Source organism: Streptomyces sp. NPDC030814, assembly GCF_055572155.1.
On record NZ_JBVIDX010000001.1, the window covers coordinates 521612 to 579282 of the forward strand.

At 72.0% G+C, this 57671-nt stretch carries 47 protein-coding genes and 1 pseudogene (2 of these 48 running past the window's edge); 29 read left to right on the plus strand and 19 right to left on the minus strand.

Annotated features, from left to right (window positions below; translation table 11 throughout):
• Positions 1-6, minus strand: partial view of an FAD-binding protein gene (locus ACZ43N_RS02150; RefSeq protein WP_468094419.1) — the beginning only. 1278 nt of this gene lie to the left of the window's left edge; the window shows 6 of its 1284 coding nt (coding positions 1-6); it begins with the start codon at positions 4-6; its stop codon lies beyond the left edge, outside the window.
• A 146-nt stretch (positions 7-152) separates the two neighbouring features.
• Between ACZ43N_RS02150 and ACZ43N_RS02155 the strand changes: the two genes are divergently transcribed.
• Positions 153-1169 carry a hydroxyacid dehydrogenase gene (locus tag ACZ43N_RS02155; protein ID WP_468094420.1) on the plus strand — a complete coding sequence of 339 codons (1017 nt, stop codon included), beginning with the start codon at positions 153-155 and terminating at the stop codon, positions 1167-1169.
• A 101-nt stretch (positions 1170-1270) separates the two neighbouring features.
• Here ACZ43N_RS02155 and ACZ43N_RS02160 read toward each other — a convergent pair whose 3' ends face one another.
• Positions 1271-1726, minus strand: a complete 456-nt coding sequence (locus ACZ43N_RS02160; protein ID WP_468094421.1) for a hypothetical protein — start codon at positions 1724-1726, stop codon at positions 1271-1273.
• Positions 1727-1901: 175 nt separating this feature from the next.
• Here ACZ43N_RS02160 and ACZ43N_RS02165 point away from each other — a divergent pair, with 175 nt between their 5' ends.
• The 5 genes from ACZ43N_RS02165 to ACZ43N_RS02185 all read left to right on the plus strand — a co-directional run bounded on the left by ACZ43N_RS02165 (position 1902) and on the right by ACZ43N_RS02185 (position 9560).
• Positions 1902-4316 carry an ATP-binding protein gene (locus ACZ43N_RS02165; RefSeq protein ID WP_468094422.1) on the plus strand — a complete coding sequence of 805 codons (2415 nt, stop codon included), beginning with the start codon at positions 1902-1904 and terminating at the stop codon, positions 4314-4316.
• 25 nt (positions 4317-4341) lie between these two features.
• Positions 4342-5676, plus strand: coding sequence for a radical SAM protein (locus tag ACZ43N_RS02170; protein WP_468094423.1), 1335 nt, complete (start codon positions 4342-4344; stop codon positions 5674-5676).
• A 213-nt stretch (positions 5677-5889) separates the two neighbouring features.
• The gene (locus ACZ43N_RS02175) at positions 5890-7404 is read left to right on the plus strand and encodes a cellulose binding domain-containing protein (protein WP_468094424.1); all 1515 of its coding nucleotides are present in this window, start codon (positions 5890-5892) and stop codon (positions 7402-7404) included.
• Between the two features lie 256 nt (positions 7405-7660).
• Positions 7661-8773, plus strand: coding sequence for a ribosome small subunit-dependent GTPase A (gene rsgA, locus ACZ43N_RS02180; protein ID WP_468094425.1), 1113 nt, complete (start codon positions 7661-7663; stop codon positions 8771-8773).
• 274 nt (positions 8774-9047) lie between these two features.
• Positions 9048-9560 (plus strand): methylated-DNA--[protein]-cysteine S-methyltransferase, encoded by a 513-nt coding sequence (locus ACZ43N_RS02185; protein ID WP_468094426.1) that lies wholly within the window; start codon positions 9048-9050, stop codon positions 9558-9560.
• 56 nt (positions 9561-9616) lie between these two features.
• On the opposite strand, the gene ACZ43N_RS02190 is transcribed toward ACZ43N_RS02185, so the two are convergent.
• Positions 9617-10099, minus strand: a complete 483-nt coding sequence (locus ACZ43N_RS02190; protein ID WP_468094427.1) for a DUF456 domain-containing protein — start codon at positions 10097-10099, stop codon at positions 9617-9619.
• 1348 nt (positions 10100-11447) lie between these two features.
• Between ACZ43N_RS02190 and ACZ43N_RS02195 the strand changes: the two genes are divergently transcribed.
• Both ACZ43N_RS02195 and ACZ43N_RS02200 read left to right on the plus strand, forming a co-directional pair.
• Positions 11448-12902, plus strand: coding sequence for a protein phosphatase 2C domain-containing protein (locus tag ACZ43N_RS02195; protein WP_468094680.1), 1455 nt, complete (start codon positions 11448-11450; stop codon positions 12900-12902).
• Between the two features lie 518 nt (positions 12903-13420).
• On the plus strand, positions 13421-13903 hold the full coding sequence (locus ACZ43N_RS02200) for an ATP-binding protein (RefSeq protein ID WP_468094428.1): 483 nt from the start codon (positions 13421-13423) through the stop codon (positions 13901-13903).
• Positions 13904-14241: 338 nt separating this feature from the next.
• On the opposite strand, the gene ACZ43N_RS02205 is transcribed toward ACZ43N_RS02200, so the two are convergent.
• Together ACZ43N_RS02205 and ACZ43N_RS02210 are read right to left on the minus strand one after the other, a co-directional pair.
• The gene (locus tag ACZ43N_RS02205; protein WP_468094429.1) at positions 14242-15297 is read right to left on the minus strand and encodes a DUF2637 domain-containing protein; all 1056 of its coding nucleotides are present in this window, start codon (positions 15295-15297) and stop codon (positions 14242-14244) included.
• Positions 15298-15623: 326 nt separating this feature from the next.
• Positions 15624-16489: pseudogene (locus tag ACZ43N_RS02210) on the minus strand ((2Fe-2S)-binding protein).
• Positions 16490-16720: 231 nt separating this feature from the next.
• On the opposite strand from ACZ43N_RS02210, the gene ACZ43N_RS02215 reads away from it, so the two are divergent.
• Positions 16721-17677: a GntR family transcriptional regulator gene (locus tag ACZ43N_RS02215; protein WP_468094430.1), complete on the plus strand. Its 957-nt coding sequence runs from the start codon at positions 16721-16723 to the stop codon at positions 17675-17677.
• 178 nt (positions 17678-17855) lie between these two features.
• Here ACZ43N_RS02215 and ACZ43N_RS02220 read toward each other — a convergent pair whose 3' ends face one another.
• Together ACZ43N_RS02220 and ACZ43N_RS02225 are read right to left on the minus strand one after the other, a co-directional pair.
• On the minus strand, positions 17856-18629 hold the full coding sequence (locus ACZ43N_RS02220) for a hypothetical protein (RefSeq protein WP_468094431.1): 774 nt from the start codon (positions 18627-18629) through the stop codon (positions 17856-17858).
• A 187-nt stretch (positions 18630-18816) separates the two neighbouring features.
• Positions 18817-20547, minus strand: coding sequence for a PucR family transcriptional regulator (locus tag ACZ43N_RS02225; RefSeq protein WP_468094432.1), 1731 nt, complete (start codon positions 20545-20547; stop codon positions 18817-18819).
• 400 nt (positions 20548-20947) lie between these two features.
• On the opposite strand from ACZ43N_RS02225, the gene ACZ43N_RS02230 reads away from it, so the two are divergent.
• The 6 genes from ACZ43N_RS02230 (at position 20948) to ACZ43N_RS02255 (ending at position 28727) form a co-directional block, all read left to right on the plus strand.
• Positions 20948-21838, plus strand: coding sequence for an FAD binding domain-containing protein (locus tag ACZ43N_RS02230; RefSeq protein ID WP_468094681.1), 891 nt, complete (start codon positions 20948-20950; stop codon positions 21836-21838).
• Positions 21838-22443, plus strand: coding sequence for a (2Fe-2S)-binding protein (locus ACZ43N_RS02235; protein ID WP_468094433.1), 606 nt, complete (start codon positions 21838-21840; stop codon positions 22441-22443). The genes ACZ43N_RS02230 and ACZ43N_RS02235 overlap by 1 nt, the downstream gene beginning before the upstream one ends.
• A 3-nt stretch (positions 22444-22446) precedes the next feature.
• Positions 22447-24834: a xanthine dehydrogenase family protein molybdopterin-binding subunit gene (locus ACZ43N_RS02240; RefSeq protein ID WP_468094434.1), complete on the plus strand. Its 2388-nt coding sequence runs from the start codon at positions 22447-22449 to the stop codon at positions 24832-24834.
• A 386-nt stretch (positions 24835-25220) separates the two neighbouring features.
• Positions 25221-26684, plus strand: coding sequence for an NCS2 family permease (locus ACZ43N_RS02245; RefSeq protein ID WP_468094435.1), 1464 nt, complete (start codon positions 25221-25223; stop codon positions 26682-26684).
• A gap of 76 nt (positions 26685-26760) precedes the next feature.
• The gene (locus ACZ43N_RS02250; protein ID WP_468094436.1) at positions 26761-27918 is read left to right on the plus strand and encodes an XdhC family protein; all 1158 of its coding nucleotides are present in this window, start codon (positions 26761-26763) and stop codon (positions 27916-27918) included.
• A 101-nt stretch (positions 27919-28019) separates the two neighbouring features.
• Positions 28020-28727, plus strand: a complete 708-nt coding sequence (locus tag ACZ43N_RS02255) for a hypothetical protein (RefSeq protein ID WP_468094437.1) — start codon at positions 28020-28022, stop codon at positions 28725-28727.
• Between the two features lie 13 nt (positions 28728-28740).
• Here the strand turns inward: ACZ43N_RS02255 and ACZ43N_RS02260 are convergent, their stop codons facing one another.
• Positions 28741-29211: an SRPBCC family protein gene (locus ACZ43N_RS02260; protein WP_468094438.1), complete on the minus strand. Its 471-nt coding sequence runs from the start codon at positions 29209-29211 to the stop codon at positions 28741-28743.
• The gene (locus ACZ43N_RS02265) at positions 29112-29912 is read right to left on the minus strand and encodes a Gfo/Idh/MocA family protein (protein WP_468094439.1); all 801 of its coding nucleotides are present in this window, start codon (positions 29910-29912) and stop codon (positions 29112-29114) included. The genes ACZ43N_RS02260 and ACZ43N_RS02265 overlap by 100 nt, the downstream gene beginning before the upstream one ends.
• Positions 29913-30129: 217 nt before the next feature.
• Here ACZ43N_RS02265 and ACZ43N_RS02270 point away from each other — a divergent pair, with 217 nt between their 5' ends.
• Genes ACZ43N_RS02270 through ACZ43N_RS02285 form a run of 4 tightly spaced genes read left to right on the plus strand, consistent with a single transcriptional unit; the run spans position 30130 to position 33846 of the window.
• A complete protein-coding gene (locus ACZ43N_RS02270) occupies positions 30130-31413 on the plus strand; it encodes an ABC transporter substrate-binding protein (RefSeq protein ID WP_468094440.1) in 1284 nt (427 codons plus the stop codon).
• A complete protein-coding gene (locus tag ACZ43N_RS02275; RefSeq protein WP_468094441.1) occupies positions 31410-32351 on the plus strand; it encodes a carbohydrate ABC transporter permease in 942 nt (313 codons plus the stop codon). Before ACZ43N_RS02270 ends, ACZ43N_RS02275 begins: the two co-directional genes overlap by 4 nt.
• Positions 32348-33226 (plus strand): carbohydrate ABC transporter permease, encoded by an 879-nt coding sequence (locus ACZ43N_RS02280; protein ID WP_468094442.1) that lies wholly within the window; start codon positions 32348-32350, stop codon positions 33224-33226. Before ACZ43N_RS02275 ends, ACZ43N_RS02280 begins: the two co-directional genes overlap by 4 nt.
• Positions 33223-33846, plus strand: coding sequence for a hypothetical protein (locus tag ACZ43N_RS02285; protein WP_468094443.1), 624 nt, complete (start codon positions 33223-33225; stop codon positions 33844-33846). The genes ACZ43N_RS02280 and ACZ43N_RS02285 overlap by 4 nt, the downstream gene beginning before the upstream one ends.
• A 44-nt stretch (positions 33847-33890) precedes the next feature.
• Here the strand turns inward: ACZ43N_RS02285 and ACZ43N_RS02290 are convergent, their stop codons facing one another.
• Both ACZ43N_RS02290 and ACZ43N_RS02295 read right to left on the minus strand, forming a co-directional pair.
• Positions 33891-34067, minus strand: a complete 177-nt coding sequence (locus ACZ43N_RS02290) for a Tn3 family transposase (protein WP_468094682.1) — start codon at positions 34065-34067, stop codon at positions 33891-33893.
• A 63-nt stretch (positions 34068-34130) separates the two neighbouring features.
• A complete protein-coding gene (locus ACZ43N_RS02295; RefSeq protein ID WP_468094444.1) occupies positions 34131-34412 on the minus strand; it encodes a DUF4158 domain-containing protein in 282 nt (93 codons plus the stop codon).
• A 396-nt stretch (positions 34413-34808) separates the two neighbouring features.
• On the opposite strand from ACZ43N_RS02295, the gene ACZ43N_RS02300 reads away from it, so the two are divergent.
• The 3 genes from ACZ43N_RS02300 to ACZ43N_RS02310 all read left to right on the plus strand — a co-directional run bounded on the left by ACZ43N_RS02300 (position 34809) and on the right by ACZ43N_RS02310 (position 37653).
• A complete protein-coding gene (locus ACZ43N_RS02300) occupies positions 34809-35417 on the plus strand; it encodes a helix-turn-helix domain-containing protein (protein WP_468094445.1) in 609 nt (202 codons plus the stop codon).
• Positions 35414-36724: an MFS transporter gene (locus ACZ43N_RS02305; protein WP_468094446.1), complete on the plus strand. Its 1311-nt coding sequence runs from the start codon at positions 35414-35416 to the stop codon at positions 36722-36724. The genes ACZ43N_RS02300 and ACZ43N_RS02305 overlap by 4 nt, the downstream gene beginning before the upstream one ends.
• Positions 36725-37221: 497 nt before the next feature.
• Positions 37222-37653, plus strand: a complete 432-nt coding sequence (locus ACZ43N_RS02310) for an ankyrin repeat domain-containing protein (RefSeq protein ID WP_468094447.1) — start codon at positions 37222-37224, stop codon at positions 37651-37653.
• Positions 37654-37686: 33 nt separating this feature from the next.
• Here ACZ43N_RS02310 and ACZ43N_RS02315 read toward each other — a convergent pair whose 3' ends face one another.
• Entirely contained in the window at positions 37687-38691 is a 1005-nt protein-coding gene (locus ACZ43N_RS02315; RefSeq protein ID WP_468094448.1) for a LacI family DNA-binding transcriptional regulator, read from the minus strand.
• Between the two features lie 132 nt (positions 38692-38823).
• Between ACZ43N_RS02315 and ACZ43N_RS02320 the strand changes: the two genes are divergently transcribed.
• Positions 38824-39975, plus strand: coding sequence for a Gfo/Idh/MocA family protein (locus ACZ43N_RS02320; RefSeq protein ID WP_468094449.1), 1152 nt, complete (start codon positions 38824-38826; stop codon positions 39973-39975).
• A gap of 24 nt (positions 39976-39999) precedes the next feature.
• On the opposite strand, the gene ACZ43N_RS02325 is transcribed toward ACZ43N_RS02320, so the two are convergent.
• The 4 genes from ACZ43N_RS02325 to iolC all read right to left on the minus strand — a co-directional run bounded on the left by ACZ43N_RS02325 (position 40000) and on the right by iolC (position 45172).
• Entirely contained in the window at positions 40000-40785 is a 786-nt protein-coding gene (locus ACZ43N_RS02325) for a GntR family transcriptional regulator (RefSeq protein WP_468094683.1), read from the minus strand.
• Positions 40786-40881: 96 nt separating this feature from the next.
• Positions 40882-42771 (minus strand): 3D-(3,5/4)-trihydroxycyclohexane-1,2-dione acylhydrolase (decyclizing), encoded by a 1890-nt coding sequence (gene iolD / locus ACZ43N_RS02330; protein ID WP_468094450.1) that lies wholly within the window; start codon positions 42769-42771, stop codon positions 40882-40884.
• A 138-nt stretch (positions 42772-42909) separates the two neighbouring features.
• Positions 42910-43788 (minus strand): Cgl0159 family (beta/alpha)8-fold protein, encoded by an 879-nt coding sequence (locus ACZ43N_RS02335; protein ID WP_468094451.1) that lies wholly within the window; start codon positions 43786-43788, stop codon positions 42910-42912.
• A 427-nt stretch (positions 43789-44215) separates the two neighbouring features.
• Positions 44216-45172: a 5-dehydro-2-deoxygluconokinase gene (iolC, locus tag ACZ43N_RS02340; protein WP_468094452.1), complete on the minus strand. Its 957-nt coding sequence runs from the start codon at positions 45170-45172 to the stop codon at positions 44216-44218.
• A gap of 331 nt (positions 45173-45503) precedes the next feature.
• On the opposite strand from iolC, the gene ACZ43N_RS02345 reads away from it, so the two are divergent.
• The 4 genes from ACZ43N_RS02345 to ACZ43N_RS02360 all read left to right on the plus strand — a co-directional run bounded on the left by ACZ43N_RS02345 (position 45504) and on the right by ACZ43N_RS02360 (position 50992).
• A complete protein-coding gene (locus tag ACZ43N_RS02345; protein WP_468094453.1) occupies positions 45504-46523 on the plus strand; it encodes a sugar ABC transporter substrate-binding protein in 1020 nt (339 codons plus the stop codon).
• Positions 46524-46528: 5 nt separating this feature from the next.
• Positions 46529-47605, plus strand: coding sequence for an ABC transporter permease (locus ACZ43N_RS02350; RefSeq protein WP_468094454.1), 1077 nt, complete (start codon positions 46529-46531; stop codon positions 47603-47605).
• 8 nt (positions 47606-47613) lie between these two features.
• Positions 47614-48516, plus strand: coding sequence for an ATP-binding cassette domain-containing protein (locus ACZ43N_RS02355; RefSeq protein ID WP_468094455.1), 903 nt, complete (start codon positions 47614-47616; stop codon positions 48514-48516).
• A gap of 871 nt (positions 48517-49387) precedes the next feature.
• Entirely contained in the window at positions 49388-50992 is a 1605-nt protein-coding gene (locus ACZ43N_RS02360; RefSeq protein WP_468094456.1) for a hypothetical protein, read from the plus strand.
• 59 nt (positions 50993-51051) lie between these two features.
• Here the strand turns inward: ACZ43N_RS02360 and ACZ43N_RS02365 are convergent, their stop codons facing one another.
• On the minus strand, positions 51052-51720 hold the full coding sequence (locus ACZ43N_RS02365; RefSeq protein ID WP_468094457.1) for a Pr6Pr family membrane protein: 669 nt from the start codon (positions 51718-51720) through the stop codon (positions 51052-51054).
• 100 nt (positions 51721-51820) lie between these two features.
• Positions 51821-53515 (minus strand): serine/threonine-protein kinase, encoded by a 1695-nt coding sequence (locus ACZ43N_RS02370; RefSeq protein ID WP_468094684.1) that lies wholly within the window; start codon positions 53513-53515, stop codon positions 51821-51823.
• Between the two features lie 379 nt (positions 53516-53894).
• Here ACZ43N_RS02370 and ACZ43N_RS02375 point away from each other — a divergent pair, with 379 nt between their 5' ends.
• Positions 53895-56360 (plus strand): ATP-binding SpoIIE family protein phosphatase, encoded by a 2466-nt coding sequence (locus tag ACZ43N_RS02375; RefSeq protein ID WP_468094458.1) that lies wholly within the window; start codon positions 53895-53897, stop codon positions 56358-56360.
• Between the two features lie 47 nt (positions 56361-56407).
• Here ACZ43N_RS02375 and ACZ43N_RS02380 read toward each other — a convergent pair whose 3' ends face one another.
• Positions 56408-57193: a DUF899 domain-containing protein gene (locus ACZ43N_RS02380; RefSeq protein WP_468094459.1), complete on the minus strand. Its 786-nt coding sequence runs from the start codon at positions 57191-57193 to the stop codon at positions 56408-56410.
• A gap of 445 nt (positions 57194-57638) precedes the next feature.
• On the opposite strand from ACZ43N_RS02380, the gene ACZ43N_RS02385 reads away from it, so the two are divergent.
• A protein-coding gene (locus ACZ43N_RS02385; protein ID WP_468094460.1) for a dihydrofolate reductase family protein crosses the window boundary here: on the plus strand, positions 57639-57671 show its beginning. The gene runs 402 nt beyond the window's last position; the window shows 33 of its 435 coding nt (coding positions 1-33); its start codon is at positions 57639-57641; the stop codon falls past the right edge of the window.

Below are 57671 nucleotides of genomic sequence, written 5' to 3' on the forward strand. Positions count from 1 at the left end.
CGTCATGCCTGCCGTCCCTCCACGCTCCACGAGCCGTAGCCGTCCGGGCTCATCCTCCCTGCTCCCAGCGCTCCATTGACCCCCTCTCACCCGCCCGCCTACGGTGAGCGAACGGTTACTGTCGCCAAGATCGCCGACGGAAGGCCACTTCCTTGCCCGAGCGTCCACGCGCCCTGTTCGCCATGACCGCCGAGAACGTTCCGCGGATCTTCCCGCCCACGGTGCTGTCCCGGCTGCGGGAGGCGGTGGACATCGACCCCACGCTGGTCGTCGAGCGCGCCGAGGACTTCACCGACCCCCGCGTCCGGCCGGTGCTCGCCGGGGCCGAGGTGCTGATCACCGGCTGGGGTTGCCCCCGGATCGACGCGACGGTCCTCGCCGCGGCGCCCGCGCTGCACGCGATCCTGCACTCGGCGGGCTCGGTGAAGGGCTTCGTCACCCCGGCCGTCTGGGAACGGGACATCACCGTCTCCACGGCCGCCGACGCCAACGCCCTGCCCGTCGCCGAGTACACGCTCGCGATGATCCTGCTCGCGGGCAAGGACCTCCTCGGGCACCGCGACCGCCTCAGGGCCGAACGGAACCACCCCGGCTGGGGCTTCGTCCCCGGCATCGGCAACTACGGCCGCCGTGTCGGCGTCATCGGCGCCTCCCGCATCGGCCGCCGTGTCATCGAGCTGCTGCGCCCCTTCGACCTGCGGGTGAGCCTCACCGACCCGTACGTCGACGAGGCGGGAGCCGCCGCCCTGGGTGTCCCCCTGCTGCCGCTCGACGAACTCCTCGGCACCTGCGACATCGTGACCGTCCACGCCCCCGACACCCCCGAGACCCACCGTCTGCTCGGCCGCCGCGAGCTCGCCCTCATGCCCGACGGGGCCGTCCTGATCAACACCGCCCGCGGCGCCCTCGTCGACCACGACGCCCTGACCGGCGAACTGCGCACCGGCCGCCTCCGCGCGATCCTCGACGTGACCGACCCCGAGCCGCTCCCCGCCGACTCCCCGCTCCTCGACCTCCCCAACGCCTTCGTCACCCCCCACCTCGCCGGCTCCCAGGGCAACGAGCTCGCCCGCCTCGGCCTGGCGGTCACGGAGGAGGCCGAACGCGTGGCCGCCGGCACCCGCCCGGCCCACGCCCTCGACCGCGCCGTACTGGAACGCACGGCATGACGCGGAGGGGATGAACGCGATTCCGGTTGCACTGTTTTCGGACGTCGGCACGACGACGGCCGCCCCTGGTGGTCAGAGGCGGCCGAGGCGAGGACGGCACGTCATGCGAGCGGGTTGTTCCCCGAGTTGGGGCCCGTGTAGCACTGGTCCACGCCCGTGCGCTCGTTGCACAGGACGAGGGCCACGTTCCTGATGTTGAAGTTGTCCGAGAGCGACAGGTCCGGGTGGACCGTCCCGTTCCCGGCGCACCCGTTGTAGTCGTAACGGCCGGTGCTGGTCGTCCAGGTCGCCCCGTTGGTGCGCGTCACACGGAACTTGACGTACACGGGGTTGCTGTTGCACTCGTCGTCGCTGACGTGCAGATCGATGTTGGTCAGCCTGCCGGGGCCCGACCAGGTCCAGGTGGCGCTCGCGAAGCCGAAGCTGCCGGCCTGTGCGGCACTGATGCTCGCACTGCCCGTCGCGGCGTGAGCGGCCGGAGCCATGACGACGAGCCCCGCGGTCAACGCCGCGGCCATGGTGCCGGTGCCCAGCAGATTCCTACGTCCTTTGCGCATGTGCATCTCTCCCTCGGAAGCCGCAGGTGGAACGCCCCCAAGGTGGCAGCGGAGGAAGACGGGGCCCAGGCAAGGAACACGCAACTGACCGGCAACTGACGTGAACCCTTCTCACGGGCTGGGCCCGCGCGGGTGAACAGTGGGGCCGTCCACGCGCTGTGACCGGGGGGTGCCGATGTTCGGCGAGTTGCTGCGCGGCCACCGGCGCCGACTGGGTCTCACCCAGGAGGAACTGGCCGACAGGGCGGGCGTGAGCGTACGGACGATCAGCCACGTCGAGACCGGACGCATCGACCGGCCGCGCCCCGGCACGGTCCGGCAGCTTGCCGACGCCCTCGCGCTCACCGGAGGCCCCCGCGAGGAGTTCCAGGGCGCGGCGACCGGACTGACCTCCACCGACACGGCGCCTTCCGCTCCGCCGCCGACGACCGGAGGGCGCCCGGCCGAGCGACCCGTGCCGACTCAGCTTCCTCCCGCCCTGCCCGTATTCGCCGGACGGACCGAGCAGCTGCACCGCCTCGACGCGCTGCTCGACACCTCGCCGGCGGCCGAAGGGGACCGGCGGCCCGCCCGTGCGGTGGTGATCTCCGCCATCGCCGGCACGGCGGGGGTGGGCAAGACGGCGCTGGCGGTGCACTGGGCCTGGAGCGTGGCCGACCGGTTCCCCGACGGACAGTTGTACGTGAACCTCCGTGGCTTCCACCCGACCGCCTCGGCCATGGCTCCCACGGAGGCGATCCGCGGGTTCCTGAAGGCGTTCGCGGTACCGGCCGACGGCGTCGACAGGGAGCCCGACGCCCAGATCGGCCTCTACCGGAGCCTGTTGGCCGGCAAACGGGTGCTCGTGGTGCTGGACAACGCCCGTGACGCCGAGCAGGTCAGACCACTGCTCCCGGGTACACCGGGCTGTCTGGCGCTGGTCACCAGCCGCAACCGGCTCACCGGACTGGTCGCGGCCGACGGCGCCCACCCCCTGCTGCTCGACCTGCTCACCGAGGAGGAGGCCGGTCAGCTGCTGGTCCGGCGGCTCGGCCAGGACCGGGTGACGGACGCCCCGGACGCCACGCGGGAGATCATCACACGCTGCGCCCGCCTGCCGCTCGCCCTGTCGATCGTGGCCGCCCGCGCCGCCACGGCACCCGGCCTCCCGCTCGCTTCGTTCGCCCGCGAACTGCGCGAGGCCGGTTCAGGGCCCCGCGGCGAATGCCTCGACGCCTTCGCCGAGGACGACCCCGCCACCGACGTACGCACCGTGTTCTCGTGGTCCTACCGGCGGATCACTCCACAGGCCGCCCGGCTGTTCCGGCTGCTGGGCCTGCACACCGGGCCCGACACGACCGCCTCGGCCGCCGCGGCGCTGGCGGGCGTCCCACGGGACGAGGCCCGGACGCTCCTGGCGGAGCTGACCCGCGCCCATCTGCTGGACCAGCACCGGCCGGGGCGCTACGCGTCGCACGACCTGCTGCGCGCGTACGCGGCCGAGCTGACCAGGGAAATCGACCCGCGGGCCGACCGGCGCGCGGCGCTGCGCAGACTTCTCGACCACCACCTCCACAGCGCGGCCTCCGCCTCCGACGTGCTGAGCTGGTACCGGGACCCCGTGGCCCTGGCCGTCCCCGACGCCGCCGCCCGTCCCGAGGCGCACACCGACCCCGGCGCGGCGCTGACCTGGTTCACCGCCGAGCTGGCGAACCTCACCGCCGCCGTCCGCGACGCTGCCCGGCACGGGTTCGAGACGCACGCCTGGCAACTGGCCTGGGCCATGGTGAGCTTCTTCGACCTCGCCGGTCACTGGCAGGAATGGGTCGACACCCACCAGGTGGCCCTCCGGGCCGCCCGCCGGAGCGGAGACGCCGTCGGCCAGGCCCGTACGTACCGCAACCTCGCCCGCGTCCGCGCCCGGCAGGGCCACTTCGACGACGCTCTCAGCCATCTGGGCCGGTCCCTGTCCATGTTCCGGGAGCTCGGCGACCCGATCGGCCAGGCGCAGACCCTGCGCAACCTGGGCGTGGTGCTCGGCCGGCAGGGCCGGCACCAGGAGTCACTGGACCACGCCCGCGAGGCACTGGAGTTGCTTCGGCTCGCCGGACACGAGGTGGGACAGGGCCGGGTCCTGAACCAGATCGGCTGGCAGCTCACCCTGCTCGGCGACCACCGCGGGGCGGTCGAGCACTGCCGGGAAGCGCTGGGGATCCTCCGGCGGCTGGGGGACCGCGACGGTGAGGGCGCCGTCTGGGACAGCCTCGGGCACGCCCACCAGCATCTCGGCGACCACCGTGAGGCGATCACCTGCTTCCGGGCCGCCCTGCGACTGAGGCACGAGCGCGGCGACCTCGCCGAAGTGGCGGAGACCCTGAGCCACATCGCCGAGGCCCACTGGTCCGCGGGCGACCACCGCACGGCCGCCCTCCTGTGGCAGCGGGCCCTGACCATCCTCGACCGGCTCGACCACGTCGACGCCCACCGGATCCGGGCCCGGCTGCGTGAGGTCGCCGCCCGTCCCGTGGAGCACCGGGCCGACCCGACGACCGCCGGACGACCCGCTCGGGGCCCCCGCTCCCACCTCCGCCGGGCCGGAGGCATACCGTGAGGAGTCGAACGAGAGGAGAAACGGCATGGGCAGCCGCACCGCGCTGGTGGAGGACCTGATGGAGAGGTTCCCGCACGTGCCACGGGAAGCCGTCTTCAAGGAGGACCTGCTCAGGGGCGGCGTGGCCTTCGACGCCTCCGCCCTCAGCGACAACGAGAACGGCGAGGTCAAGCCGAAGTCGTACTTCATCTTCTCCTTCGACCACGGCACCCTGCCCGAACTGGGCGAGGCCGCCCTGCGCCGCCCGCCCGAGGAGATCATCCTCACCGGCGGCCCCTACGACCTGCGGCGCACCGTCGTCTCCGTACGGGTCAACCCGTCGTCGCCGTACCGAGTCGCGGCCGACGACGACGGCCTCCTCGGCCTGTACCTCGACGGGCGCCGCATCGCGGACGTCGGGGTGCCGCCGATGCCCGAGTACTACCGGCACACCCTCTCCAACGGGAAGTCCGTGATGGAGGTGGCCCCCACCATCCAGTGGGGCTACCTCATCTACCTGACCGTGTTCCGCGTCTGCCAGTACTTCGGCGCCAAGGAGGAGTGCCAGTACTGCGACATCAACCACAACTGGCGCCAGCACAAGGCGGCCGGGCGACCGTACACGGGCGTGAAGGACGTCGACGAGGTCCTGGAGGCCCTGGAGATCATCGACCGGTACGACACCGCGAAGACCTCCACCGCGTACACCCTCACCGGCGGCGCGATCACCAAGACGGTCGCCGGACGGGACGAGGCGGACTTCTACGGCCACTACGCCAAGGCCATCGAGGAGCGCTTCCCGAACCGCTGGATCGGCAAGGTCGTCGCACAGGCGCTGCCGCTGGACGACGTCAAGCGCTTCCACGACTACGGCGTGAAGATCTACCACCCCAACTACGAGGTGTGGGACGAGTACCTCTTCAAGATGTACTGCCCGGGCAAGGAGCGCTACGTCGGCCGCGACGAGTGGCACAAGCGCATCCTGGACTCGGCGGAGGTCTTCGGCGCGCGCAACGTCATCCCCAACTTCGTCGCGGGGGTGGAGATGGCCGAGCCGTTCGGGTTCACCACGGTCGACGAGGCCATCGCGTCCACCACCGAGGGCCTGCGTTTCTTCATGTCGCACGGCATCACGCCCCGCTTCACCACCTGGTGCCCGGAACCGACGACCCCGCTCGGCAAGGCCAACCCGCAGGGCGCGCCGCTGGAGTACCACATCAGGCTCCTGGAGGCCTACCGCGCCACGATGGACGACTTCGGCCTGTCCTCGCCCCCCGGTTACGGCCCGCCCGGCCCCGGTCACGCGGTGTTCTCCGTCAGCTCCTTCATGGACAGCCTCCCGGCGTCGGACGAAGCCACCGAAGAGGTTACAGTCAAGTAACCCCTGTGATCGGTGAGTCGAATGGGACTCCCGTACGTACAACTCCACAGCGGAAACGACGTCCGGCACATCTGAACACGCGGCTTGTCAGTTGTGTGGGAGGCGTGAAAAGCTCGGGGCCGCCACAAGAGGGTCCCCTCAACTCCCTTGTTTCGAGGGTCAGTTGACCTTTCTTGTGGACTTCCCCCCTCGCTCTGTGGATGCAGGAGACCCATGCCCGACCTGCCGAAGCCCCAGGACGCCACCGAAGCCGCGCTGTTCTCGGAGTGCTGGGACGCGGTCCTGTCGTACGCCGACCTGTGCACCTCCGGCTCGAACGCGGCGACCCAACTGGCCACCCAGGCCTTCAGCAACGGCATGCAGGAGGCCGAGGCCCTGGAGTTCGAGGCGGGCGTCGGCCGTGGTGCGGGACGGCGGGCCCTGCGGCTGCCCCGCATACCCTTCCTGCTGACCTGGGTCAGAACCACCGCCGCCACCTGGGAGTCGGGCGGACAGGGCCACCGGCTCGACCCCGACCTGCGGCTGTGGCTCAACTCGGACAAGGCCTTCCGCTACACCGGACCGCCGCTGCACCGCCCCCTCGCCCTGCGCGCCCTCAGGGACATGCAGGAGCCCGACGCGGCGCTGCTGTGGCTGGCCGAGGTCGAGTCGCTGCCGCTGGCCTCGGTGGCCCGCAGGCTCGGCCTGGACCCGGCCGTCGCCCTGGCCGAACTCGACCAGGTACGGGTGCTGTTCCGGGACCGGTGCCAGCGCAACCTGGTCGACACGCCCATGGACGCCGACTGCCGCAAGTACGCACGGCTGCTGGACGCGGTCACGCGCTCGCCCGGCGCGGACACCCCCGACGACCTCTCACGGCACCTCGCCACCTGCGTGACGTGCGCCGAGGCGGCCGCCTGCCTCGGACTGCACGGCGGCGGTCTGCCCGCCGCCCTCGCAGGCGGGGTGATCGGCTGGGGCGGACTCGCCTACCTGGAGCGCCGCCGCCGCGCCGCCGAGGCGGGCCTCCTGCCCGGCCGCGCCGACTCCACCGGCACCGACCGGGGACTTTCACCGGGCAAGGAAGCCCGGCCGAAGATCGGCCGCAACGGGCTGCTGGTCGGTGCCGCCGTCGTCTCCGTGCTCGCGCTCGCCGTCTCCCTGATGCAGTTCGGCGACGACGACACGGCCGTCACCGGGAGCGGGAAGCCCGGCCAGTCGCCGGTGGTGCAGCGCGATCCCTCCTTCCCGGAGGCCCAGCCCAGTCCGTCCGGCGTGTCGTCCGACCTGGAGAGCACGACCCGCCCCGAGGGGACCGGCCCCGACGGCGGCGGCAACGGCAACGAGGAGCCCCAGGGCGACTCCTCGACACCCGCCCGGGTGTCGCACGAGCCGGTCGAGCCCAGCAAGCCGTCCGCCGCGACCTGCCACGTCCGCTACCAGGTCGTCAACGAGTGGCCGGGCGGCTTCCAGGCCACCGTCACCGTCACCACCACCAAGGCCCTCGACGACTGGCGCATCGGCTGGTCCTACGACGGGGGCCAGCGCGTCACACAGATGTGGGACGGCACCTTCGACCAGGACGGCTCCCGCGTCACCGCCTCCGCCGCCGACTACAACAGGACCGTCGCCGCGGGCGGCACCTTCGGCGTCGGCTTCCTCGGCGCCCGGGAAGGCGACGCCGACACGGCCCCCGACGACTTCACCCTCAACGGCCGCGACTGCAAGACGGTCGACCAGGGCGATTAATTCGATTGACGGGGGCCCGCCGGCCCCCGCTAGGGTGAGACCACCACGCACGGCGGCCCTTCCGGCCGCCGGTGCCGACGACGAGTGAGACAGGAGGTGTCGACCGATGGCTGTCACGGTGACGAGCGCTGCCCGCATCCAGGAATCCATCCAGTCCACCTCCGTGGTCTCCGGCTGACACACTCGGACCTCTTCCCGTTGCGCCCCCTGACGGGCTCGCGCGCGGCTGCCGGGACCACCCTCTGAAGGGTCTCCCTTGACTTTCTCCGGTTCTCCTTCCGGTTCCGCCTCCCCTCTCTCCGCTCTGGCTCCCTACGGCTGGGACGACGCCTGGGCGGACGCCTTCGCCCCGTACGACGCCGAGGGCCTGCTCGCCGGGCGGGTCGTCCGGGTCGACCGGGGGCAGTGCGACGTCGTCACCGCCGACGGCCTCCTGCGGGCCGACACCGCGTTCGTCACCCCGCACGACCCGATGCGTGTCGTGTGCACCGGCGACTGGGTCGCCGTCGAACCCGCGGGCGACCCGCGCTACGTCCGCACCTATCTGCCCCGCCGCAGCGCGTTCGTGCGCTCCACCTCCTCCAAGCGCGCCGAGGGACAGATCCTCGCCGCCAATGTCGACCACGCCGTCGTCGCCGTGTCGCTCGCCGTGGAACTCGACCTCGGCCGCGTGGAACGGTTCCTCGCGCTGGCCTGGGAGTCCGGGGCGCAACCGGTGGTCGTGCTCACCAAGGCCGACCTCGTGCCGGACGCGGTGACGCTGGCACACCTGGTGCGGGACGTCGAGACCGTCGCCCCCGGCGTCCCCGTCCTCACCGTCAGCTCCTCCGCCGGTGAGGGCCTCGACGTCCTCGGCGCCGTGCTCTCCGGCGGCACCTCCGTGCTGCTCGGACAGTCCGGCGCGGGCAAGTCGACCCTCGCCAACGCGCTGCTCGGCGAGGTCGTCATGGACGTCCAGGCCACCCGCGACGTCGACGGCAAGGGCCGGCACACCACCACCACCCGCAACCTCCTCGCCCTGCCCGGCGGGGGAGTCCTCATCGACACCCCCGGACTGCGCGGCGTCGGCCTCTGGGACGCCGAGACCGGCGTCAACCAGGTCTTCGCCGAGATCGAGGAACTCGCGGCAGACTGCCGCTTCCACGACTGCGCGCACGTCGCCGAGCCGGGCTGCGCGGTCCTCTCCGCCGTCGACACGGGCGTGCTGTCCCACCGCCGCCTGGAGAGCTACCGCAAACTCCTCCGCGAGAACCAGCGGATCGTCGCCAAGAGCGACGCCCGCCTGCGGGCGGAGATCCGCAAGGAGTGGAAGCGGAGGGGCGCGGAGGGCCGCGCGGCGATGGCGGCGAAGCGGGGCGACCGACGTTAGATCCCGACCGCGGCAGGTGGGGGCCGGGCTCGCAGCTCCCACCTGCCCCGGAGAACCACGTCGGAATTCCGCCGGCCGAACCCTCCGCCGTCACCGAGACTGGATCGGGAGCCTGTCGCCGCGCGTGTCGCCGCGCGTACGGCAGGACCCTGGGCGCCCCGCGCCGCCGCCGAGAGCCACCTCCGGGCCCTGGGGGACCCGGAGGTGGCTCCGCCGTGACAACGGCCCCGGCGGAAGAATCGACCAGACACCCGTGGCCATGAGGAGTTCAACCGTGAGTGCCGGACAGCGGACGTACTACACCACCGTCGACAGCCCCGTCGGCCCCCTCCTCCTGACCGCCGACGAGTCCGGCGTGCTCACTTCCCTCTCCGCACCGGAGCAGAAGGGCGGGCGGACCCCGCTCACGGACTGGCGGCGCCAACCGGCGCCCTTCTGGGAGGCCGAGGAACAGCTCGCCGCCTACTTCGCCGGGGAGCTCAAGGAGTTCCGGCTGGAGTCGCGCGCCGAGGGCACGGAGTTCCGGCAGCGGGTCTGGGCCGCCCTCGACGACGTCCCCCACGGCGCGACCACCACCTACGGCGCCATCGCCGCCCGTATCGGAGCGCCCAGGGCCGCCGTCCGGGCCGTCGGCGGCGCGATCGGCGCCAACCCGCTGCTCATCGTCCGCCCCTGCCACCGGGTGATCGGCGCGGACGGCTCCCTCACGGGGTATGCCGGTGGCCTCGCCCGCAAGCGGCTGCTGCTCGGCCTGGAGGGGGTGCTCGTGGCCGTCGTCCAGAGCTGAGGGGCCACGGAGCCGAGGGCGACGCCGGTGCGAGGATCGAATGGCCGGGGCCCGTCTCAGCGGCCGAGTACCGCTCCGACCCACGCCCCCGTGATCAGCAGGCACGCGCAAAGCTCCGCCAGCACGCTGGAGCCGCCCGACCGCATGGCCGTGCGCATGGCGGCCGCCGCCTCACGGTGCCGGCCGAGCCGGAGCCGTTCGGAGAGATAGACGCCGCCGATGAAACCGGGGATCGCGCCGACCACCGGGACGAGGATGAAACCCAGGAGTGCGCCGGTCCCGGCGTACACCGCCATTCGGGGGGAGGCGCCGCTCTGCTCCAGGCGCCGCGGTGGCAGCATCCAGCGGACCGCCCTGGACAGCAGCAGAACGGCCGTGGAGCCGACGAGCACCCACCAGGCGACCGGGCGGGGCTCCTCCAGCGCCCACCACATGACCCCGGCCCACACCAGCAAGGAGCCCGGTACGCCGGGCACCAGCACTCCGCACAGGCCGAGCAGCACCACCACGCCGACCAGGAGGAGTTCCCACGCGCCCATCTGCCCAGGGTGCAGGACCGCACGAGAAGGCGCAGGTCAGAAAGGGCACAGGGGGAGGGGGACCGCCCGGTGGGCTCCGTAACGCACCGTAAGGACTCGGGAGGCGCTCGCACCATCCGATGCGCGCGGAACGGCGGAACAACTGACGTCCCCGGAGGCTACCCGGGTCCCTCTACGCCCTTGTCTCGCACCGGAGTTCGACCTGTAGTCCGACACGCCGTACGGTCGCCGGCTCCACGGACCGATTTTCCGGATGCCCCGTTTTCATACGGCTGTTGAGGTGGACAATTGAGGCATGAGCCAGCAGGGGGAGAGGCCGACCGGTCATGCGGACGACTGGTGGGGGCAGTTGTACGACGACTCCAGTGGGGACACGGGCCCCTCGGTCGCGGCCGATTCCCTGGACGACCGGTACGCCTCAGCGGCGAACACGGTCGCGAAGGAGCCGGCGACACGGCGGGGCGCTTCGAGCGCGCGGGAGGCCCGGGAAACCGAACCGGGTGGTCCGAGCGGTACGGGCGCAGGAAGCACGGGCACGAGAAGCACCGACCCCGGCCGGTCCGCATCCCCGGGCTCCTCGGGCTCCGCGGACTCCTCGGCCCCTCCGCTCACCGGGACTCTTTCGGCCAGGGTCCCCCCGCAAGGTTCCCCCGAAAACCCCGGCCGGCCCGCAACCCCGGGCGGCTCCACCGCGCGCGGCGGCCTGCCCGGCGAGGGGAACGACTCCGACGGCAGACGCAGAGACTCAGCCGGCGGTACCGCTTCCGGCGGTGCCCCTGCCCCCGTGGCCTCGGACCGGCCGCCGGGCTCCACCGACGTTTCCGGGCCCGCCGGCCAGGGTGACTCGGGCAGGCATCGAGGCTCCGGCGGGACGACCGGTGCCCGCGGTGCCGGCGAGGCAGGCACCCGTCGCGGCCTCGCCGAGGGCCAACCCGGCAACCGTCCCGTTGCCCCCGCGAGCCCCCCGCCCGCCCAGGGTCACGCACCCGGCTCCGCCCCGGCGCCCGAGCCTCCCCCTCCTCCTCAGGACCTCGCTGGTCCGCCACCGTCCGCCCCGTCGTCGTCCGGGAAGCAGCTCCCGGCCGGTGGGCAGCTCCCGGCCGGTGGGCAGCTCCCGGCCGGTGGGCAGTCCCCGTCCGCCCCTTCGTCGTCCGCCGAGCAGCCGCCCGCCACCGGGTCGCCGGGTGCGGCGGCGGTCCCGCCCGGACCGAAGCCTCCAGGTTTCCGAGCGGCGTCACCGCGCAGCCGACCGCCCGGCGAGGCACCCCCGAGCGGGAGCGCCGGCTCACCGCCCCGGCCGGACGCGCCGCCCGGCGCCGCGTCCCCGTCGTCGCGGTCGTCCGGCTCGCTGTGGCCACCGGGTACCTGGACGCGCTCGGACGGTCCGAACCGCTCCCGGACGAGCCCGACCTCGACGGAACGCCCCTCAGCCTCCGGTCCCCCCAAGGACACACTCCGGGCGGGCGACCCGCCCGCAGGCCCTCCCCGGCCGTCCGTGTCCGGTCCGACGGAATCCACCCCGCCGCCACCGGCCGACCTCCCGTCGCCCTCACCATCCGGCACCGTCCCACCGCCCGCACTCACCGGCCCCGACCCCCGTTCCAACCGGCGTCCCGCCGACCCCCCGCCGGCCCTCGCCCCGCGCGACACCCCCGCCCCGGACGATCCGCCGCGTGCGGTGCCCCCCTCCTCGCCTCCGGTCCTCGGCGCCTCGGCGGGGGCAGCCGTGCCCTCCGGCCCCGCTGCCCCCGGACCCTCCGACGCGCGACCCGGCCCGGAGGTGGACCCGCGTACCTTGCAGGCGCAGGAGGTCAGGCTGGTCACCGGGAGCCAGCCGGTGCACGTGGACCATGTGGGGTCCGGGCCGCCCACCTACGACGCCGAGCCGACCGCGCTGCCGCCGGCCGACCCGGACGACCTCGGTGATCTGGTCGCGGACACGGTGCTGGACGGGGCTCGCTACGGGGTCTGCACACTGCGCGCCGTCTCGCTGCGCGGGGACTCGTCGCGCTATCGGGGCGAGCCGCGCCGGGACTCGCTGCTCACCGCCCGGTTCGGCGTCGGCGAGCAGGCGCTGGTCCTGGTGGCGATGGCGACCGGGGTCCGGGCGACCCCGCTCGCGCACCGGGCCGCCGCCGAGGCGTGCCGGTGGATCGGGCAGGCGATCGGGCGCAGCCACGCCCGTCTGGCGCAGGACATCAGGGCCGCTCGGCGCGGCGAGCTGAAGTCGGGGCTGCACCGGCTCACCGACCGCAGTCTCGGCCGACTGCGCGCGAGCGCGGCCGAGCAGGGGCTCGACCCGGAGGAGTACACCGCGAGCCTGCGCTGTCTGCTGCTCCCGGCCGACCCCCGATGCCGTACACGGGTGTTCTTCGGGGTCGGGCCGGGCGGACTGTTCCGGTTGCGGGGCGGGGAGTGGCAGGACATCGAGCCACGGGTCGCCGAGGCCGCCGGGGCCCCGGTGGTCGGATTCGGTTCGCTGCCGCACGAGACCCCCGAGGGCGACCGTCTCACCATGGACCTGGGCATCACGACACCGCCGAGCCCGTACGAACCCGCCCCGGCGCCGCCCCGCGAACCCTTCCGGTTCCGCGCCTCCGTGGCCCGGGAGGGCGACGTCCTGCTTCTGTGCACCCGCGGACTCGCCGAGCCCCTGCGCGGAGAGGAACCGCTCGCCGACCATCTCGCGGCCCGCTGGCGCGCCACCGAGCCACCCGGTCTCGCCGCTTTCCTCGCCGACGCGCAGGTGAGGGTCAAGGGATACGCGGACGACCGTACGGCGGCGGCCGTCTGGGAGGCGTGACCGGCACCGGCACGGACGAGTCACCCCGGCGGACCGGGCGGACCGGGCGGACCGGGCGGACCGGGCGTCGGCGCACCTGGTCCCCGCCCGACGCCCGGTGTCAAGTCGTCATATCGGCCGCCCGGTTGGCCTGTACCAGCGCCTGATTTCAGCCAATGAACATCATCGTCGTCGAGCGGGGCTGGTGCGTTGCCGGTGCGGGGCTCTTCCGCCCCTCGTGTGCCGTCGCGGCACGGCCGGATCGGCAGCCTCACATGGGCGGTTGGCTTCGGCCGCGGGGTCCGGTACCGGCCGCCCGGGCGGAGGCGCGGCGTCGGGTTCGTCGGTGTGTGAGGTGGTTTCCGGGGCGACAAGCGCTGTCTTCCGGTACCGGTGGCTGGCTTGACCCTGTGCGTTTGAGACCGTACGGAGGGTCGTTCACGATTCGACATGAGTGCCGCGATCCGGGCCCGGGCAGGGATCCCCGTGTGCGTGTTCGAGCAGGAGGGGAATCGGTCATCGGCGCGTGGGCGGGGGTCATGAAGAGGCAGGCGCGAGGAGGCGGTCCCGTGGCGATCGGGGCCTCCTCGGCGGAAACGGCGGAGGAAACGACCGACGATGTGCCGGCGCAGCCCGGTGCCGGTCAGCTCAGGCGCAGACTGGGGCGGGCGGATCTCCGGGCGGTGCCCGAGTCCCGCAGGGCCCTGCGGGAGCTGCTGCGGCAATGGGGGCGGCCGGGAAAATCGGAGATAGCGGAACTGCTCACCAGCGAGCTGGTCACCAACGCACTGATCCACACCGACGACGACGCGGTACTGACCGCCACGGTCTCACCCCGCGGACTCCATGTGGAGGTGCGGGACTTCGTGGCCCGCAGGCCCAAACCGAGGACGCCGGCCACCGATGACGGCACCAACGGACGTGGTCTCCTCCTGGTGCAGTCCCTCGCCGACGCCTGGGGGGTACGGGCGCACGGTGTGGGCAAGTCGGTCTGGTTCGACCTCGATGGCGGGCTCACCTAAGGGCTGTCCCGTAGTCCCCGGCGGGCGCACGACGCAGGCTGCGGCACCTCGCAGGGTTGTCGGAACGCCCGCATGCATCCGGTATGCGGACGCCCCTCCGGCTTGCGATGCTCCCCCACTGCCTGAACGGCGTGGGAGGTGCCCCCAGCATCCGACGGCGTGCGCTGATCCACCGCGGATCACGGGACAGCCCTTGGCGCCGTGCCGGGCGTCGCGAGCCGGTGAACCGTTCCGGTTGGCGCGCATCGCCCAGGGTGTGATGCCTGACGGAGGAACGGCAGCGAAACGGACAGGGGCGCGGCATCAGCCGCGCCCCTGTCCGATGGTGTGGTCCGGCGTCAGCCGAACTGCTGCTCAAGGTCCTTGAGCTTCCGCTCCAGGGAGTCGAGGCGCGGCAGGGCCATCGTGTCGTCCTCCGCGGTGAGGTCCACGGTGATCGACTTGTCAGAGCCGTTGCGCACGGGCTGCAGGGAGGGGCGGGTACGCACGGGAAGGGGTTCCGGCGCCGATATGGCAGGCTCCGAGACCGCCTGGGACGGGACGCGCTCCACGGTGGTGTCCACCTGGCGCTGACCGCCGCCTCCGCCGCCGCCGCGGCCGGGCAGACCCCGGTGGCCACGGCTGATCGCCTTGAGGTGGGCCCGCTCCAGACGCTGCTGCTCCCGCTTGCGCGCGCGGGTCTCCTCCTTCAGGCGCTTGTCCTCGCGCACCTCGTCCACGGCCTCGTCCAGGCTGCGTACACCCTCGAGGAGCATCAGCGACCAGGCCCTGTACGTCTCACGCGGAGCCCGCAGCCAGCGGACGACACGGATCTGCGGCAGCGGACGCGGCACCAGGCCCTGCTCGCGCAGAGCCGCCCGGCGGGTCTGCTTCAGCGCGCGGTCGAACAGCACCGCGGCGGACAGGGACATGCCGGCGAAGAACTGCGGGGCGCCGTCGTGGCCGAGGCCACGGGGCGCGTGCACCCAGTTGAACCAGGCCGCGGCGCCCGCGAAGGTCCACACGAGTATGCGGGAGCCGAGAGCCGCGTCGCCGTGGCTGGCCTCGCGGACCGCGAGCACCGAGCAGAACATGGCGGCGCCGTCCAGGCCGAACGGAACCAGATACTGCCACCCATTGGTGAGGCCCAGGTTCTGTTCACCGAACCCGACCAGGCCCCGGAAGGAGAGCGCCGCGGCGACCGCGGCACAGCAGAAGAGAAGGATGTAGGAGGCCGTGCCGTACAGGGCCTCCTTGCGGCGGCGACGCTCCTCGCTGCGTTCCCACGAATCCTCGGTCTTAGCGTGCTCCCCGGAGCGCTTGCCGCGCGCGAGCACCGCCACCGCCGCCAGCATGCCCAGGAGCAGTACGGCGCCCGGAAGCAGCCAGTTCAGCGATATGTCGGTCAATCTCATCAGGGGTCCCTTGCATTGGGATAGGGCGTAACGCCCGCCATAGTGGCCCAATCCTCGCGGCCCTCAGGGGGTTTCGGGGCAAGAGACCGCCAAGGAAGTGCAATGAGTGACGCCAGGCGGCATTCTGCTCGAACTACCGCGCGAGGGACGGAAGTTGAGTACGAGTGAGATTACCCGTTCGAGTGGTTCTACGGAAAGTTCCCGCGATACGTGAGGAATTTGTGAACCACCTGTAACCCGACGAGGGTCCCACCCGGAGTGGATCTTACGCCACCTGCCCCGGGCGATCGCCGGGGGGTCGCCGTGTGGGTGCGGGCGACGGGGCGTCAGGGGGTGGTGGGCGCCGTCGGCTTGGCGATCCGTTCGGATTCGCCGGTGCGCGGACATGTGACGCAGGTGTCCTCCGGGGCCAGCGTATAGAACATGCAGCAGCTCGCCCGGTCCCGCGTCGACAGCGGCTCGCCTGCGGGGCCGGTCAGTTCGCGGAAGCCCGCGGAGCCCACGTATGGCGGTGTCGCGCCTGGCAGCAGCAGTTCCAGCTCGCGCCGGCACCGTTCCCGCTCGTCGGGGCCGAGCAGTTCGGCGATGTACCGGATGCCCTCCACGACCTCGTCGGTCGCCATGCCCCACAGGGCGCGTCCGCGTCGCCGCATCCGGGGGCCGAAGCCGCCGAGCACCCGTTCCATGTGCTCGGCGAAGGCCGCGCGCACCTCGCCCCGCAACGCCTCCTCGTCCGGGACCACGCGGGCGCCAGGGGCCGAGGCGGCGGGATCGCCGGGCAGGCAGCTGAACGTTTCCCCGCGGACCGCCGGCCGGCTTCGCTCCCGCTGGAACGCCACGTGCTCCGCCGGGAATCGCGGCACCCGGTGCTCAGGAACCAGGGCACGGTGAAGAGGAGGCAGGCGTACCAGGAGTAACGGTGCAGTCCGAAGGTCGCCACGACGTCGGGGCGCCCCTTCCGTCCGTGGCCCCGGAGGATCTGGTCCTCGTCCCACGCGAGGAACGCGTCGGGCTCGGCGCTGCCCGCCGCGAGCCCGGCGGCGCCGGCCCGTCCCTCACCTTCGGGCAATGGATCCGTGAGGGAGAGTTCTGTCACGCTCATCACGGGCAGGACCCCGGTGAGTCGCGCGTACGCGGAAGTCAGGGGTGACGTGCGCGGAACGGGGGCCCGTGCCGGTGCTGAGAGGGGCATACGGGGACCGCCGTTTCACCATCGCTATCAGGTAAGGCTTACCTTGGCCTCGGCCTATCCGAGGTGGTCCGGGTTTGAACTGAGGGCATGTGCGCCTATGGTGCTTTACGACCGGTAACAACCCCAGTAGTGACCAAAGCGCCCCCATGTACCGGTCGGCTGTACTGGTCGCCGCACTACCCGACACCCGCCGACACACGTCGGCCCCTGACTCGGCTCGGAGGAGGACCTGTGGACCAGGCCGGACCGCGTTCGCGACAGGCCGCTGCCGCGAGTGCGCCGGACGCCGCGCGTCCGGCCACGGCCTACCGAGTGCCCGCGCAGTCCGGGGTGACCGACGTGGACCGGGAGCGGGGCGTCGCCGTGGACGGTGCCGGGGCCGCAGCCCGCCGTGACACCGCGCCGACCGCCGACGTGGGCCGCCGCGACCCCGCGCCGTCGGCCGACGCCGCGCGTGGCGAGCACACCCACAGCGAGACGCCGATCCCCCTGCCCCGCAGCGGCGGAACCGGGCACGACGGGCGCTCGGGCGGGCCCCGTCCCGAAGGGCGCCCCGTCGTGCAGCGGGCCTCGGTACGCGGTCAGATCCTCGACGCCCTGCGGGCCGCGCTCGCCGCGGGCGAGCTGACGCCGGGCGAGGTGTACTCGGCGCCCGCCCTCGGTGAGCAGTTCGGGGTCTCGGCGACCCCGGTCCGCGAGGCGATGCAGCAACTGGCGATCGAGGGCGCGGTCGAGGTCGTGCCCAACCGGGGCTTCCGCGTCGTGCGGCGCGGCGCCCGTGAACTGGCCGAGCTGGCGGAGGTGCGGGCGCTGCTCCAGGTGCCGGTCATCCTGCGGCTCGCGCGGACGCTGCCGGCCGACAGCTGGGCAGAGCTGCGGCCGCTTGCCGAGGAGACGGCGCGGGCGGCGTCCGCCGGGTGCCGGGCGGCGTACGGGGAGGCGGACCGGGCCTTCCACCGGGGGATGCTGGCGCTGGCGGGCAACGAGCAGTTGGTGCAGATCGCGGACGACCTGCACCGGAGGAGTCAGCTGCCGCTGACCACCGGGCCCGTGGGGTCGAGGATCGAGCTGATGGCCGACGCCGCGGAACACATCGCGTTGCTGGACGCGTTGACGGCGGGGGATCTGGAAGCGGTGGAGTGTCTGATGGGGAACCATTTCGGCGGGGCGCGTGGCGGGGCGGTCTGAGGGTTGTCCCGTCATCCCCGGCGGGCGCACGACGCCGGCTGCGGCACCTCGCCGCGTTGTCGGAACGCCCGCATGCATCCAGTGTGCGGACGCCCCTCCGGCTTGCGATGCTCCCCCACTGCCTGAACGGCGTGGGAGGTGCCCCCAGCATCCGACGCCCTGAGCAGTTCACAACCCCTCACGCCGTGGCCGCCGGTGGGGCCAACTGCCTGGACAGCCAGGTCGGTACGCCGCCCAGGAGGCGGAACAGGCGGCGGGCCTCCTCGCGGAGGCGGGAGGCCTCCGGTTCGGGTTCGGTGTCGGCGAGGGAGGCGAGGGCGGGGGCCGTGCCCACGAGGTAGCCCAACTCCTCACGGATGCGCAGGGATTCGGCGAAGCCATGGCGGGCCTCGGCCAGCTCGCCGTCGCGCAGGGCGAGCCCGGCCAGGTGGCGCCAGGTGAAGGACTGCAGCAGCAGGTTGTCGTGGGCGGTGGCCCCGGCGTGTGCGCGGCGGTACGCGGCGCGGGCCGCCTGCGGGGCGTGCGCGAGGTTCTCGGCGAGGAGGCCCCGGCGGAAGTCCAGCAGCGCCCGGCCGGGCCCGCCGGGGGCGATCAGGGCGGCCGCCCGGCCCAGCGCCGCCCGCGCCTCGTCGGAGCGGTCCCGGACGCCGAGCAGCGTGGCCGCGTACGCCAACTGCCCGCGCTCACAGGCCGCCGCCCCCCGCTCCTCGTCGGTCCGGGCCAGCGCCTCGGCCGTGCGCAGCGCGTCCTCGGCCTCCTCCCAGCCCTGCTCGGTATAGAGGCAGCGCTCGACGAGCAGCGCGGTGCGCTGGAGCGCGGCCTGCGGGGTGACGGGTTCGATCAGGGCGGCCGCGTCGACCCAGCACGCTCGTGAACGCAGCCGCCATACCGCGGTCTGGAGTGGATCGTCGCCGGCGGTCGTTCCGTCACCAGACATGGCGGTATGCGCCACGTTGCCCTCCCCGAGCACGCCGTTGAGCTTTGAGTGGTGGCCGCATCTCAGCACGAATGGCCGGGCCCGGCCAAGAGGGTGGGTGAAAGAATTCACAAAGTCATGGGGTGCGGAGGGCGTACGCCGGTCTTCGTCCACCACCCCCCCGGGTCGCGGAGCGTCAGCCCCAAGTCCCGTTTCTCGGGCGCTAACTCATCCGCAGCGCCAGGAAGAAGTCCAGCTTGTCCTCCAGACGGGACAGGTCCCGGCTCGTCAACTGCTCGATTCGGCCCACCCGGTAGCGCAGCGTGTTGACGTGCAGGTGGAGGCGGGCGGCGCAGCGGGTCCAGGAGCCGTCGCACTCCAGGAACGCCTCCAGGGTGGGGATCAGCTCGGCGCGATGGCGGCGGTCGTAGTCGCGCAACGGGTCCAGCAGACGGGCCGTGAAAGCGCGGCGGACGTCGTCGGGGACGAAGGGCAGCAGCAGGACATGGGAGGCCAGTTCCTGGTGGCCGGCCGCGCAGACGCGGCCGGGGCGGGCCGCCGCCACCCGGCGGGCGTGCCGGGCCTCCTCCAGGGCGCCCCGCAGGCCCTCCGCCGAGTGCACGGCCGCGCTGACGCCGAGGGTGAGCCGCCCGTCGTCGTCGAGACCGGCCGACAACGGGTCCCGTACGGCCGCGAGCAGGGTGTCGGCGTGGACGCCGGACTCGGAGCCGTCGTGCTCCGTGGAGACGGCGGGCAGTGGGACGAGCGCGATGGCCTCGTCACCCGTGTGGGCGACGGCGATGCGGTCCGACTGCTCGGGGCCGGTCGCCAGCGGGTCCACGAGGATCTCCTCCAGGAGGGCCTGCGCGACCGGGCCTGCGTCGATACCTCCCGCCCGGCGCCCGCCGCCGCTCTCGGCCGGGGCGACCGCCTCCTCCCATTCGACCCGCGCCACGACGACCTGCCAGTGCGGGGCCGCCCCGAGGCCGGGCAGGAGCACCGGCGCGGCGACCCGCAGCCGGGCCGCGATCTCGGCGGGCGCCGAACCCGCCTGCACCAGTTCCAGGACCTCCTGGGCGAGCCGACGCCTCACCGTGCGGGCCGCGTCGCGGCGGTCCCGCTCGACGGCGATCAGCTGGGTGACGCCGTGCAGCAGGTCGAGCCGCTCGGCCGGCCAGTCCCCGGCGTCGGCCTCGACCGCGAGCAGCCAGTCGGACAGCATCGTCCCGCGCACGTCACGCGGCCCGTCGGCCCCGGCGGCGGTGCCCGTGGAACGGCCCGTGCTGCTGATGGGGAAGAGCGAGTACGTCGTCGTGCCGATGCCCACCCGGTACGGTCCGCGCCGGCCCGTGCGCGTCGCCGCCAGGTGCTCCCCGGCCAGGCGGGCGCACAGCTCGGCGGGCAGGGGCGGCCCCGCGACCTTGGGGCCCGCGATGAGGCGGCCGGTGGGGGAGAGGACCCAGGCCCGCAGGTCCAGGTCGGAGCCGAGCAGGTCGAGGACCACGTCAGGGCCGCCGCCCGCCGGGCCGGAGGTCATCATCCGGCGGTGCCGGTCGACCACGGCCGCCAGGTCCCCGGCGCGCTCGCCGGAGACCTGCCGCACGACATGCTCGGTGATCGTCGCGAAGGCCACCGACTCGTTGACCGCGAGCAACGGCAGCCGGTGCCGGGCGCAGGCCACGACGAGGTCCTCGGGGACGTCGCCCAGCTCGGCCTCACCGGCGGCCAGGGCGGTGACGCCGGCGCCCACGAGGATCCGTACGAAGGGCTCGGAGTCGGCGGCGTCACGGCGCCAGGCGAGGCCGGTGAGCACCAGCTCGCCGCCGGAGAGGTAGCGGCTGGGGTCCCGCAGATCGGTGGTCATGACACCCCGTACGGTGCGGTCCAGCTCGTCCTCGCCGCCGAGCAGCCGCAGACCCAGCGCGTCGGTGTCCAGCAGTGCGCGCAGGCGCATTCTCGTCGCCGCCGTTCCTGTCTCGAGATCCGTGGTCGTTCGCTCGGGGAGCGCCCCGATGGCTTCCGGAGGAGGGTGGTTACGGAAGGCCGTGGCACGTTCGGGGCGTGGCCTGGGACTTTCGAAAACCGACTCGCCCCGCCCCGGACGTGTGGGGCGTGTTTCCAGAGCGAAACGAGGAGGTTGCTGATGGCCTCCGTTCATACGAATCTACAAGATACGCCCCCTGGCCAGGCAACTCCTTCATGCTTTCCGTGACTGACCCGGGCGGAGGAGGGCGCTGTGTACTGACCCCGATCCCCCTGGACAGCACCGGAAAGAGCCGGGCCCGCCCGCACACGATCTGGCTCAAACGGAACCACTTTCCGAGATGACAGAGATGAAGAAGAGAGCCGGTCAGATGGACTTCCTTCGCCCCGCCAGCTGGGAGGAGGCGCTCGCCGCGAAGGCCGAGCACCCCACCGCTGTGCCGATCGCCGGCGGCACCGACGTGATGGTCGAGATCAACTTCGACCACCGTCGGCCCGAGTACCTGCTGGACCTGAACCGCGTCGGCGACCTCTACGAGTGGGAGGTCGGCGAGGAGACGGTTCGCCTGGGCGCGTCCGTCCCCTACACCCGGATCATGGAGCACCTCCGCCCCGAGCTGCCCGGCCTCGCCCTGGCCTCGCACACGGTGGCCTCCCCGCAGATCCGCAACCGCGGCGGCGTCGGCGGCAACCTCGGCACCGCCTCCCCGGCCGGGGACGCCCACCCGGCCCTCCTCGCGGCAGGCGCCCGGGTCGAGGTCGAGTCCGTACGGGGCTCCCGGCTCATCCCGATCGACGACTTCTACACCGGCGTCAAGCGCAATGCGCTCGCCCCCGACGAGCTGATCCGCGCCGTCCACATCGACAAGGCCGACGGACCGCAGCAGTACTCCAAGGTCGGCACCCGCAACGCCATGGTCATCGCCGTGTGCGCGTTCGGACTGGCCCTGCACCCCGCGACGCGCACCGTCCGCACCGGCATCGGCTCGGCCGCGCCGACCCCCGTCCGGGCCAAGGCCGCCGAGGAGTTCCTGAACGCGGCGCTCGACGAGGGCGGGTTCTGGGACAACGGCAGGATCATCACCCCGTCGGTCGCCAAGCAGTTCGCGGAGCTGTGCTCCGCCGCCTGCAACCCGATCGACGACGTCCGGGGCACCGCGAGCTACCGCCGCCACGCGGTCGGCGTCATGGCCCGCCGGACGCTCATGTGGACCTGGGAGTCGTACCGCGGCAACGCCGCCCGCACGGAGGGAGCCGCGTGATGCGCGTCAATTTCACGGTCAACGGACGGCCGCAGGAGGCCGACGACGTGTGGGAGGGCGAGTCCCTGCTGTACGTCCTGAGGGAACGCCTGGGGCTCCCCGGCTCCAAGAACGCCTGCGAACAGGGCGAGTGCGGCTCGTGCACCGTCCGCCTCGACGGCGTACCGGTGTGCGCGTGCCTGGTCGCGGCCGGGCAGGTGGAGGGCCGCGAGGTCGTCACCGTCGAAGGGCTCGCCGACTACGCCAGGCAGCGCGCCGAGCACGCCGGCTGCGCGTCCGGCGCGTGCGGCACCGCGGACGGCGCGCCAGGGACCCCGCTCGACGAGGCCCGGCGGTGGGCCGCCCGGGGCACCGACTCCCAGACCGGCGAGGGCACCGAACTCTCCCCGATCCAGCAGGCGTTCATCGACGCCGGCGCCGTCCAGTGCGGCTTCTGCACCCCCGGACTGCTCGTCGCCGCGGACGAGATGCTGGAGCGCAACCCCAACCCGACCGACGCGGACATCCGCGAGGCCCTCTCGGGCAACCTGTGCCGCTGCACCGGCTACGAGAAGATCATGGACGCGGTCCGCCTCGCGGCCGCCCGGCAGTCCGAAGGGGTCTGATCCATGGGAACCAACGGCCTGCCCGCCAACATCACCCAGGGCTCCCGGACCAAGGGCGGCATCGGCGAGTCCACGCTCCGCCCGGACGGCACCCTCAAGGTCACCGGCGAGTTCGCGTACTCCTCCGACATGTGGCACGAGGACATGCTCTGGGGCCAGATCCTGCGCTCCACGGTCGCCCACGCCGAGATCGTCTCCGTCGACACCGGCGAGGCCCTCGCCACCCCCGGTGTGTACGCCGTCATGACGTACGACGACCTGCCGACCGAGGTGAGGCACTACGGCCTGGAGATCCAGGACACCCCGGTCCTCGCCCACGGCAAGGTCCGTCACCACGGCGAGCCCGTCGCGATCGTCGCCGCCGACCACCCGGAGACCGCGCGCCGCGCCGCCGCCAAGATCAAGGTCGAGTACCGCGAACTTCCCGTCATCACCGACGAGGCCTCCGCGACCGCGCCGGACGCGATCCTCGTCCACGAGAACCGCACCGACCACCACATGGAGCACGTCCCGCACCCGAACATCGTCCACCGCCAGCCCATCGTCCGCGGCGACGTCGCCGAGGCCCGCGAGCGCGCGGACGTCGTCGTCGAGGGCGAGTACGTGTTCGGCATGCAGGACCAGGCCTTCCTCGGCCCCGAGTCCGGTCTCGCCGTCCCCGCCGAGGACGGCGGCGTCGACCTCTACATCGCCACCCAGTGGCTGCACGCCGACCTGCGCCAGATCGCCCCGGTCCTGGGCCTGCCGGAGGACAAGGTCCGTATGACGCTGGCGGGAGTGGGCGGCGCGTTCGGAGGCCGTGAGGATCTCTCGATGCAGATCCACGCCTGCCTGCTCGCCCTGCGCACGGGCAAGCCCGTCAAGATCGTCTACAACCGCTTCGAGTCCTTCTTCGGCCATGTCCACCGCCACCCGGCGAAGCTCCACTACGAGCACGGGGCGACCAAGGACGGCAAGCTCACCCACCTCAAGGCCCGGATCGTCCTCGACGGCGGCGCGTACGCCTCCTCCTCCCCGGCCGTCGTCGGCAACGCCGCCTCGCTCGGCGCGGGCCCGTACGTCATCGAGGACGTCGACATCGAGGCCATCGCCCTCTACACCAACAACCCGCCCTGCGGCGCGATGCGCGGCTTCGGCGCGGTCCAGGCGTGCTTCGCGTACGAGGCCCAGATGGACAAGCTGGCGGCGAAGCTCGGCATGGACCCGGTGGAGTTCCGCCGGCTCAACGCCATGTCCCAGGGCACCGCCCTGCCGACCGGGCAGGTCGTCGACTCCCCGGCCCCGGTCGCCGAACTGCTGCGCCGCGTCAAGGCGATGCCCATGCCCCCCGAGCAGCAGTGGCTCGCGGCGGGCGAGGCGGCGGACGTACGGGAACTGCCGGGCGGCCTGTCCAACACCACGCACGGAGAGGGCGTCGTACGCGGCGTCGGTTACGCGGTCGGCATCAAGAACGTCGGCTTCTCCGAGGGCTTCGACGACTACTCCACGGCCAGGGTGCGCATGGAGGTCGTCGGCGGCGAGCCGGTCGCGACGGTCCACACGGCCATGGCGGAGGTCGGTCAGGGCGGCATCACCGTACACGCGCAGATCGCCCGCACCGAGCTGGGCGTCACCCAGGTGACCATCAATCCGGCCAACACCCAGGTGGGCTCGGCCGGTTCGACGTCGGCGTCCCGTCAGACGTACGTCACCGGCGGCGCCGTGAAGAACGCCTGCGAGCTGGTCCGGGAGAAGGTCCTGGAGAGGGGCCGCCGCGCGTTCGGCACGTACCACCCGGCGTGGGCCACCGCCGAACTCCTCCTGGAGGGCGGCAAGGTCGTCACCGACGCCGGCGAGGTGCTCGCCGACCTGGTGGACGTCCTCGGCGACGAGGCCGTCGAGATCGAGGCGGAGTGGCGGCACCGGCCGACCGAGCCCTTCGACCTGCGCACCGGGCAGGGCTTCGGCCACGTCCAGTACTCCTTCGCCGCCCATCGCGCCGTCGTCGAGGTCGACACCGAGCTGGGCATGGTCAAGGTCGTCGAACTGGCCTGTGCCCAGGACGTCGGCAAGGCCCTCAACCCGCTCTCCGTGCTCGGCCAGATCCAGGGTGGCACGACGCAGGGCCTCGGCATCGCCGTCATGGAAGAGATCGTCGTCGACCCGAAGACGGCGAGGGTCCGCAACCCGTCCTTCACGGACTACCTGATTCCCACGATCCTCGACACGCCGACCATCCCCGTCGACGTGCTCGAACTCGCCGACGACCACGCGCCGTACGGGTTGCGCGGTGTCGGCGAGGCGCCCACCCTGTCCTCGACCCCGGCCGTCCTCGCGGCGATCCGCAACGCGACGGGGCTGGAACTGAACAGGACGCCGGTACGCCCGGAACACCTCACGGGCACGGCGTAGTCGGTTCGGCCGCGTACGAGCCCCGGGGTGCTGTTCGTTCGGCGCCCGCGGGTGGGTGGGGGCTGGTCGCGCAGTTCCCCACGCCCCTGGGCGGCCAGGGGCGCGTCCGGCACTTCCAAGTGGCCGCAGGCCCTTGAGGGGGGCGGGGAACTGCGCGAGCAACCACACACCACTCTCGGTCGCCGACGCACCGCACCGACCGAGCTCTACGCCACAGCAACCCAACCGCCGGGCAAGCGATCCACCCACAGCCACCCCGGCACCGCTCCAGCACCGCAGGTACCCCGTTCGTCTCGGGCCGTCCCCCGGGTCGGGCGCCTTCCCCCATCCCGCCGAAGCACAGCGCAGCGGCCGGGTGCCCCTGTGAACCTTGGGAGTAGGCCCACATGACCCAACAGTCCGTCCAGCCGAAGGCCGACGCCACAGCGGACGACGCGGCCGCGGAACCCCGCGTCCCGGCCGGCAGCGCCCGAGTCGACCGGTACTTCCGCATCACCGCCCGAGGATCCTCCGTCGCCCGTGAGGTCCGCGGCGGCGTCACCACCTTCATGGCGATGGCGTACATCCTCCTGCTCAACCCGCTCATCCTGTCCGGCCCGGACGCCGCCGGCGCCACCCTCGGCCGGCAGGCCCTGATCACGGCGACCGCTTTCGCGGCGGCGGTCTCCACCCTCCTCATGGGCTTCGTCGGCAAGGTGCCGCTCGCCCTCGCCGCCGGCCTCTCCGTCTCCGGTGTCATCGCCTCGCAGGTCGCCCCGCAGATGACCTGGCCGCAGGCGATGGGCATGTGCGTGATGTACGGCCTGATCATCATGCTGCTGGTGGTCACCGGCCTCCGCGAGATGGTCATGAACGCGATCCCGCTGGCCCTGAAGCACGCGATCACCATGGGCATCGGCCTGTTCGTCGCCCTGATCGGCTTCTACAAGGCCGGCTTCGTGCACCAGGGCAAGGCGACCCCGGTCACCCTTGGTCCCGCCGGTGAACTCGCCGGCTGGCCCGTCCTCCTCTTCGCGGTCACCCTCCTCGCGGTCTTCATGCTCCAGGCCCGCGGTGTCCCCGGCGCGATCCTGCTCGGCATTGTCGGGGGAACCGTCCTCGCCGTGATCCTCAACGCCCTCGACGTCATCGACCCGAAGCAGTGGGCGGGCGGCGCACCGGAGTTGCACGGCAGCGTCGTCTCGATGCCGGACTTCTCACTCTTGGGGCAGGTCGAGTTCGGCGGTTGGGGCGACGTCGGCGCGATGACGGTCGGCATGATCGTCTTCACTCTCGTCCTCGCCGGGTTCTTCGACGCGATGGCCACCATCATCGGCGTGGGTACGGAAGCGGGCCTCGCCGACGACAGGGGCCGGATGCCCGGCCTGTCCAAGGCGTTGTTCATCGACGGCGCGGGCGGCGCGATCGGCGGTGTGGCCGGCGGCTCCGGACAGACGGTGTTCGTCGAGTCGGCGACCGGGGTCGGCGAGGGCGCCCGTACGGGCCTGTCCTCCGTGGTCACCGGGCTGTTCTTCGCCGCCTGCCTGTTCTTCACCCCGCTGACGGCGATCGTCCCCGGCGAGGTCGCGGCAGCCGCCCTGGTGGTCATCGGCGCCATGATGATGACGAACGCCCGGCACGTCGACTGGTCCGACCGCGCCACCGCGGTCCCCGTCTTCCTGACCGTCGTGATCATGCCGTTCACGTACTCCATCACCGCGGGCGTCGCGGCCGGAGTCGTCTCCTACGTCGCCATCAAGCTCGCCCAGGGCCGGGCGCGGGAGATCGGCGCGTTCATGTGGGGCCTGACGGCCGTCTTCGTCGTCTTCTTCGCCCTCAACCCGATCGAGAGCTGGATGGGCGTGCACTAGGCCCTGGGTCCACCCGGCCCGGGGGCCCACCGCCGAGTATCGTCCCCGCAACCCTTGCCTGTGAGGAGACCGAGAGATGCTGGACATCGCCGAAGAGCTGCACCGGTGGGTCGAGCAGGGGCGCGACTTCGCTGTCGCCACCGTGGTGGCCGTCGGCGGCAGCGCCCCTCGGCAGCCGGGCGCCGCCCTCGCGGTGGACGCCGACGGCACGGCGATCGGCTCGGTCTCCGGGGGCTGTGTGGAGGGCGCCGTCTACGACCTGTGCCGGCAGGCGCTGGAGGACGGCGAACCGGTCCTCGAACGCTTCGGCTACAGCGACGAGGACGCCTTCGCCGTCGGCCTGACCTGCGGCGGGATCATCGACATCCTCGTGGCACCGGTGCGGGCCGGCGACACCGTCCGCCCGGTGGCCGCCGCCGCGCTCGCCTCGGCGGCGGGCGGGGAGGCGGCGGCGCTGGCCCGGATCGTCTCCGGCCCCGCGCAGCTGCGGGGCCGGGCCCTGCTGGTCCGCCCGGACGACTCGTACGACGGCGGCTTCGGCGCCCATCCCGAACTCGACCGTACGGTCGCCGCCGAGGCCCGCGCCTTCCTGGATGCGGGCCGCACCGGCACCTTGGAGATCGGAGAGCAGGGCTCACGCTGCGGAGCACCGCTCACGGTCCTGGTCGAGTCCTCCGTCCCGCCGCCCCGGATGGTCGTCTTCGGCGCGATCGACTTCGCTTCGGCGCTCGTCCGCATCGGCAAGTTCCTCGGCTACCACGTGACCGTCTGCGACGCCCGCCCCGTCTTCGCCACCCGCACCCGCTTCCCGGAGGCGGACGAGGTCGTCGTCGACTGGCCGCACAGATATCTGGAGCGCACGGACGTCGACGCCCGCACCGTCCTGTGCGTCCTCACCCACGACGCCAAGTTCGACGTCCCGCTGCTTCAGTTGGCGTTGCGCCTCCCGGTGGCCTACGTCGGCGCGATGGGTTCCCGCCGCACCCACCTCGACCGCAACGAACGCCTCCGCGAGGTGGGCGTCACCGAGCTGGAGCTGGCCCGTCTGCGCTCCCCGATCGGCCTCGACCTGGGTGCCCGCACCCCCGAGGAGACGGCCCTGTCCATCGCCTCCGAGATCGTCGCCGCCCGCCGCGGCGGCAGCGGGGTCTCCCTGACGGGCGCGCACACACCGATCCACCACGACGGCCCGTCGTCGGATCCGGTGGATGTGCCGAGCCTGAGGGTCTCCTGACGCCCACTCAGGTCGCTCGACTTGTGACTTGACCGCCGGGACGGCAGGGTTGACCGTCTGTGATACGGCAACAGCATTACGGGGGCGGACAGTTGGGCACGGTGAGTGTGGAACACGGCACGGGCGGGGGCATGGACGAGGGACCCGACGGAGCCACGGGCCTGGACGGGGGCGACGGCGGTACCGGCTCGGGTCCGGCCGACGAGGGAGCCGACGGCACCCGCGACAGGCGGCGGCTGTCCACACCCGCGACCACCGTGCTCGGCCTCTTCCTCCTGGTCGACGTGGTCTTCGTCTGCGGCGCCCTCGTGACCCTCTGGCCGGTGGTGCTGGCGACGGTCGAGCCGGGGGCGGACCCCGCGGCCACCGCGCGCTGGTCGCCGTTCGGGCTCGGCGACTGGGCGCTGACGGCGGACACCGCGATGCTGCTGGCCGTGGTGGTGTGCAGCGCGCTCGGCAGTTTCGTCCACGCGGCCACCTCGTTCGCGACGTACGTCGGCAACCGGCGGCTCTACGCGAGCTGGCTCTGGTGGTACCTGCTGCGCGCCGGCATCGGCGTGGCCCTCGCGCTCCTCGTCTACCTCCTGCTGCGCGGCGGCCTGTTCGCCGGAAGCTCCGGCGCCGGCGCCACCAACCCGTACGGCTTCTCCGGCATAGCCGGCCTCTGCGGCCTGTTCTCCAAGCAGGCCACCGACAAGCTCCGCGAGATCTGCGACACCCTCCTCAGCACCACCGGCGACGGCGACCGCGACCGCCGCGACGGCCTCTCCACCCCACGCGACGGCAACCCGGACCCGGGCAGGCCCTGACGGCCGGCCCCGCTCAACGGCCGGACGACGGCTCCCGCAACAGCCCGTCCACCGCGCGCCCGAACATCCGCCGGGCCAGCCACCCCAGCGGCCGGTCGCAGAACCCCGGCAGCCATCGCACGCGCAGCTCCTCACGCCACAGCACGCGCGAGGCGCCGGGCTCGACGCCCGTCCCCTCGACGGAGGGATGCACCTCGATCTCCGCCCAGCCCCGGACGAGGGACCCGTGCTTGACCAGCCGGCACAGCCCCGCCTTCCCGCCCTCCGGCGGCTGCCACACCGCCACCTCCATCGGGTCGTCGAAGGCGAGCGGACCGATACCGCTGCGGGCGACGAAGACCGTGCCCTCGGCGGTCGGGGGAGGGGTGCGGACGGTGACGCGGGTCAGGGGGACGACACCGGCGTGGCGCGGCCAGTCGGTGAGACGGCGCCAGACGAGGTCGGCGGGGAGAGGGGAGAGGCGTTCGAGGGAGAAGAGGACCACGAGCCGATCGTAGGTGAGCATTCGGGGACGGGGCGGGCGTGAAGAACCGTCCTCGTGTCGGGGACGCTGCGGTAATGCAGGGCGAAGGGGTCGCCCTCGGCGGTGGGGGAGCCGTGGGCGCGGTCGTAGTCGCGGGCGAGTCCTCGGCGCCGGCCCGCCTCGTCGCCGTAGAAGAACAGGTCGCCCTGGGCGAAGACGGTCTCCGGGCAGGTGCCGAGCCACCAGTTGACCAGGTCGAAGTGGTGGGTCGACTTGTGGACCAGCAGACCGCCGGAGTTCGCCTTGTCGCGGTGCCAGCGGCGGAAGTAGTCGGCGCCGTGCCGCAGATCGAGCAGCCACTCGAAGTGCACCGAGCCGACCTCGCCGATCTCCCCGCTCGCGAGCAGCTCCCGTACGGCCATGTGTACCGGGTTGTACCGGTAGTTGAAGGCGACCCGCACCTCTCGGCCCGTGCGGCGGAGCGCGTCCAGGACGTGGCGGGCGCGCTCGGCGTCGGTGGTCATCGGCTCCTCGGTGACGACGTCGCAGCCCGCCTCCAGGGCCCGCACGACGTAGTGGTCGTGGGACCGGTCCACACCGCACACCACCACCAGATCGACCCCCTCGCGCCGCAGCATCTCCTCGAACTCCCCGGCGGCGTAGGCCGGTACGGGCGCGCGTCCGGGAGGGTCGGCGGCGATCCAGGCGTTGTGCACGGCCATGCGGTGCGCGGTCGCAGAAGCCGACGAGGCCGATCCGGTCCGCGAAGGAGCCCGTCAGCGCCTCGGTGAACATCCGTGCGCGGGCGCCGAGTCCGACGACGGTGGCACGGCGGCGGCCCACGGAAGCGGTGCAGGGGTCTTGTTGTGACATCCGGACCTTCCCTAGGGTCTCGTGCGGGGGGTGGAAGCGCTTTCTAGTGGAAGAGGTGACCCACTCATGCCCGGAAACAGGACAAGGAAGTCCTCCGCGACGGCCGTGGTCCTCGCTCTGTGCGCGGTGCTCGGCGGCTGTTCGGGCCCCGAGGAGGCGGGCGGCGGCAAGGTCGTCGTGCGCTACACGTGGTGGGGCAACCCGGATCGCGCGGCGAGAACCCGGCAGGCCGTCGACCTCTTCGAGAAGAAGCACCCCGGGATCGAGGTGCAGACCTCCTTCTCCGGCTACGACGCCTACAAGCAGAAGCTGGCGACCCAGGCCGCCGGCGGCGACGCCCCCGACGTCATGCAGCTCGACTACCGCATGATCGACCAGTACGCCTCCGGGGGCGTCCTGCTGGACTTGGCCGAGCAGCGGGCGGCCCTGGACACCGACGCGTTCGACGCGGGACTCCTCGCCACCGGGAAGGTCGACGGCAGGCAGTACGCGATCCCGCAGGCGCGCGGCACCGAGACCGTCGTGTACGACGCGAAGCAGTGGAAGGCGGCCGGAGTGGCCCTGCCCCGCGAGGGCTGGACGTGGAACGACTGGGCCGACACCATGCGGGAGCTGGCGCGGAGGACGGGCAGACCCGGCGGCACGGACCCCGGCTGGAGCGAGGACACCTTCGAGGTCTGGCTCCGCGGCCGGGGCAGGTCCCTCTACACCGAGGACCGGCAACTGGGCTTCACGGTCGATGACCTGACCCGCTACTGGACGTTCACCGACCGGCTCCGCCGGGAGGGCGCCGTCTCGCCCGCCGAGGAGACCACCCAGCTCGACGGCACGGTGGAGAACACCCCGCTCGGCCGTGGCAAGGCCGTCTCCGACACCAACTGGGACGCGCCCGCCAGTGGTTACCTCGGCCTCCTCCCGGACGGCGAGATCACCCTCGCGCCGATGCCCTCCGGCGAGGACGGCACCACGAGCCAGTACTTCAAGCCCTCGATGTTCATGGGCGTCGCCGCCGACACGAGTCACCCCGAGGAGTCCGTCCGCCTCGTCGACTTCATGCTGAACGACCCCGAGGCCGCGAAGATCCTCGGCGCCACCCGCGGCATCCCCGTCAACGAGACCCTCCGCGAGGAGATCGCCCCCGACCTCAAGGACTTCGACCGGACGATCTACGACTACCAGGCCTCTCTGGAAGGCGAGTTGAAGGCCCCACCGCAGGCTCCCCCCTCCGGCGACAGTGCCCTGCAGACCACCTTCCAGCGCGACTACGACCAGGTGTCGTACGAGCGGATGTCCCCCCGAGAGGCCGCCGAGAACTACATCACCGAGGCGAAGGCGGAGCTGCGGTCATGACCACCACACACATGCCGACGACCCGACGGGGCGAGGGCGCCGCCGCGCCCGCCCGGCCCGCCCCCAGGCCCCGACGCGAGGGCGCCGCCTGGGTGTTCCTGTCGCCGTGGGTGCTGGGCGCCTGCGCCCTGACCCTGCTCCCGATGGCCGTGTCGCTCTACCTCTCCTTCACCGACTACGACCTGTTCAACGCGCCCAGCTGGGTGGGCCTGCGCAACTACACCCAGATGTTCACCGAGGACCCCCGCTACTGGCGTTCGGTGGGGGCGACCCTGACATACGTCGTCATCGCCGTCCCCCTGCAACTGGCCCTCGCCCTCGTCGTGGCGCTGGCCCTGAAGAACATGCGGCACGGCAAGGCCTTCTACCGCTCCGCGTTCTACGCCCCGTCCCTCCTCGGCGCCTCCATGTCCATCGCCCTCGTCTGGCGTGCGATCTTCAACGACGACGGCACGGTCGACCACCTGCTCGGCACCGGCGGCTGGGTCAACGAGCCCGGCTGGGCGCTGCTCGCGGTGGCTCTGCTGACGGTGTGGCAGTTCGGCGCCCCGATGGTCATCTTCCTCGCCGGACTCCAGCAGATCCCGGGGGAGCTGTACGAGGCGGCCGAGGTGGACGGCGCCGGGCGATGGCGCCGGTTCCTGTCGATCACCGTGCCGATGCTGTCGCCGGTGATCTTCTTCAACCTGGTCCTGCAGACCATCCAGGCCTTCCAGGTCTTCACGCCCGCCTTCGCGATCAGCGCGGGCAAGGGCGGCCCCGCCGACTCCACCCTCTTCTACACGCTCTACCTCTACGACCGCGGCTTCGTCGCCTCCCACATGGGCTACGCCTCCGCCATGGCCTGGGTCCTGCTGCTCGTCATCGGCGTGGTCACCGCCGTGGTGTTCCGCACGTCCCGCTCCTGGGTCTTCTACGCCTCCGAGGGGGACCGATGACCACCACCACGACAACGCCCACCGCCACCACCGCCCGCAAGCCCTTCGCGTGGCGGCGTCCGGCCCTGCACGTGGCGTGCCTGGCCGCACTCCTCGTCATGCTCTATCCGCTGGCCTGGCTCCTGGCGACCTCGGTGAAGCCGGCGGACGAGGTCATCGCGAGCCTCGACCTGCTGCCCGGCCGCCTGGAATGGTCCAACTACGAGACGGCCCTGGAGGGCGTCAACGACGTCTCGGTCGGCAGACTGCTGGGCAACTCCCTGCTGATCGCCACCGGCGCCGTCGTCGGGAACGTGCTGTCCTGCTCCCTCGCGGCGTACGCCTTCGCCCGCCTGCGATTCCGCTTCCGTGGACCGCTCTTCGCCTTCATGATCGCGACGATCATGCTGCCGCACCACGCGGTGCTGATCCCGCAGTACATCCTCTTCAACCAGCTCGGCATGGTGAACACCTACTGGCCGCTGATCCTGCCGAAGTTCCTGGCCACCGAGGCGTTCTTCGTCTTCCTCATCGTGCAGTTCATGCGCGGGTTGCCGAGGGAACTGGAGGAGGCGGCACGGATCGACGGCTGTGGACCGTTCCGAAGCTTCTTCCTGGTGATCCTTCCGCTGACGCGGCCGGCCCTGATCACCACCGCGATCTTCACGTTCATCTGGACCTGGAACGACTTCTTCACCCAGCTGATCTACCTCTTCTCCCCGGAGAAGTTCACGCTGACGCTGGCGCTCAGGTCGTTCGTGGACGCGTCGAGCACCTCGGCGTTCGGCCCGATGTTCGCCATGTCGGTGATCGCACTGCTGCCGATCGTGCTGTTCTTCCTCGCCTTCCAGCGGTTCCTGGTGGAGGGCATGGCCAACTCGGGGATCAAGGGATGAGCGCGATGCGGACCGACCGGGAGCCGGGCGAGATCCTCGGACCGCGGATGACGCTGTTCGCCGACGTGCTCAGCGTCGGTGTCGCCGTGGCGGTGGTGAGCCTGCCGCTGGTGACCCTGCCCGCCGCGCTGTCCACGGCGTGCGAGGTCCTGCGGGGCGTACGGGACGGGCGGCCGGTCACCGCCCGCCGGTTCCTCGGCGGGCTGCGGCGACGGCTGCGGCCCGGTGACTTCACCGCAGGGTTCGTCACCCTCGCCGGTCTCGGCCTCCTCCTCGTCGACCTGGCGCTGGTCTCCGCGGGCCTGCCCGGCGGCCCCGCCCTCGCCCTGGCGGTCGCCGCCATCGGCGTCTGCGCCGCCGTGGTCGGCCTGCGCGCCTGCGCCCGCCCCGAGTCGGCGGTCGACTGGCCCGCCGCGGTGCGGGAGGCGGCCCGGGACGCCGTACAGGACATCGGCGGAAGCGCGCTGGTGCTGCTCGCCGTGCCGGCGGCCGTCCTGTGCGCGTGGATGCTGTTGCCCCTCGCGTTCGTCGTTCCCGGACTGCTGGCCCTGGCCCTCACCGCGATCGACGTGCGCGGGGCGACCAAGGGGGTTGCCGTGAACGAGCGGTGCCCCAGGTGACAAGTGACTCGCGAGTAACTTTCGGGTGTCGGTGGCGTGCCGCATCATCCCCTCGACCCGGCGGCGACGTCGGAGGCGGTGCAGTTCAGCAGCTGGCTGTGAACGGCCATCGACCCTTTCTCGATGTGCCAGTACGCGCGGACTCCGCGACCCCCGCAGCGGGAGTGCCACTCGGTGAAAGCTCGGACCGCACCTGCTCCCCGTGTCGTTCGTCGTGCCAGATCGCGTCCACCAGTGCGAGACGAGCTTGACCAGGTCGGTCTTGGTGCATTCGTGCCAGCCGGTCAGATCCCGCAGCTCGCTGCGGTGCCGCTTGGCCGCGCGGGAGGTGAAGTCGTAGAAGGCCAACTCGGACGCTGCGACGCCGGCCTGCTGGCGACGTGCTCGACAGCGTCCGGCGGCAGCTCCAGGCGCATCCGGGGAAGCCGACCGCGCCAGGTCAAGGACTTGAGCTGAACGGCGAAGCTCAGCCTCGTGGCGCCGGTCTTGTTCCGTAACCAGCCCGCCTCGTCACTGGATAGGGTGAAGTGGTCCACCACCCCGCCCGGACCCAGACCTCGCTGCACTGCTCGGCCCCTTCTGAACGCCTCGTGATCAGCTTTCGGGGATGGACGGGAGGGGCGCTGGTGTACGGCGGGAGCGGGTATCTGCGAAGTGCCCGGGAGGGACGGGGTGACCTGGTACAGCTACCGGCTCTGCCGCAGGGCGGCGTCCACTCGCCGATGCAGGCGAAGACCGGCTAAGGCTGACTGCGCTGTTCTGGTGGAACGTCAACCCGTACGGAACTTTCCGACTGGAGATGGATCAGCGCCTCGATCTGGGCTTTCGGTGCCCGGGCCACGAAAGGCTGCCGACCAGCTCGGATCCGACGGCCTCAGGCTGATCAGCCGCGTGGCGCAGTGCAGCAGAGCATGTTGCAGAGAACTCTATGCAGAGTATTCTCTGCAACATAGCCTGTCGGCATGAGTGACGAAGTGGAACCAGGGGTGGCGGCCCAACACAAGCCCGTACGGCGCCTCGACGCCCGCAGCCTGCGAGGCCTGGCGCACCCCTTGCGCATGAGTCTCCTGGAGATGCTGACCCTCGACGGCCCGGCCACTGCCACGGGACTGTCGGCACGCCTCGGCGAGAACACCGGCACCGTGAGCTGGCACCTGCGGCACCTTGCCCAGCACGGGTTCATCGAAGAGGAGACGGGCCGCGGCACCAAGCGTGAGCGCTGGTGGAGAGCCGTCGAGGACACGAAGGTCCTGGAGACCGCTGAATTCCACGATGCCCCCGACACCAGGGGCGCCCTGTCGGTTTACATGCACGAGCTGGTGCAGCAGTACTTCAGCCGGGTCACGAACTACCTGAGCGAGAGCTGGGACGGCGACTGGCAGGGCGCCGGCACCATCTCCGACTGGCGGGACCTGCGGATGACGCCGGCGCAGCTCAAGTCTTTCAACGATGAGTTGATGGCCGTGATCGCGCGTCACACTCCCGGGCCCGGCACGGAGACAGCGCCTGGGGCGCTGCCGATCATCGTGCAGATCCAGTCGTTCCCCCGCAAAGAGCGGAAGAACGGATGAGCCACGAGATACGTGTCAGTCTCCTGCGCCGGCATCGGGACTTTCGCCTGCTGTGGGGTGGAGAGACCACGGGGAAGTTCGGCGCCTCCGTCACCGCCGTGGCGATGCCCCTGATCGCCGTCTCGACCCTGCACGCCAGCACATGGGAGGTCGGGTTACTGAGCGCCTCGGCCTGGCTGCCGTGGCTGGTCATCGGTCTTCCGGTCGGAGCGTGGGTGGACCGGGTGCGTCGCAGACCCGTCATGCTGACCGCTGCCGCGGTGTCTTTCCTGCTGTTCTCCGTGGTTCCGGTCGCGGCGGGGACCGGTCATCTGAACATTGGCCTGCTGGAGGTCATCGCGCTGCTGACGGGCACTGCCGCCGTGTTCTTTCAGACCGCCTACACCGCCTACCTCCCCAGCATTCTGGCCCCCGAAGACCAACCCGAAGGCAACGCGAAGCTGCACGGCAGTGCGTCCGCCGCCCAGATCGCCGGTCTCGGTTCCGCCGGCCTGATCGGGCAGACGGTAGGCGTGGTCAACGCGATGTTCGCCAACGCAGCGACGTTTCTCGTCTCCCTCCTCTGCGTCGCGAGCATCCGCAAGCGCGAGCCACGCCGCGAGAGGACGGCCGTCCGCTCCACCGCTCTGCTCGACGAAGTCGGTGAAGGCTTACGACTGGTCGCCCGCGATCCCTGGCTCCGCACGCTGACGTTGTTCGGGGCTGCCTCCAACTTGGCGCTCATGGGCTATCAGTCGATCCAGGTCGTCTTCCTCGTCCATACCGTGGGCCTGGCGCCCGGAGCGGTCGGCGGACTCATCGCGGCCGCCGGCGCGGGAGGTATCGCCGGGGCATTCATCGCGCGCCGTGTCGCCGGCCGGATCGGGACCTCCCGCGCGACGCTGCTGTTCGAGCTCGGGTTCGCGATCTTCGCGCTGCTCATCCCGGCCGCCTCTGCCGGAGCCGGGCTCCTTCTCTTCGCGACGGGCGGCTTCTGCGTGTCAGCAGGCGTCGTGGCCGGCAACGTCATCAAGGCCGGCTTCCAGCAGCGTTACTGCCCGCCGGAGCTTCTCGGGCGTCTCACGGCGAGCACGGCTTTCCTCAACTACGGAACAATCCCGCTGGGCGCTCTGCTCGGCGGATGGCTGGGAACTGTCTTCGACCTACGTACAGCCATGTGGATCACGACGGCCGGTGTGCCGCTGGCCGCGCTCATCCTTCTTTTCTCCCCCATCGGGCGCTCTCGCGACTTGCCGATGGTTCCCCGCCCCAGGAGTGTCCCGGGGCAGACACACCCCCGTCCGGAGCCATCACCGCGGTCGCACTGATTCGCGATGCTCCGTCGCGTGTACCTCCTCGGCGGTGCCGAGTGTCGGTGAACGATCGTCTGCCGACACTCGGCACCGTGATCACGAACCCGCAGACGGGCACTGTCGGCAACACCAACGACGGCCTCTCCTCAACACGCGCTCGCGGCCGGGCAGGCGCGCCGGCCGAAGCTCACCGCGGACCAGACCGCGCTCGCCCAGCGGCTCCACGGCGAGCGAGAGAAGACCGTCCACCAGATCGCCGACATGTTCGGCGTGCCCCGCTCCACGGTGTACGGGCACCTCGACAGGACCAAGACCGTCCCCCGCCGGCCCAAGGAGACCGCGATCACGAAGCCCTGAAAGCTACCGAGGGGTTACTTGTCATCGGGTTCGCCGCTCGTCAACGGCACTCCAAGGGGGCCGGGGTGACGGGAGCGCGCGGAAAAGAGGTCGCCTCCCAGGAGGGCGTGTGATGGGGTGAGGCCCGGAACTCGTCGCGTGGGACCGGGGGAGCAGTGAACAGAAGGCGGCAGAAGAAGCTGTCCGTACGTCTCGTCCGGGCCGCGTCGGTCGGTGACACCGCCACGGTCGACGCGCTGCTCCGGGCCGGGGCCTGCCCCGCGACGGCCGACGCCGCCGGCACGACGCCGCTGTACGCGGCGTCCGTGCACGGGGCGGCCGACACGGTCCGCCGGCTGCTGGCCGCCGGCGCCCCGCCCGACACGGAGAGCGGGCACGGCACGGAAGGCACGCCGCTGTGCGGGGCCGCCTGCTGGGGCCACACGGACACCGTGCGCGAACTCCTCGCGCATGGCGCCGATCCCGACCTTCGCGAGGACCACGGCACGGGCCACCCCCCGCTCTACTGGGCGGAGCGCGGCCCCCACCCGGAGACGGCGGCACTGCTGCTGGCTGCGGGGGCCCGCCCGCTTGATGGGACCGCGTGACGCTCCGAGCCGAATGACGGCCGTCGGGTGCTGTCAGCGGCCCGCCGGGGGGCTCGTCGTGCCGCGGATCTCCAAGGTCGGGGTGGTCAGGACCACTTGGGCCGGGCGGGTGGGGTCGGCGATGCGGTCCAGGAGACACTGGGCGGCGCGACGGCCGACGTCGTGGCTGGCGTTGTCCACGGTGGTGAGCCACAGATGGCGCAGCCGGGAGACATACGTGTTGTCGTAGCCGACGAGGGACAGGTCGCGTGGCACATCCAGGCCCAGTTCCTCGGCGGCGGAGAGGGAGCCGACGCAGGACATGTCGTTGAACGCCAGGATGGCGGTGGGGCGTTCGGGGGCGCTGAGGAGCCGGACCGTGGCGCGGTAGCCGCCCTCCTCCGTCAGGTCCCCGCGTTCGACGGCCGCCAGGTCGGACAGACCGTGCTCCCGCATGACCGTCTCGAAGCTGCGGCGGCGCAGCGCGCCGACCACACCGTCCCCGGCGATGTGCCCGATGCGCCGGTGGCCGAGGGCGATGAGGTGCTCGGTGGCGAGCCGGGCGCCCAACTGGTCGTCGCCCGCGACGACATCGACATGGGGGAGCGTCGGCTCGCGGGCCCCGGCGACCACGGTGGGGACCTGCGCGGCCGCCGCGCGCAGGGCCTGCGACGGGGGCAGGGTGCCGACCGCGATCAGACCGTCGACCCGCAGCTCGGTGAAGGTCCGGGTGAGGTCCTCCCCGAGACGCCGGTTGAGATGGCCGTCGGCCAGCAGCATGCGCAGACCGTTGTCGTGCAGCCGGGAGTTCAGGCCGTCCAGCAGTTCCACGAACCACGGGTTGCGCATGTCGTTGAGGAGGACGCCGACCGTCCGGGTGCGGCGCTCGCTCAGGCTGCGCGCGGCCGCGTTGGGCCGGTAGCCCAGCTCGTCCACGGCCGCCAGCACGGCCTCCCGCTTCTCGGGGCGCACCTGCTCGGAGCCGCGCAGCACCAGTGAGACCAGGGACTTCGACACGCCGGCGCGCTCGGCGACATCGCGGATCGTCGGAGGTCTCATGATGTGGACCGTTCCACAGCGCGGGCCCGCTTGTCAAAGGGCTTGACAGCTGCGGAGCTCGCCTTCAAGGTGAGCGGCGTACGTTCTGGAACGGTCCAAAAACCGGTCCGGTGAGTCCGAAGAAGGGCAGTCATGGTGAGTGCGCTCGGTGTCGCCGTCGTGGGGTTCGGCTGGATGGGACGGGTGCACACCCAGGCGTACGCCCGTGTGCGACACCATTTTCCGCAGCTTCCCCTGCGCCCTGAGCTGGTCACCGTGGTCGAGGACGTGCCGGGCCGCGCCGAGGAGGCCGCCGAGCAGTTCGGGTTCGCGACGACCGCCCGTGACTGGCGCGAGGTCGCCGCCGACCCGCGCGTCCACGCCGTGAGCATCACCGCGCCGAACTTCCTGCACCGCGAGATCGGCGTCGCCATGGCCGAGGCCGGCAAGCACATCTGGATCGAGAAGCCCGTGGGCCTCACGGCCGCCGACGCCCGCGCCGTCGCCGACGCGGTCGCCGAGGCCGGGGTCCAGGGCGCCGTGGGCTTCAACTACCGCAACGCCCCGGCCGTCGCGTACGCCCGCGAGCTGATCTCCGCCGGCGAGATCGGCACCGTCACCCATGTCCGCATCCGCTTCTTCAGCGACTACGCCGCCCACCCCGAATCCGCCCTGACCTGGCGGTACGAGCGTGAGCGCGGCGGCAGCGGCGTCCTCGGCGACCTAGCCTCGCACGGCGTCGACCTCGCCCGCTTCCTCCTCGGCGACCTCACCGCCCTCACCGCCGACACCGCGATCTTCGTCCCCGAACGGGCCCGCCCCACCGGCGCCACCGCCGGCCACACCCGTGCGACCGGCGGCGAACTCGGCCCCGTCGAGAACGAGGACTACGTCAACTGCCTGCTCCGCTTCGCCTCCGGAGCCCGCGGGGTCCTGGAGGCCAGCCGGGTCTCCGTCGGCGAGCAGAACACCTACGGCTTCGAGGTCCACGGCACCAAGGGCGCCGTCCTCTGGGACTTCCGCCGCATGGGCGAACTGGGCGTCAGCCGGGGCACGGCCTACCAGGACCAGTCCGTCAGCACCGTGTTCGTCGGCCCCGGCCACGGCGCGTACGCGGCCTTCCAGCCGGGCTCCGCCAACGCCATGGGCTACGACGACCTCAAGGTCATCGAGGCCCACCACTTTCTGCGCTCGATCGCCGAGGGCACCCCGCACGGCGCCACCCTGGACGACGCCGTGCACAGCGCCGCGGCCCTGGACGCGATGAGCCGCTCCGCCGAGTCCGGGACCTGGGTGAGCCTCTGAGGCCGGACCGCTCCCGGCCGGGTCTCAGGTGCGGACGAGCAGCTGGAAGTCGAAGGAGTAGCGCGAGGCCCGGTAGATGTGGCTGCCGTACTCCACGGCCCGGCCGGTGTCGTCGTACGCCGTGCGCTGCATGGTGAGGAGGGCGGCGCCCTCGGGCTCGCCGAGCCGCTCGGCCTCCTCGGGGGCGGCGATCCGGGCACCGACCGTCTGGTGGGCGCTGTGCAGGGTGATGCCCGCGTTGCGCATCATCCGGTACAGGCCCGTCGCCTCCAGCCGTTCCGTGTCGAGGTCCAGCAGGCCCGCCGGGACGTAGTTGGAGAGGAACGCCACCGGCTGGCCGTGGGTGAGGCGGAGCCGCTCGACGAGGTGGACCTCCGCGCCCTCGGCGATGCCCAGGGCCGCGGCGACCTCGGCGGAGGCCGGGCGGATCTCGCTCAGCAGCACCCGGGTCGTGGGCTGCTGCCCCGCCGCCTCCAGGTCGTCGTAGAGACTGCTCAGCTCCAGCGGACGCTTCACCTGGCTGTGCACGACCTGCGTTCCCACGCCCCGGCGGCGGACGAGCAGGCCCTTGTCGACCAGCGACTGGATGGCCTGCCGCACGGTCGGCCGGGACAGGCCGAGACGGCCCGCGAGCTCGATCTCGTTGCCCAGCAGGCTGCCCGGCCCCAGTGCGCCGTGCTCGATGGCGGACTCCAGCTGCCGGGCCAGCTGGTAGTACAGCGGCACCGGGCTGCTCCGGTCGACACTGAGGTCGAGCTTCTCCGTACTCCCTGTGGTCGCGCTGGTCACGGTCTGAGGGTAACCGTCCATACGGATGACAGGAAGCCCTGTCATCTCATTGTCCTGACAAGCCTGGCACCCGCAGGGGGTGCCGGGCGGCGCTCGGACCGACGGCGGAGGTGCCGGTCACCCTCCCGGGTGGAGGTGGCGGCGCTGGGCGGCGACCTCGCGGTCGTACGTCCGGCGCGCCTCGACCGCGGCCGGCCGGGCGGCGGTCTCCGCCACCGGCACGTCCCACCAGGCCTCAGCCGGTGGGGCGGTGGGCGCCGGGTCGGTCTCCACGTACACGCAGGTCGGCCGGTCCGAGGCGCGGGCTGCGGCCAGGGCGTCGCGCAGCTCCCGCACCGTCTTGGCGCGGATGACGTCCATGCCGAGGCTGGCGGCGTTGGCGGCCAGGTCCACCGGCAGCGGGGCGCCGGTGAAGGTGCCGTCGGCGACGCGGTAGCGGTAGGCGGTGCCGAACCGTTCGGCACCCACCGACTCCGACAGCCCGCCGATGGAGGCGTAGCCGTGGTTCTGGACGAGGACCAGGTTGACGGGCAGCCCCTCCTGGACGGCGGTCACGATCTCCGTCGGCATCATCAGATACGTGCCGTCGCCCACCAGCGCCCACACGGCCGTGCCGGGCGCCGCCTGCTGGACTCCGATCGCGGCGGGGATCTCATAGCCCATGCAGGAGTAGCCGTACTCCAGGTGATACTGCCGGGGGCTGCGGGCCCGCCACAGCTTGTGCAGGTCACCGGGGAGCGAACCGGCCGCGTTGATGACGACGTCGTCGTCCCCCACGACCGCGTCCAGGGCGCCCAGCACCTGCGTCTGCGTGGGCGCGGCGTGCTCGTCGGCCGGGGTGTAGGCGGCCTGGACCACCTGCTCCCAGCGCTCCTTGCCGGCTCGGTACTCGGCCTCGTACGCCTCGTCGACGCGGTGGCCGGTGAGGGCGTCCGTGAGCGCCTCCAGCCCGGCCCGCGCGTCGCAGACCACGGTCCGGGCCGCCAGCTTGTGGGCGTCGAACGCGGCGATGTTGAGGTTGACGAAACGGACGTCGGGGACCTGGAAGAGGGTGTTCGAGGCGGTGGTGAAGTCGGTGTAGCGGGTGCCGACGCCGATGACGAGATCGGCGGTGCGGGCGATGTCGTCGCAGACAGCGGTGCCGGTGTGGCCGATGCCGCCGAGGTCGGCCGGGTGGTCGTGGCGCAGCGAGCCTTTGCCGGCCTGGGTGGACGCGACCGGGATGCCGGTGGCGTCCACCAGCGCGCTCAGGGCCGCCTCCGCCTCGCTGTGATGGACGCCGCCGCCGGCGACGAGGAGCGGCCGCCGGGCCGCGCGGATCGCCCGGACGGCCTCGGCCAGCTCCACCGGGTCGGGCGCGGGACGCCGTACCCGCCAGACCCGCTCGGCGAGGAACTCCTCCGGCCAGTCGTACGCCTCGGCCTGCACGTCCTGTGGCAGGGCGAGGGTGACGGCGCCGGTCTCCACGGGGTCGGCGAGGACCCGCATGGCGTTCAGGGCGGCCGGGATCAGCGCCTCGGGGCGGGTGATCCGGTCGAAGTAGCGGGAGACCGGCCGCAGGGTGTCGTTCACGGACACGTCGGCCTCGGTGGGGTGCTCCAGCTGCTGGAGCAGCGGGTCGGCGGTGCGGGTCGCGAAGTAGTCGCCGGGCAGGAGCAGGACGGGCAGCCGGTTGATGGTGGCGAGGGCGGCGCCGGTGACGAGGTTGGTGGCGCCGGGCCCGATGGAGGTGGTCACCGCCTGCGCGGAGAGCCGGTTCAGCTGACGGGCGTACCCGACGGCCGCGTGCACCATGGACTGCTCGTTGCGGCCCTGGTGGAACGGCATGGTCTCCTCGCCTGCCTCCAGCAGCGCCTGGCCCACCCCCGCGACGTTGCCGTGGCCGAAGATGCCCCAGGTCCCGGCGATCAGCCGGTGGCGTACGCCGTCGCGCTCGGTGTACTGCGCGGACAGGAACCGCACCAGCGCCTGGGCGACGGTCAGCCGGCGGGTGGAGGGGGTGGTCATCGGGACCTCACTGGGACGAAGGGTTCGGGGACTTGGGCGGGGCGAGGATCTGAGTGCTTGTGCTTGTGCTTGTGCTTGTGCTTGCGGGTGCGGGTGCGGGTGCGGGTGCGGGTGCGTCTCGGTGTCCGTACTCCGGACTCAGAGCAGCCCGACCGCCGTGTCGACCGCGGTCTCCACGCTGCCCTCGGCGGGATAGAGCAGGGAGCGGCCGACGACCAGGCCCTGGACGGTGGGCAGCCGCAGGGCCTTGCGCCACTTCTCGTAGGCGCCGTCCTGATCCTTCCCCACCTCGCCGCCCAGCAGTACGACGGGCAGGGTGGAGGTCTCCAGGACCTCGGCCATGGCGTCGGTGTCGTCGGTGACGGGCAGCTTGAGCCAGGTGTACGCGGAGGTGCCGCCGAGGCCCGCGGCGATGGCGATGGACCGGGTGACGGCCTCGGCGCTCAGGTCGTTGCGGACCCGGCCGTCCACGCGGCGCGAGATGAACGGCTCCACGAACAGCGGCAGTCGGCGCGCCGCCATGTCGTCGACCGCCCGGGCCGTGGAGTGCAGGGTCCGCAGGGAGCCGGGGTCGTCGTAGTCGACGCGCAGCAGCAGCTTGCCCGCGTCGAAACGGAGGCGCTCGATGTCCTCGGGGCGGTGGCCGGTGAAGCGGTCGTCCATCTCGAAGGAGGCCCCGGCGAGCCCGCCGCGGTTGAGGGAGCCCATGACGACCTTGTTCTCCAGGACACCCAGGAGCAGCAGGTCCTCCAGGATGTCGGCGGTGGCGAGCACACCGTCCACGCCGGGCCGCGACAGTGCGACACAGAGGCGTTCGAGGAGACCGGCCCGGTCGGCCATGGCGAGGGGGCGCCCGCCGACGCCGAGGGCGCCGCGGGCCGGGTGGTCGGCGGCCACGATCATCAGACGGCCGCTGTCACCGATCAGCGGACGGCGGACACGGCGCGCCGCCGCCTCGGCGACGGCCTCGGGGTGGCGTGCGCGCACGGACACCAGGTCGGGGATGTTGATGGTCAACTCGGGCTCCGTTCCAGGGGCGGTGCCCCTTCGACCTCTTCGGGCGCCTCATGGCGCGGGGGTGCGTGTGGTTCTTGCGGGTGCGGGCGGGTGGGGGTGCTCGCGCGGTTCCCCGCGCCCCTGAACGGCCCTGCGGGCCGACAGCCGAAACGGCCCTGCGGACCGCCCGAAACAGGGGCTGCGCCTGCCCGAAAGCAGAGGCTGCGCCCCTTGCCTTTCGATGGAGGGCGGGCCGCAGGCCCGTCCCTTCAGGGGCGCGGGGAACTGCGCGACCGGCCCCCCACCTACCGGCCCCCCACCTACCGGCAGTCGACAAACCGGCCGTCGAAACCCGGCGGGAATGAACCCCGGCGGCAGCGACCCGGCGGCCGAGGGGCGAATCCGCAGCGGCAGCGACCCGGCGGCCGCGGGGCGGCAACCCGCAGGGTCATCCACCCGTCATCAACTTCTCCACCTCCCTCTCCGTCGGCATCGCCGAGGAGCAGGCGAGGCGGGAGGCGACGAGGGCGCCGGCGGCGTTGGCGTACCGCATGATCCGCTCCAGGTCCCAGCCGCGCAGCAGCCCGTGGCAGAGGGAGCCGCCGAAGGCGTCGCCCGCGCCGAGCCCGTTGACGACCTCGACCGGCACGGGCGGCACCTCGGCGACCGTGCCGTCACGGTGGACGGCGAGGACGCCCTTGGGGCCCTGCTTGACGACGGCCAGCTCCACCCCCGCATCCAGCAGCGCCTCCGCACAGGCCCGGGGTTCCCGTACGCCGGTGGCGACCTCGCACTCCTCGAGGTTGCCGACGGCCACCGTGGAGTGCCGCAGGGCCTCGGCGTAGTACGGGCGGGCGGTCTCCGGGTCAGGCCAGAACATGGGGCGCCAGTCCAGGTCGAACACGGTGATGCCGCCCGGGCCGCGGGCCTTGAGCGCGGCGAGCGTGGCGGAGCGGCTCGGCTCCTCGCTCAGGCCGGTGCCGGTGATCCAGAAGACCCGCGCCGCACGGACGGCGAAGAAGTCCAGCTCGTCGGTGTGGATCTCCAGGTCCGGGGCCTTGGGGAGCCGGTAGAAGTAGAGCGGGAAGTCGTCCGGCGGGAAGATCTCGCAGAACGTGACCGGCGTGGGATGGGCGGCGACGGACGTGACGAACCGGTCGTCGACGCCGAACTCCTTGAGCGCCTCGTGCAGGAACACGCCGAAGGGGTCGTCTCCGGTCCGCGTGATCACGGCGGCCGTGTTACCGAGCCGCGCCGCCGCCACCGCGACGTTGGAGGCGGAGCCGCCGAGGAACTTGCCGAAGGACTCGACGCGGGCGAGCGGCACACCGGTCTGCAGTGGATACAGATCCACTCCGATGCGACCCATGGTGATGAGATCGAAGGACTCGGCGGACTCGGGCATGCGCGTCGCTCCTCGGGTGGGGGATGCGGGCCGGCCGAGGACCGTGGGCACGGGGGATGCGCACACACGGGGGCCGGATGTATCCCAGGTGTAGGGCCCGGAGCGAGCCGCTGTCAATACTTTGTACGGACATTCGGACCTGCTTGTGAAATGATGTCTTAACAAAGTCTTGACAGCTGGGTGTGCCAGGGGTTTGTATCCCGTCCCAACGAAACAGCGCAGCCGGCCTACCGGCACAATGATCCGGACTTCAGGTCCGGGCTCGCGCGGGCATGCCGCCCGACGCTGTCCCGTTCCCTTTCCCCCTGTCGCACAGTGAGGTGCAGGAAAGATGGACCGCACGTTTCAGTCCCGCTCGCGCAGAGTGGCTCCCTTTTTCGCCATCGCCGCGGCGTCCGCGATGCTCATAGCCGGATGCTCCAGCGACTCAGGCGGGAAGGAGGCCAAGGAGGGCGGGACGAACGCCTCCGCGGGCAAGGCCGACACCCCCAAGATGACCGTCGCGCTGGTGACCCACGCCGGGCAGGGCGACACCTTCTGGGACATCGTCCGCAAGGGTGCCCAGACCGCCGCCGCCAAGGACAACGTCAAGCTGGTCTACTCGAACGACCCGAACGCGGCCAACCAGGCCAACCTCGTCCAGAACGCGATCGACCAGAAGGTCGACGGCATCGCCGTCACCCTCGCCAAGCCCGACGCGATGAAGGACGTCATCGCCAAGGCGAAGAAGGCGGGCATCCCCGTCGTCGGCCTCAACTCCGGCATGGACGTCTGGCAGCAGCAGGGTCTGCTCTCCTTCTTCGGCCAGGACGAGACCGTCTCCGGTGAGGCCTTCGGCAAGAAGCTCAACGAGACCGGTGCCAAGCATGCGATCTGTGTGATCCACGAGCAGGGCAACGTCTCCCTCGAAGCCCGCTGCGCCGGTGTGAAGAAGACCTTCAAGGGCAAGACCGAGAACCTGTACGTCAACGGCACGGACATGCCCTCGGTGAAGTCCACCGTCACGGCCAAGCTGAAGCAGGACTCCTCGATCGACGAGGTCGTCGCGCTCGGCGCACCCATCGCCCTGACCTCCGTGCAGTCGGTCGACGACGCCGGCAGCAAGGCGAAGGTCGCCACGTTCGACCTCAACAAGGAGCTGACGGACGCCATCAAGGCGGGCGACATCGAGTTCGCCGTCGACCAGCAGCCCTACCTGCAGGGCTACCTGGCGATCGACTCCCTGTGGCTCTACAAGAACAACGGCAACTACAGCGGCGGCGGTGAGGAGCCGGTCCTGACGGGCCCGGCCTTCGTGGACAAGGACAACGTCGACACGATCGCCAAGTTCGCCGCGAAGGGCACCCGGTGATCTGAATGACCCAAGCAACGGCACCGGCGGCGAGCTCCCCCTCGCCGCCGGCTCCGCCGGCCGCCCAGAAGGACGGCCGCACCGTCGAACGCTCCCTGGGTCGACGCCTGTTGGCCCGCCCCGAGGTCGGCGCGCTGATCGCCGCGATCGGTGTGTACATCTTCTTCTTCGCCGTCGCCCCCTCCTTCCGCGAGGCCGGCTCGCTGGCGACCGTGCTCTACCAGGCGTCCGTGATGGGCATCATGGCGCTGCCGGTGGCGTTGCTGATGATCGGCGGGGAGTTCGACCTGTCCGCCGGTGTCGCGGTCACCACCTCCGCACTGACCGCCTCGATCCTCAGCTTCCAGCTGACGGTGAACGTGTGGACGGGCGTGATCGTCGCGCTGATCGTGTCGCTGGCGGTGGGCGCGTTCAACGGCTGGCTGCTCATCAGGACCGGTCTGCCGAGCTTCCTGGTGACCCTGGGGTCGTTCCTGATCCTGCAAGGCTCAAACCTGGCCGTGACGAAGATCTTCACCGGCAACGTGGCGTCCGACTCGATCGCCGACATGGACGGCTTCGACCAGGCCAAGAGCGTCTTCGCCTCCGAGGTGACGATCGGCGGCGTCGACTTCAAGATCACGATCTTCTACTGGCTGGTGTTCGCGGCGATCGCCACGTGGCTGCTGCTGCGCACCAAGTTCGGCAACTGGATCTTCGCGGTCGGCGGCAACCAGGACAGCGCGCGGGCCGTCGGCGTGCCCGTGAACTTCACCAAGGTCGCCCTCTTCATGGGCGTGGGTGCCGGGGCCTGGTTCGTGGGCATGCACCTGCTGTTCTCGTTCAACACGGTGCAGTCCAACGAGGGCGTGGGCAACGAGTTCCTCTACATCATCGCGGCGGTGATCGGCGGCTGCCTGCTGACCGGCGGCTACGGCTCGGCGATCGGCCCGGTCATCGGTGCCTTCATCTTCGGCATGGTCAACCAGGGCATCGTCTACGCCAACTGGAACCCCGACTGGTTCAAGGCCTTCCTCGGTGTGATGCTCCTGATCGCCGCCCTCGTCAACTTGTGGGTCCGCCGCCAGGCGACCCGGAGGTGAACCACCCCATGACACCCACGAACACGACGGCCGCCCCGTCCGACGCGACCCCCGCCACCGACATCCCGGTGGTGGAACTGCGCGGCGCGGGCAAGGCGTACGGCAACGTCCGTGCCCTGCACGGCGTGGACCTGACCGTCCACCCCGGCAAGGTCACCTGCGTCCTGGGCGACAACGGCGCCGGCAAGTCCACCCTGATCAAGATCATCTCGGGCCTGCACCAGCACACCGAGGGCGAGTTCCTGGTCGACGGCACGCCGGTACGCTTCACCACCCCTCGCGAGGCGCTCGACGCCGGGATCGCCACCGTGTACCAGGACCTCGCCACGGTCCCCCTGATGCCGGTGTGGCGGAACTTCTTCCTCGGCTCGGAGATGACGAAGGGCCCCTGGCCGCTGCGCCGCCTCGACATCGAGAAGATGAAGCAGACCGCGGACACCGAGCTGCGCAACATGGGCATCGTCCTGGACGACCTGGAACAGCCCATCGGCACCCTCTCCGGAGGCCAGCGCCAGTGCGTGGCCATCGCCCGCGCCGTCTACTTCGGCGCCCGCGTCCTCATCCTCGACGAGCCCACGGCGGCGCTCGGCGTGAAGCAGTCGGGTGTGGTCCTGAAGTACATCGCCGCCGCCCGCGACCGCGGCCTCGGCGTCATCTTCATCACCCACAACCCCCACCACGCCTACATGGTCGGCGACCACTTCAGCGTCCTGCGCCTCGGCACGATGGAACTCTCGGCCGCCCGCGACCAGGTCACCCTGGAGGAACTCACCAACCACATGGCGGGCGGCACGGAACTCGCCGCCCTCAAGCACGAGCTGGCCCAGGTGCGCGGGGTGGACGTGGACGAGCTCCCCGAAGAGGAGGACCTCACCGCTCCCGTGGCCGCCCCGAAGGACGGCGCGGCCTGACGCCCGCCCCTTCGACACCCACGACGACGACGGCCGTGTCGTCAGGACGACTTTCCTGGCCCGCTCCTCCACCGCAAGGAGCCGCCAGGAGAGACGTCCCGACGATCACGGCCGTTCGTCCTTCGCGACGCGGACACGGCGGGGGTGCTCGGCCGCTGGGAAGAGGCGCGCAAGAGCGGCATCGGTGGCGGAGAGCAAGCACAGGGGCGCGCCGGCCGCCCCGAGCCGGCGCATCGGCGAGAACCACCCCGTGTGCAGTCCCTCGACGAATGTGAGTGGCTGAAGCCGAGGAGCGAGGGGTGGCCGCCTACGCGTGCGGCGTAGCCGAGGGTGACGGTGCCGCGGACCACGGTGAAGGGGTTCAGGGTGCAGTCGGTGCCCGTGGTGAGGTCGCCGGTGACGTAGGCATGGGCGGCGATGTACGAGTTGTCGCCGAGGCGGAGGAGGTCGGGGAAGACCGCCGCCGACTCGGCCACGTAGCACCGTTCGCCCACCTCACTGTCGCCGCCAGAGACCCTTGCCGCCGCCGTTGCGCGGTGCGCTGTCGCCGCTCCGACGCCTCCCTCTCGAACTGCCAGGGGCGGTGGTCGAAGTGCCGTACGGACGTGTGGCGATCCACACGGCGCACGCTTGGGCAGGGGCAGGGGCAGGGGCAGGGGCAGGGGCAGGGGCAGGGGCAGGGGCAGGAAGGCAGGGGCAGGAAGGCAGGGGCAGGGGTCGGGAGGAAAAGGGCGGGAGTGTGCATTGGGGCGGGCGGGTGAAGCCGTCCGCGGGTCGGTGCGGCGTGCCTCGATGGCCCCGGGCGATGACCAATCCTTTGGTGGTTTAGGAGGATTTTCGGCTTTTTCATTGCGTGTCACAGGGATGGGTCATGCGCATCAGCTCGAACGCCCCGCCACTCACCGCACCCGTCAGCGTGCCGCCGGCCGTGTCACCGGTCCGCGCTCCGCTGGCCGTCGTGGCCGGAGCGTTCACGCTCGCCCAACTCGTCCTCGTCCCGCCGGGGATGGGGCTGGGCTGGGACGAGACGGTGTACGTCAGCCAGGTCAGCCCGCACACGCCGGCCGCGTTCTTCAGCGCGCCCCGTGCACGCGGTGTTCCCCTGCTCGTCGCGCCGGTCGTGGCCTGGTCGTCGTCCACCGAAGTGCTGCGAATCTATCTGGCGGTGCTGTCCGGGGCGGGGCTCTATCTCGGGCTGCGGGTGTGGCGCGGGCTGTTCCCCACGCGGGTGCTGGCGCTCGCGGGGGCGCTGTTCGCCACCCTGTGGGTGACCCTCTTCTACGGGCCGCAGGCCATGCCCAACTACTGGGTCGCCATCGGAGCCCTCGTCACGGCGGGATGCTTCGTTCAGGCACAGACACAGACACAGGCACAGGCACAGGCACAGGCACAGGCACAGGCACGGGCACGGGCACAGGCACAGGTACGGGCACGGGCACAGGCACAGGTACGGGCACAGGCGCAGGCGCAGACGCGGGCAGAGGGCCGGACGCGCCCGGTCGGCGGTACGGCTCTCTGGGGCGCCGCCGCCGGCACCGCGCTGGTCGCCTGGATGCGGCCCACCGACGCAGTGTGGGTGACCCTGCCGCTGTTCGTCCTGCTGGTCGGGGTGCGCAGATGGCGGCAGCCCCGGCTGCTGGCGGCGATGGCGGTCGGACTCGGCACCGGCGCGGGAGCCTGGGTCGCTGAGGCGTACGCCCACTACGGGGGGCTCGCCCAGCGGCTGGCCGACGCGTCCCGCGTCCAGGGCGGCCTGGGGTGGAACATCGCCGTCGACGACCAGCTGCGCAGTCTGGGAGGGCGCACTCTGTGCCGCCCCTGCACCGGTGAGCTGCCGCACATGGCGGCCTACGCGTGGTGGTTCGCCCTGCCGGTGCTCGCCGCGATCGGGGCGGCCGTGGCGTTCCGGGCGCGACGCCCCGCACCCACGCTGATCCTGCTGGCCTGCGCCACGACTGCCGCGTTGCCCTACCTCTTCTTCATCGGATACGCCGCACCCCGGTTCATGCTCCCCGCGTACGCCCTGCTCGCGATCCCCCTCGCCACGGGACTCCTGAGCCTTGTCACCGGACCGGGCGGAGCCTGGCGGCCGGTGGCGGGGACGCTCGTGGCGCTCGCGCTCGTCGGGCACCTGGCCGTGCAGTACGCCGTGCTGGCACGGACCGTGGAACGCACCACCACCTGGCACCGCGACTGGGACCGGGTCGCCGCCGACCTGCGCCGCCTGGGCGTACGACCGCCCTGCCTGCTCACGGGCGACTACGCCATCCCGATCGGGTTCTACGCCGGCTGCTCCTCCGCCGCCGTCCACGGCAACAACGCCAACACCACCCGCGAGGGCATCCTGCGCACCGCCGAACGCATCCCGGTCGCCGCCCTCGTGGCACCGGGCGGTGCCCCGCCCGAGTACGCCCGTGCCTGGCCCGTCCATGAGGCCGCCGGGTTCCGGCTGCATGTGGCACCGACGGGACCGTAGGCGACAGCGGCGGGAGGGCACGACGCGCGCGCCCACCCGGGGCCGCGGGCCGCCACGTCTCACCCGGGCCCCGTCCGGCGGTGCGCCCCGCCCTTGAAGTTCCGTGGACGGCGGCGCGCCCCGACGGTGTTGCCCGCCTTCACCACCGCCACGCCGACCACCACGAACAGCGCCGCCAGCAGCAGACACGCCACGGCGACCCGCCCATAACCGCCGATGCCCCGGTCCGGATCCAGGAACGGGTACGTGTACCAGTCGGTCACCGCCCCGCGGGCCAGGCCGTAGCCGACGTAGAGGAGGGGGAGGATCAGCCAGGACGCGGCGCGCGGATAGCGGACGCGGCGGCGCGGCGGGTCGACCAGCCAGTCGGCGATCATGACCAGCGGCAGCATCCGGTGCAGCACATGGTCCACCCAGGACGGCATCAGCGTGTCGTGGAACCCGGTCAGGAACAGCCCGAACAGCAGTCCGCTGATCGTCGTGTACAGCACCACCGCACCGCGCACCATGTCCGGCACCCCGTGCCGCCCACCGCGCTCGCCGCTCAGCCCCGCCGCGCCGCCGACCAGGAGGACGACGCAGGCCGCCATGGCGCTCAGGATCGTGAAGTAGCCGAGGAACCGCCCGAGGCCGGTCGCCGACGTCGCGGCGTCGTGGCCCGCGAAGCCGAGGGCCACGGCCGACAGGACGGCGAGGGCGATACGTGACAGGGAGAGAGCGAGCGCCATGCGCCCAGAGGTACGGGCGGGCCGGGCCTGCGGCCCGCATTGCTCCGTACGAGGGCGGCGCCCCGGTCACGCATCACCTCAGGGGCGGTCCGCGCGCCCCTCAGGACGCGGAAGTGATGAACCCGTCCCTGACCGTGTCGAAGACGGGACGGTACGTGTCCCACTCCAGGTCCGGTGCCGAGAGGTAGATGTCGTACTCCCGCTCGCCCTCACGCCCGAAGCCGAGGTCGATGGCGCGGAAGGCCCGGGCACGGCCCCGGAAGGTGAACTCCCAGACGGCCGCCGGCTGTCCCCGCAGCGTCGTCTTCTGCATACGCAGCCTGCGGTAGGAACCGGGGTAGTTGACCTTGGTGTTCGCCTCGATGTCCGTGAAGTGGGCCATGGGGTGCGAACCCGCGGGGTCGACCACGGCGAATTCGAGGCGGACGAGGCCTGTCGTGTCGATATAGAGCACCCTTTCCGAGGTCCGCTGGGCGACCTTCCAGCCGTCCGGGACGGGGAAGGACGCGTCGAGGTCCTTCTCCTTGACCAGATGGAAGCCGTCGGGCACGGGTGACGGGGAGTAGGCAGGGGTGGGGGAGCCGCCACGGCTGCTCGGAGTGGTGTCCCCGTCGGAACCCGTCGTCGCCGTCGTCGCGTAGAGGGTGGCCCCGATCACCGTGGCGGCCACGGTCACGGCGACGACCAGCGAGACGAGGACGCGACGGCGCCGTCGGGGACTACGGGGCGGAGCGGCGCCCCCGTGCGGCCCCGGCCCGTGCTCGTGCCCCGGTTCCGGCTCTCGTGCCGACTTCGCATGCGCCCCTGTGCCCGATTCCGCTCCCGTCAGGGTGCGGCTTCCCCCCGCCGTGGTGTGCCGACCCGAGTCCCCGTGCGGTCCGGGGACTTCCGCTGTGCCCGCCGTGCCCGCGCCGGTCGGCCTGGGCAGTGCGGTCGTCGGTGCGCCGGACAGCACGGCTCGCAGTGCCTGCTCCGTCTGCTCCGCCGTGGGCCGGTCGTCGGGCTCCTTGACCAGCAGGGCCTCGATGAGGGGTTCCAGAACGCCGCCCCGCTTCAGGGGTTCCAGTGGGTCGACGGCGATGGCGTAAGCGGCCTCCATCGCGGTCAGCCGGCGGAACGGCGGGCGGCCCTCCACCGCCTGATACAGCGTGGCGCCCAGCGCCCACAGGTCCGAGGCGGGGCCGGGCTTCTGGCCGCGGATGCGTTCCGGGGCCATGTAGTGGATGGAGCCGACCATCTCGCCGGTCTTGGTGAGCGTCGAGGCGTCGGCCGTCATCGCGATGCCGAAGTCGGTGAGGACGACGCGGCCCTCCGGGCCGAGCAGTACGTTGCCGGGTTTGACGTCCCGGTGCAGTACGCCGGCGGCGTGCGCGGCGCGCAACGCGGTGATCATGCCCAGGCCGATCCGGGCCGCCTCCTGGGGCGGTAGGGTCCGGCCGTCGGTGAGGAGGTCGGCGAGGGTGGGCGCCGGGACGTACTCCATGACGATGCAGGGCCGGCCGTCGCCGTCCACGTCGTCGTCGACGACGTCATGGACGACGATCACGTTCGGATGCGCGACCCGGGCGGCACTGCGGGCCTCGCGGCGGGTGCGCTCATACAGGGTGGCCAGCTCGTCCGGGGACAGGTGCGGCTGTACGTGGAGCTGTTTGAGCGCGACCTGGCGGCCGAGGACCTCGTCCTCGCCCCGCCACACGGTGCCCATACCGCCGCGGCCGATCTGCTCCGTGAGCCGATAGCGCCCGGCGACGAGCCGCCCTACGTCCGACACCACGTGCCTCCGCCAGCCCTGCATACGTTCGATTCGGGTCGTCACCTTATCCGGCCACCTGTACGGGCCCTGCGGGCGGACCCGGCCCCTGGCCTCACGGCGGGGCCTGACGAACCGACCGCGCTCCGACGACCGCACTCCGACGACCGCGCTGCGCGCTCGAACGACCGCACACCAAAGACCGCGCTGCGCGCTCGAACGACCGCACCCCAAAGACCGCGCTCCGACGACCGCCCTTCAACCGCCCGGGTGGTCGCATGTCGAGACGGTGCTGTCCGGTCATCGGTCGGTTCCGGTCGGTTCCGGTCGGTGGGGCGCCGCGGTCCGCCGGGTCCCTGTGCCGGGCCGCCCCGGGAGCCCCAGGACGCGCACCTCCTCGGCCTCACGGCGTACCGTCGAAACTGTGGACCCCACGGCTGACGGTCTTGTGTCCCGTGTCGCGCGCGAGCTCGGTTCGAAGGCGGACGAGCTGATCGCCGAGGTGGAGCGGTGCCTGCGCACTGAGCTGCCGGATCTCTGGGAGTACCCGGACGCCACGACGTCGGAGAACGTCGCCCAGCACGTGGTCGTCGTCCTGTCCGCACTTGAGCACCGAGTCGATCCCCGTGCCCTGGAACAGCCGATCGCGGAGCTGACCCGCGTACGCCGGCTGGCCCGGCACGGCGTGCCCATCAGCGTGGTGCTGCGGGCCTTCCGGCTCGGGCAGGGCGTCATGCTCGACCGGCTGCTCGAGGGGCTGGCACGGCTCACGGACGACGCCACGCTGATCAGCGAGGCTGCCCGTCGACTGATCGTGACGGCCACCGGGTACGTGGACCGTTCGTCGGAGCAGGGCGTCGTGGCGTACCAGGAGGAACGGGACCGGCGGCTACGGGGGCGGCTGTCGATGGTGAACGAGGCGAGTGTGCGCATCGGTACGACCCTGGACATCGCCCGCACCACCCAGGAACTCGCGGACTTCGCCACCCAGCCGCTGGCCGGCCTGGCCTCCCGTTCCTTCGCCGACCTGGTCACCGTCGACCTCATCGACTCCGCGCTGCACGGCCACGACGCTCCGCCGGAGGACCCGCTCGTACTGCGCCGGCTCGCCCGGCGAACCTCGGCCGCATCAGAGGACCAGCCCGAGTCCGAGGCCGGGGTGGAGGAGTCCGAAGCGGAGTCCGGGCCCGGGGCCGGGCCTCGGGCCGTCTTCGAGCCGGGGTCCGCCTTCGAGCCGACGACCAAGATCGCGCCTCCGAGACCGCACACCTTCCCGGCCGGATCGCTTCCGGCCCGCGCCCTGGCCACGGGGCATCCCTTCCGGGACCGCGTGGACGGCGAGCCCCCCGACCCGGCGCTGCCCACGACGGACGGCGGCCACGCCGTCGGCACCCACCCGACCGACCCGGTCCATCCGACCCGACCCGCCCCCTGGGCGTCGTCGCCCTCGTCACCCCCGACGGTCGCACCGGCGCCGTCGATGCCCCCCGTCTCCTCGGCCCCCTCCACGCACTCGATGCTGGTCGTGCCGTTGCGGGCCCGGGGAACCACGTTGGGGGTCGCGCAGTTCTTCCGCCAAGGGGCGTCCGACCCGTTCGACGACGAGGACCTGCTCCTCGCCCAGGAGATCGCGGCGCGGGCGGCGGTGGCCGTGGACAACGCCCGCCGGTACACGCATGCCCGCGCCACCGCGATCAGCCTCCAGCGCAGCCTTCTCCCGTCGCGTACGCCACCGCAGTCCGCCGTGGAGGTCGCCTGCCGCTACCTGCCCGCCGGTGACAGGGCCGGCGTCGGCGGCGACTGGTACGACGTCATCCCGCTCTCCGGGGCTCGCGTCGCCCTCGTCGTCGGTGACGTCGTCGGCCATGGCGTCCACGCCGCCGCCACCATGGGGCGCCTCCGCACCGCCGTACGCACCCTCGCCGACATCGACCTGCCCCCTGACGAACTCCTCACCCATCTCGACGACGTCGTCATCCGCCTTTCGGCCGAGGCGGAAGGGGAGGCGGAGGGCGGCGACATCGCGGACGTGGCCGGCGAGGTCCAGCGGGGAGAGGGGTTGCCGTCCCTTTCCCCGGCCGACATCGAGTCCGCCGGTGTCATCGGTGCCACATGCCTCTACGCCGTGTACGACCCGGTGTCATGCTCCTGCACTCTCGCGCGGGCGGGGCACGTGCTGCCCACCGTGATCGCTCCGGACGGCGTCGTGGAGGTTCTCGATCTGCCGCCGGGGCCACCGCTGGGGCTGGGCGGTCTGCCGTTCGAGGCGGTGGAGTTCCAGTGGCCGGAGGGCAGTGTGCTCGCCCTCTACACGGATGGGCTGCTGGAGGCGCGGGGCCATGACATCGACGAGGGCCTCGCCCGACTGCGCGATGCCCTCGCCCGTCCCGCCTCCTCCCTGGAGGCCACCGGCGACGCCGTCCTGGAAGCGCTGCTTCCCGCCCGTCCGCCGGACGACGTCGCCCTGCTGCTGGCCCGCACCCGCGCCCTCGGCGCCGCGCAGGTCGCCACCTGGGACCTGGCGGCGGACCCGGCAGCCGTGGGCCTGGCCCGGGCGAACGTCTCGCGCCAACTCGCCGCATGGGGTCTGGAGGAGCTGGACTTCCTCGCGGAGCTGGTGGTGAGCGAACTGGTCACCAACGCCATCCGCTACGGCCGGCCCCCGATCGGGCTACGGCTCATCCACGACCGCACGCTCCTGTGCGAGGTCTCCGACGCCGGCAGCACCACCCCCCACCTGCGCCGGGCGCGGGTCTTCGACGAGGGAGGACGCGGTCTGCTGCTGGTCGCCCAGCTCGCCGAACGCTGGGGCACCCGCCACGCCCGCCAGGGCAAGACGGTCTGGGCCGAACTGAACGCCGCCGCCGGCCTCCCCGACTCGGAACACTAGACCCCGCAGCCGCACGTCCATGAGCCGGGACCGTCCCCGCAGGGGGCTCAGTGGTGGTGGTGGCCGTGGCGGCCGAGCGTGTCCACCGGGGTCGCTCCGGGGCGGGACCACTGGGGGACGGGGCGGCTGGTCGGGCCCCAGGTGGCGTTGCCGTCCGCGTCGGACCGCCAGGACCAGCAGGGGCTGCCTCCCTCGGGCCACCCCGCCGGCTTGTCCTCCCAGGCCTCGCCGCGGCCGTACGGCGTCATGTCGAGCAGGCCCAGCGACCCGTTCACCCTCTCGTTGCCGCGGCCCGTCGTGGAGTAGGTGAGGAACACGCGGTCGCCGTCGCGGAGGAAGCAGGTGAGGTAGCCCATGTCACCGCCGACCGGCTCGTCCAGTCCGCGCACCGAGTACCAGGGCTGGGTGTAGCCCATGAACGCGACGTAGGCGGCCACCTCGTCCCACGGGCCCGTCGTCAGGACGGCGAACGAGACGCCGCGGGCGTTGAGATAGACGGCGTCCTTCAGGTGCCAGGCCGTGGTGGTGCAGCCCTCGCACTGCCCCTGGTGCGGCGCGCCGTCGTACCACATGTGCTGGTAGACCACGAGTTCCTCCCGGCCCTGGAACAGGTCCAGGAACGGGACCGGGCCGTCGGGGCCGACGACCTCGACCGTCCCGTCGAACTCCACCATCGGCAGCCGGCGGCGCGCCGCCGCGAGCGCGTCACCCTCGTGGGTGTGGGCCTTCTCGCGGACCAGGAGTTCGTCACGGGCGGCCTGCCAGGTGGCCAGGTCGACGACGGGCGGGCGGCCGGGCAGCGGGGTGGTCGGGTCGTCCGGCGTGCTGGTCATGGTGTCCTCCGTGGGTCTCGTGCCGGGCACCGCCGTTCCGAACCGGAAGCCCGAGGTCTGACGACGGTCACCACTACAGACTCCCGCTGCGCCCGGAACTCGTCGCGGCGGCCGCCGCCCCGCCGGCATCCCGCTGTGCGGGGACGAGCCTGCGCCGAAACCGGCCCTGTCGGGGTGTCGAATGCGGCGGTTCCCGATCGACGTGACAGTGAAGCAGTACTCCCACGACCTCAGGAGGACCCACCGTGACCGTGACCGCGGATCTGGCCATCTCCCTCGACGGCTGCATCGCCGGCACCGACATCCGCGTCGACAACCCGGGAGGCGACGGCGCCGAGCCGCTCTTCGAGAGGATCCACGACCTGGCGAGCTGGCGGGAGCGGCAGGGCATGACCGGCGGGCGGGAGAACCGAGACGCGGGCGGGAGAACCGAGACTCCGAACTGTTGCGCGAGTGGTTCGACGCCACCGGGGCGGTG

Coding starts and splice junctions, on each gene's coding strand:
- ACZ43N_RS02345 (WP_468094453.1), top strand. CDS start 45,504: ATGGACCGCACGTTTCAGTCCCGCTCGCGCAGAGTGGCTCCCTTTTTC.
- ACZ43N_RS02270 (WP_468094440.1), top strand. CDS start 30,130: ATGCCCGGAAACAGGACAAGGAAGTCCTCCGCGACGGCCGTGGTCCTC.
- ACZ43N_RS02285 (WP_468094443.1), top strand. CDS start 33,223: ATGAGCGCGATGCGGACCGACCGGGAGCCGGGCGAGATCCTCGGACCG.
- ACZ43N_RS02175 (WP_468094424.1), top strand. CDS start 5,890: ATGCCCGACCTGCCGAAGCCCCAGGACGCCACCGAAGCCGCGCTGTTC.
- iolC (WP_468094452.1), bottom strand. CDS start 45,172: ATGCCCGAGTCCGCCGAGTCCTTCGATCTCATCACCATGGGTCGCATC.
- ACZ43N_RS02380 (WP_468094459.1), bottom strand. CDS start 57,193: ATGACCAGCACGCCGGACGACCCGACCACCCCGCTGCCCGGCCGCCCG.
- iolD (WP_468094450.1), bottom strand. CDS start 42,771: ATGACCACCCCCTCCACCCGCCGGCTGACCGTCGCCCAGGCGCTGGTG.
- ACZ43N_RS02235 (WP_468094433.1), top strand. CDS start 21,838: ATGCGCGTCAATTTCACGGTCAACGGACGGCCGCAGGAGGCCGACGAC.
- ACZ43N_RS02200 (WP_468094428.1), top strand. CDS start 13,421: ATGAAGAGGCAGGCGCGAGGAGGCGGTCCCGTGGCGATCGGGGCCTCC.
- ACZ43N_RS02240 (WP_468094434.1), top strand. CDS start 22,447: ATGGGAACCAACGGCCTGCCCGCCAACATCACCCAGGGCTCCCGGACC.
- ACZ43N_RS02170 (WP_468094423.1), top strand. CDS start 4,342: ATGGGCAGCCGCACCGCGCTGGTGGAGGACCTGATGGAGAGGTTCCCG.
- ACZ43N_RS02190 (WP_468094427.1), bottom strand. CDS start 10,099: ATGGGCGCGTGGGAACTCCTCCTGGTCGGCGTGGTGGTGCTGCTCGGC.
- ACZ43N_RS02365 (WP_468094457.1), bottom strand. CDS start 51,720: ATGGCGCTCGCTCTCTCCCTGTCACGTATCGCCCTCGCCGTCCTGTCG.
- ACZ43N_RS02360 (WP_468094456.1), top strand. CDS start 49,388: ATGCGCATCAGCTCGAACGCCCCGCCACTCACCGCACCCGTCAGCGTG.
- ACZ43N_RS02305 (WP_468094446.1), top strand. CDS start 35,414: ATGAGCCACGAGATACGTGTCAGTCTCCTGCGCCGGCATCGGGACTTT.
- ACZ43N_RS02245 (WP_468094435.1), top strand. CDS start 25,221: ATGACCCAACAGTCCGTCCAGCCGAAGGCCGACGCCACAGCGGACGAC.
- ACZ43N_RS02160 (WP_468094421.1), bottom strand. CDS start 1,726: ATGCGCAAAGGACGTAGGAATCTGCTGGGCACCGGCACCATGGCCGCG.
- ACZ43N_RS02280 (WP_468094442.1), top strand. CDS start 32,348: ATGACCACCACCACGACAACGCCCACCGCCACCACCGCCCGCAAGCCC.
- ACZ43N_RS02350 (WP_468094454.1), top strand. CDS start 46,529: ATGACCCAAGCAACGGCACCGGCGGCGAGCTCCCCCTCGCCGCCGGCT.
- ACZ43N_RS02230 (WP_468094681.1), top strand. CDS start 20,948: ATGGACTTCCTTCGCCCCGCCAGCTGGGAGGAGGCGCTCGCCGCGAAG.
- ACZ43N_RS02355 (WP_468094455.1), top strand. CDS start 47,614: ATGACACCCACGAACACGACGGCCGCCCCGTCCGACGCGACCCCCGCC.
- ACZ43N_RS02325 (WP_468094683.1), bottom strand. CDS start 40,785: ATGGACGGTTACCCTCAGACCGTGACCAGCGCGACCACAGGGAGTACG.
- ACZ43N_RS02250 (WP_468094436.1), top strand. CDS start 26,761: ATGCTGGACATCGCCGAAGAGCTGCACCGGTGGGTCGAGCAGGGGCGC.
- ACZ43N_RS02320 (WP_468094449.1), top strand. CDS start 38,824: ATGGTGAGTGCGCTCGGTGTCGCCGTCGTGGGGTTCGGCTGGATGGGA.
- ACZ43N_RS02370 (WP_468094684.1), bottom strand. CDS start 53,515: ATGCAGGGCTGGCGGAGGCACGTGGTGTCGGACGTAGGGCGGCTCGTC.
- ACZ43N_RS02275 (WP_468094441.1), top strand. CDS start 31,410: ATGACCACCACACACATGCCGACGACCCGACGGGGCGAGGGCGCCGCC.
- ACZ43N_RS02265 (WP_468094439.1), bottom strand. CDS start 29,912: ATGGCCGTGCACAACGCCTGGATCGCCGCCGACCCTCCCGGACGCGCG.
- ACZ43N_RS02165 (WP_468094422.1), top strand. CDS start 1,902: ATGTTCGGCGAGTTGCTGCGCGGCCACCGGCGCCGACTGGGTCTCACC.
- ACZ43N_RS02315 (WP_468094448.1), bottom strand. CDS start 38,691: ATGAGACCTCCGACGATCCGCGATGTCGCCGAGCGCGCCGGCGTGTCG.
- ACZ43N_RS02225 (WP_468094432.1), bottom strand. CDS start 20,547: ATGCGCCTGCGCGCACTGCTGGACACCGACGCGCTGGGTCTGCGGCTG.
- ACZ43N_RS02300 (WP_468094445.1), top strand. CDS start 34,809: ATGAGTGACGAAGTGGAACCAGGGGTGGCGGCCCAACACAAGCCCGTA.
- ACZ43N_RS02205 (WP_468094429.1), bottom strand. CDS start 15,297: ATGAGATTGACCGACATATCGCTGAACTGGCTGCTTCCGGGCGCCGTA.